At 61.9% G+C, this 56,769-nt stretch carries 53 protein-coding genes and 1 other RNA gene (2 of these 54 running past the window's edge); 16 read left to right on the top strand and 38 right to left on the bottom strand.

Annotated elements, in window-relative coordinates; translation table 11 throughout:
- From dusB to ruvC, 4 genes are all read left to right on the top strand, one after another.
- Positions 1-132: the 3' portion of a tRNA dihydrouridine synthase DusB gene (gene dusB, locus KHO23_RS20440; RefSeq protein ID WP_211613061.1), read on the top strand. Its footprint begins 936 nt before the window's first position; the window shows 132 of its 1,068 coding nt (coding positions 937-1,068); its start codon lies beyond the left edge, outside the window; the stop codon is at positions 130-132.
- Complete coding sequence (locus tag KHO23_RS20435; protein WP_007180440.1) at positions 129-362, top strand: Fis family transcriptional regulator; 234 nt, start codon at positions 129-131, stop codon at positions 360-362. The genes dusB and KHO23_RS20435 overlap by 4 nt, the downstream gene beginning before the upstream one ends.
- Positions 363-407: 45 nt before the next feature.
- Positions 408-1,973 carry a bifunctional phosphoribosylaminoimidazolecarboxamide formyltransferase/IMP cyclohydrolase gene (purH, locus tag KHO23_RS20430; RefSeq protein WP_211613060.1) on the top strand — a complete coding sequence of 522 codons (1,566 nt, stop codon included), beginning with the start codon at positions 408-410 and terminating at the stop codon, positions 1,971-1,973.
- Positions 1,974-2,214: 241 nt separating this feature from the next.
- On the top strand, positions 2,215-2,757 hold the full coding sequence (gene ruvC, locus KHO23_RS20425; protein ID WP_063497310.1) for a crossover junction endodeoxyribonuclease RuvC: 543 nt from the start codon (positions 2,215-2,217) through the stop codon (positions 2,755-2,757).
- Between the two features lie 66 nt (positions 2,758-2,823).
- On the opposite strand, the gene KHO23_RS20420 is transcribed toward ruvC, so the two are convergent.
- Entirely contained in the window at positions 2,824-3,456 is a 633-nt protein-coding gene (locus KHO23_RS20420; protein ID WP_211613059.1) for a LysE family translocator, read from the bottom strand.
- A 158-nt stretch (positions 3,457-3,614) separates the two neighbouring features.
- Here KHO23_RS20420 and ruvA point away from each other — a divergent pair, with 158 nt between their 5' ends.
- Both ruvA and ruvB read left to right on the top strand, forming a co-directional pair.
- Positions 3,615-4,196 carry a Holliday junction branch migration protein RuvA gene (gene ruvA / locus KHO23_RS20415; RefSeq protein ID WP_093635484.1) on the top strand — a complete coding sequence of 194 codons (582 nt, stop codon included), beginning with the start codon at positions 3,615-3,617 and terminating at the stop codon, positions 4,194-4,196.
- Between the two features lie 121 nt (positions 4,197-4,317).
- Positions 4,318-5,382 (top strand): Holliday junction branch migration DNA helicase RuvB, encoded by a 1,065-nt coding sequence (gene ruvB / locus KHO23_RS20410; protein ID WP_211613058.1) that lies wholly within the window; start codon positions 4,318-4,320, stop codon positions 5,380-5,382.
- A 41-nt stretch (positions 5,383-5,423) separates the two neighbouring features.
- Here the strand turns inward: ruvB and KHO23_RS20405 are convergent, their stop codons facing one another.
- From KHO23_RS20405 to tyrS, 3 genes are all read right to left on the bottom strand, one after another.
- Positions 5,424-6,101 carry a histidine phosphatase family protein gene (locus tag KHO23_RS20405; RefSeq protein ID WP_211613057.1) on the bottom strand — a complete coding sequence of 226 codons (678 nt, stop codon included), beginning with the start codon at positions 6,099-6,101 and terminating at the stop codon, positions 5,424-5,426.
- Between the two features lie 111 nt (positions 6,102-6,212).
- On the bottom strand, positions 6,213-6,671 hold the full coding sequence (dtd, locus tag KHO23_RS20400) for a D-aminoacyl-tRNA deacylase (RefSeq protein ID WP_211613056.1): 459 nt from the start codon (positions 6,669-6,671) through the stop codon (positions 6,213-6,215).
- Between the two features lie 53 nt (positions 6,672-6,724).
- A complete protein-coding gene (tyrS, locus tag KHO23_RS20395) occupies positions 6,725-7,969 on the bottom strand; it encodes a tyrosine--tRNA ligase (protein ID WP_211613055.1) in 1,245 nt (414 codons plus the stop codon).
- A 206-nt stretch (positions 7,970-8,175) separates the two neighbouring features.
- On the opposite strand from tyrS, the gene KHO23_RS20390 reads away from it, so the two are divergent.
- Complete coding sequence (locus KHO23_RS20390; RefSeq protein WP_211613054.1) at positions 8,176-9,306, top strand: anhydro-N-acetylmuramic acid kinase; 1,131 nt, start codon at positions 8,176-8,178, stop codon at positions 9,304-9,306.
- Positions 9,307-9,395: 89 nt separating this feature from the next.
- Here the strand turns inward: KHO23_RS20390 and erpA are convergent, their stop codons facing one another.
- From erpA to rplM, 3 genes are all read right to left on the bottom strand, one after another.
- Positions 9,396-9,761: an iron-sulfur cluster insertion protein ErpA gene (gene erpA, locus KHO23_RS20385; RefSeq protein WP_007180424.1), complete on the bottom strand. Its 366-nt coding sequence runs from the start codon at positions 9,759-9,761 to the stop codon at positions 9,396-9,398.
- A 270-nt stretch (positions 9,762-10,031) separates the two neighbouring features.
- Positions 10,032-10,424 (bottom strand): 30S ribosomal protein S9, encoded by a 393-nt coding sequence (gene rpsI, locus KHO23_RS20380; protein ID WP_007180423.1) that lies wholly within the window; start codon positions 10,422-10,424, stop codon positions 10,032-10,034.
- Between the two features lie 11 nt (positions 10,425-10,435).
- On the bottom strand, positions 10,436-10,864 hold the full coding sequence (gene rplM / locus KHO23_RS20375) for a 50S ribosomal protein L13 (protein WP_007180422.1): 429 nt from the start codon (positions 10,862-10,864) through the stop codon (positions 10,436-10,438).
- A 681-nt stretch (positions 10,865-11,545) separates the two neighbouring features.
- Here rplM and KHO23_RS20370 point away from each other — a divergent pair.
- Positions 11,546-11,968: an OsmC family protein gene (locus KHO23_RS20370; RefSeq protein WP_211613053.1), complete on the top strand. Its 423-nt coding sequence runs from the start codon at positions 11,546-11,548 to the stop codon at positions 11,966-11,968.
- A 106-nt stretch (positions 11,969-12,074) separates the two neighbouring features.
- Here the strand turns inward: KHO23_RS20370 and rnpB are convergent.
- From rnpB to pyrC, 3 genes are all read right to left on the bottom strand, one after another.
- Positions 12,075-12,488: RNase P RNA component class A (gene rnpB, locus KHO23_RS20365), an RNA gene on the bottom strand.
- 167 nt (positions 12,489-12,655) lie between these two features.
- Positions 12,656-13,489 carry a DUF3025 domain-containing protein gene (locus tag KHO23_RS20360; RefSeq protein WP_211613052.1) on the bottom strand — a complete coding sequence of 278 codons (834 nt, stop codon included), beginning with the start codon at positions 13,487-13,489 and terminating at the stop codon, positions 12,656-12,658.
- 11 nt (positions 13,490-13,500) lie between these two features.
- Positions 13,501-14,580: a dihydroorotase gene (gene pyrC / locus KHO23_RS20355; protein WP_211613051.1), complete on the bottom strand. Its 1,080-nt coding sequence runs from the start codon at positions 14,578-14,580 to the stop codon at positions 13,501-13,503.
- Between the two features lie 189 nt (positions 14,581-14,769).
- On the opposite strand from pyrC, the gene KHO23_RS20350 reads away from it, so the two are divergent.
- The gene (locus KHO23_RS20350) at positions 14,770-15,696 is read left to right on the top strand and encodes a class II glutamine amidotransferase (protein WP_211613050.1); all 927 of its coding nucleotides are present in this window, start codon (positions 14,770-14,772) and stop codon (positions 15,694-15,696) included.
- 194 nt (positions 15,697-15,890) lie between these two features.
- Here KHO23_RS20350 and KHO23_RS20345 read toward each other — a convergent pair whose 3' ends face one another.
- The 6 genes from KHO23_RS20345 to KHO23_RS20320 form a co-directional block, all read right to left on the bottom strand.
- Positions 15,891-16,616 carry an amino acid ABC transporter ATP-binding protein gene (locus KHO23_RS20345; protein WP_200565197.1) on the bottom strand — a complete coding sequence of 242 codons (726 nt, stop codon included), beginning with the start codon at positions 16,614-16,616 and terminating at the stop codon, positions 15,891-15,893.
- Entirely contained in the window at positions 16,613-17,290 is a 678-nt protein-coding gene (gene gltK, locus KHO23_RS20340; protein WP_211613049.1) for a glutamate/aspartate ABC transporter permease GltK, read from the bottom strand. Before gltK ends, KHO23_RS20345 begins: the two co-directional genes overlap by 4 nt.
- Positions 17,290-18,030 (bottom strand): amino acid ABC transporter permease, encoded by a 741-nt coding sequence (locus tag KHO23_RS20335; RefSeq protein ID WP_211613048.1) that lies wholly within the window; start codon positions 18,028-18,030, stop codon positions 17,290-17,292. Before KHO23_RS20335 ends, gltK begins: the two co-directional genes overlap by 1 nt.
- Before the next feature lie 82 nt (positions 18,031-18,112).
- Entirely contained in the window at positions 18,113-19,006 is an 894-nt protein-coding gene (locus KHO23_RS20330) for a glutamate/aspartate ABC transporter substrate-binding protein (RefSeq protein ID WP_211613047.1), read from the bottom strand.
- Positions 19,007-19,377: 371 nt separating this feature from the next.
- Positions 19,378-20,691 carry a Glu/Leu/Phe/Val family dehydrogenase gene (locus KHO23_RS20325; protein ID WP_211613046.1) on the bottom strand — a complete coding sequence of 438 codons (1,314 nt, stop codon included), beginning with the start codon at positions 20,689-20,691 and terminating at the stop codon, positions 19,378-19,380.
- 138 nt (positions 20,692-20,829) lie between these two features.
- Positions 20,830-21,792 (bottom strand): LysR family transcriptional regulator, encoded by a 963-nt coding sequence (locus KHO23_RS20320; protein WP_211613045.1) that lies wholly within the window; start codon positions 21,790-21,792, stop codon positions 20,830-20,832.
- Between the two features lie 255 nt (positions 21,793-22,047).
- On the opposite strand from KHO23_RS20320, the gene purB reads away from it, so the two are divergent.
- The gene (gene purB, locus KHO23_RS20315; RefSeq protein ID WP_211613044.1) at positions 22,048-23,436 is read left to right on the top strand and encodes an adenylosuccinate lyase; all 1,389 of its coding nucleotides are present in this window, start codon (positions 22,048-22,050) and stop codon (positions 23,434-23,436) included.
- A gap of 93 nt (positions 23,437-23,529) precedes the next feature.
- On the opposite strand, the gene KHO23_RS20310 is transcribed toward purB, so the two are convergent.
- The 4 genes from KHO23_RS20310 to edd all read right to left on the bottom strand — a co-directional run bounded on the left by KHO23_RS20310 (position 23,530) and on the right by edd (position 28,260).
- Complete coding sequence (locus tag KHO23_RS20310; RefSeq protein ID WP_211613043.1) at positions 23,530-24,033, bottom strand: gluconokinase; 504 nt, start codon at positions 24,031-24,033, stop codon at positions 23,530-23,532.
- A 10-nt stretch (positions 24,034-24,043) separates the two neighbouring features.
- A complete protein-coding gene (locus tag KHO23_RS20305) occupies positions 24,044-25,429 on the bottom strand; it encodes a GntP family permease (protein ID WP_211613042.1) in 1,386 nt (461 codons plus the stop codon).
- A 258-nt stretch (positions 25,430-25,687) separates the two neighbouring features.
- Positions 25,688-26,329 carry a bifunctional 4-hydroxy-2-oxoglutarate aldolase/2-dehydro-3-deoxy-phosphogluconate aldolase gene (eda, locus tag KHO23_RS20300; RefSeq protein ID WP_211613041.1) on the bottom strand — a complete coding sequence of 214 codons (642 nt, stop codon included), beginning with the start codon at positions 26,327-26,329 and terminating at the stop codon, positions 25,688-25,690.
- A gap of 26 nt (positions 26,330-26,355) precedes the next feature.
- The gene (gene edd / locus KHO23_RS20295; RefSeq protein WP_211613040.1) at positions 26,356-28,260 is read right to left on the bottom strand and encodes a phosphogluconate dehydratase; all 1,905 of its coding nucleotides are present in this window, start codon (positions 28,258-28,260) and stop codon (positions 26,356-26,358) included.
- A gap of 291 nt (positions 28,261-28,551) precedes the next feature.
- Here edd and KHO23_RS20290 point away from each other — a divergent pair, with 291 nt between their 5' ends.
- Positions 28,552-29,397: a MurR/RpiR family transcriptional regulator gene (locus tag KHO23_RS20290; protein ID WP_211613039.1), complete on the top strand. Its 846-nt coding sequence runs from the start codon at positions 28,552-28,554 to the stop codon at positions 29,395-29,397.
- A gap of 225 nt (positions 29,398-29,622) precedes the next feature.
- Here the strand turns inward: KHO23_RS20290 and KHO23_RS20285 are convergent, their stop codons facing one another.
- The 10 genes from KHO23_RS20285 to KHO23_RS20240 form a co-directional block, all read right to left on the bottom strand.
- On the bottom strand, positions 29,623-33,324 hold the full coding sequence (locus KHO23_RS20285) for a YadA-like family protein (protein ID WP_211613038.1): 3,702 nt from the start codon (positions 33,322-33,324) through the stop codon (positions 29,623-29,625).
- A gap of 557 nt (positions 33,325-33,881) precedes the next feature.
- Entirely contained in the window at positions 33,882-34,298 is a 417-nt protein-coding gene (locus tag KHO23_RS20280; protein ID WP_120289555.1) for a CopD family protein, read from the bottom strand.
- Between the two features lie 111 nt (positions 34,299-34,409).
- Positions 34,410-35,681, bottom strand: a complete 1,272-nt coding sequence (locus KHO23_RS20275) for a glutamate-5-semialdehyde dehydrogenase (RefSeq protein ID WP_211613037.1) — start codon at positions 35,679-35,681, stop codon at positions 34,410-34,412.
- A gap of 246 nt (positions 35,682-35,927) precedes the next feature.
- Positions 35,928-37,049 carry a DNA polymerase III subunit delta gene (holA, locus tag KHO23_RS20270; RefSeq protein WP_211613036.1) on the bottom strand — a complete coding sequence of 374 codons (1,122 nt, stop codon included), beginning with the start codon at positions 37,047-37,049 and terminating at the stop codon, positions 35,928-35,930.
- A gap of 102 nt (positions 37,050-37,151) precedes the next feature.
- Entirely contained in the window at positions 37,152-37,703 is a 552-nt protein-coding gene (locus KHO23_RS20265) for an LPS-assembly lipoprotein LptE (protein WP_211613035.1), read from the bottom strand.
- Positions 37,704-37,794: 91 nt separating this feature from the next.
- Positions 37,795-40,389, bottom strand: coding sequence for a leucine--tRNA ligase (gene leuS / locus KHO23_RS20260; RefSeq protein WP_211613034.1), 2,595 nt, complete (start codon positions 40,387-40,389; stop codon positions 37,795-37,797).
- 196 nt (positions 40,390-40,585) lie between these two features.
- Positions 40,586-41,023, bottom strand: a complete 438-nt coding sequence (locus KHO23_RS20255; RefSeq protein WP_211613033.1) for an ExbD/TolR family protein — start codon at positions 41,021-41,023, stop codon at positions 40,586-40,588.
- A 24-nt stretch (positions 41,024-41,047) separates the two neighbouring features.
- Positions 41,048-41,770: a MotA/TolQ/ExbB proton channel family protein gene (locus tag KHO23_RS20250; RefSeq protein WP_211613032.1), complete on the bottom strand. Its 723-nt coding sequence runs from the start codon at positions 41,768-41,770 to the stop codon at positions 41,048-41,050.
- A 78-nt stretch (positions 41,771-41,848) separates the two neighbouring features.
- Positions 41,849-42,646, bottom strand: a complete 798-nt coding sequence (gene dapB, locus KHO23_RS20245; protein ID WP_211613031.1) for a 4-hydroxy-tetrahydrodipicolinate reductase — start codon at positions 42,644-42,646, stop codon at positions 41,849-41,851.
- A gap of 200 nt (positions 42,647-42,846) precedes the next feature.
- Entirely contained in the window at positions 42,847-43,683 is an 837-nt protein-coding gene (locus KHO23_RS20240) for an outer membrane protein assembly factor BamE (protein ID WP_211613089.1), read from the bottom strand.
- A 157-nt stretch (positions 43,684-43,840) separates the two neighbouring features.
- Between KHO23_RS20240 and fur the strand changes: the two genes are divergently transcribed.
- Positions 43,841-44,269 (top strand): ferric iron uptake transcriptional regulator, encoded by a 429-nt coding sequence (gene fur / locus KHO23_RS20235; protein ID WP_012434340.1) that lies wholly within the window; start codon positions 43,841-43,843, stop codon positions 44,267-44,269.
- Between the two features lie 176 nt (positions 44,270-44,445).
- Here the strand turns inward: fur and KHO23_RS20230 are convergent, their stop codons facing one another.
- The 3 genes from KHO23_RS20230 to KHO23_RS20220 form a co-directional block, all read right to left on the bottom strand.
- On the bottom strand, positions 44,446-44,964 hold the full coding sequence (locus tag KHO23_RS20230) for an ureidoglycolate lyase (RefSeq protein WP_211613030.1): 519 nt from the start codon (positions 44,962-44,964) through the stop codon (positions 44,446-44,448).
- 13 nt (positions 44,965-44,977) lie between these two features.
- The gene (alc, locus tag KHO23_RS20225; RefSeq protein WP_211613029.1) at positions 44,978-45,988 is read right to left on the bottom strand and encodes an allantoicase; all 1,011 of its coding nucleotides are present in this window, start codon (positions 45,986-45,988) and stop codon (positions 44,978-44,980) included.
- A 134-nt stretch (positions 45,989-46,122) separates the two neighbouring features.
- Positions 46,123-47,451: a C4-dicarboxylate transporter DctA gene (locus tag KHO23_RS20220; RefSeq protein WP_211613028.1), complete on the bottom strand. Its 1,329-nt coding sequence runs from the start codon at positions 47,449-47,451 to the stop codon at positions 46,123-46,125.
- Positions 47,452-47,679: 228 nt separating this feature from the next.
- On the opposite strand from KHO23_RS20220, the gene KHO23_RS20215 reads away from it, so the two are divergent.
- Positions 47,680-48,372, top strand: a complete 693-nt coding sequence (locus KHO23_RS20215) for a FadR/GntR family transcriptional regulator (protein WP_211613027.1) — start codon at positions 47,680-47,682, stop codon at positions 48,370-48,372.
- A gap of 80 nt (positions 48,373-48,452) precedes the next feature.
- Here KHO23_RS20215 and gap read toward each other — a convergent pair whose 3' ends face one another.
- Together gap and tkt are read right to left on the bottom strand one after the other, a co-directional pair.
- Positions 48,453-49,463: a type I glyceraldehyde-3-phosphate dehydrogenase gene (gap, locus tag KHO23_RS20210; RefSeq protein ID WP_211613026.1), complete on the bottom strand. Its 1,011-nt coding sequence runs from the start codon at positions 49,461-49,463 to the stop codon at positions 48,453-48,455.
- A 98-nt stretch (positions 49,464-49,561) separates the two neighbouring features.
- Complete coding sequence (gene tkt, locus KHO23_RS20205) at positions 49,562-51,583, bottom strand: transketolase (RefSeq protein WP_211613025.1); 2,022 nt, start codon at positions 51,581-51,583, stop codon at positions 49,562-49,564.
- Between the two features lie 281 nt (positions 51,584-51,864).
- Here tkt and speE point away from each other — a divergent pair, with 281 nt between their 5' ends.
- From speE to KHO23_RS20190, 3 genes are all read left to right on the top strand, one after another.
- Positions 51,865-52,827, top strand: coding sequence for a spermidine synthase (gene speE, locus KHO23_RS20200; protein WP_211613024.1), 963 nt, complete (start codon positions 51,865-51,867; stop codon positions 52,825-52,827).
- 114 nt (positions 52,828-52,941) lie between these two features.
- The gene (locus KHO23_RS20195; protein ID WP_054034519.1) at positions 52,942-53,355 is read left to right on the top strand and encodes a VOC family protein; all 414 of its coding nucleotides are present in this window, start codon (positions 52,942-52,944) and stop codon (positions 53,353-53,355) included.
- A gap of 19 nt (positions 53,356-53,374) precedes the next feature.
- Positions 53,375-54,115, top strand: coding sequence for a 16S rRNA (uracil(1498)-N(3))-methyltransferase (locus tag KHO23_RS20190; RefSeq protein ID WP_211613023.1), 741 nt, complete (start codon positions 53,375-53,377; stop codon positions 54,113-54,115).
- Between the two features lie 117 nt (positions 54,116-54,232).
- On the opposite strand, the gene KHO23_RS20185 is transcribed toward KHO23_RS20190, so the two are convergent.
- The 3 genes from KHO23_RS20185 to KHO23_RS20175 form a co-directional block, all read right to left on the bottom strand.
- Positions 54,233-54,793: a barstar family protein gene (locus KHO23_RS20185; RefSeq protein ID WP_211613022.1), complete on the bottom strand. Its 561-nt coding sequence runs from the start codon at positions 54,791-54,793 to the stop codon at positions 54,233-54,235.
- 16 nt (positions 54,794-54,809) lie between these two features.
- Positions 54,810-55,226: a ribonuclease gene (locus tag KHO23_RS20180; RefSeq protein WP_211613021.1), complete on the bottom strand. Its 417-nt coding sequence runs from the start codon at positions 55,224-55,226 to the stop codon at positions 54,810-54,812.
- A 415-nt stretch (positions 55,227-55,641) separates the two neighbouring features.
- On the bottom strand, positions 55,642-56,769 hold the 3' end of the coding sequence (locus tag KHO23_RS20175) for an NADP-dependent malic enzyme (protein ID WP_211613020.1). The gene runs 1,212 nt beyond the window's last position; 1,128 of the gene's 2,340 nt are visible here — the last part of the coding sequence; its start codon lies beyond the right edge, outside the window; the stop codon is at positions 55,642-55,644.

Raw genomic sequence — 56,769 nt, 5'->3', positions numbered from 1 at the left:
CGCGAACAACTCCTCGCCGTCAACGAATTCTTCGACGCCCAAAAGGCGATCTCCGACCGTCTCGTCTACGTCGACGAGACGCTCAGCAAGAACGACGGCGAGCCGGACCATACCGACCGACTAGCAGCATGAGCAAGAACAATATCGAACAATCTGTCCGCGACAGCCTGGGCATGTATTTCCAGGATCTCGACGGCTCCAATCCGCATGACGTCTACGACATGGTTATTTCATGCGTAGAAAAACCCTTGCTCGAAGTGGTGCTCGAGCAGGCCGGCGGCAACCAGTCGCTGGCCGCCGAGTATCTCGGCATCAACCGCAATACGCTGCGCAAGAAGCTGCAACAGCACGGTTTGTTGTAGTTTCAGGCGCCCTGCCACGTTTCCCTTCGGCTTTTCGTCTTCATCATGATCAAGCAAGCGCTCATCTCCGTTTCCGACAAGTCCGGCATCGTCGACTTCGCCAAGTCGCTGTCGGACCTCGGCGTCAAGATCCTGTCGACCGGCGGCACCGCGAAACTGCTCGCGGACGCGGGCCTCTCCGTCACCGAAGTCGCCGATTACACGGGCTTCCCGGAAATGCTGGACGGGCGCGTGAAAACGCTGCATCCGAAGGTGCACGGCGGCATTCTGGCGCGCCGCGACCTGCCGGAACACATGGCCGCGCTTGAAAAGCACGACATCCCGACGATCGACCTGCTGGTCGTGAATCTGTATCCGTTCGTGCAGACCGTGTCGAAAGAAGAGTGCTCGCTGGAAGACGCGATCGAGAACATCGACATCGGCGGCCCGACCATGCTGCGCTCGGCCGCGAAGAATCATCGCGACGTAACAGTGGTGGTCGATCCGGCGGACTACGCGGTCGTGCTCGATGAAATGCGTGCGAACAGCAACGCGGTTTCGTACAAGACGAACTTCCGTCTGGCCACCAAGGTATTCGCGCACACGGCACAGTACGACGGCGCGATCACGAACTACCTGACGAGCCTCACCGACGAACTGCAACATTCGTCGCGCAACGCTTACCCGGCTACGTTCAACCTGGCGTTCAACAAGGTGCAGGACCTGCGCTACGGCGAAAACCCGCACCAGAGCGCCGCGTTCTATCGCGACCTCGCCGTGCCGGCGGGCGCACTGGCGAACTACGAGCAGTTGCAGGGCAAGGAACTGTCGTACAACAACATCGCCGATTCCGATGCAGCGTGGGAATGCGTGAAGACGTTCGACGTGCCGGCCTGCGTGATCGTCAAGCACGCGAATCCGTGCGGCGTGGCAGTGGGCGCGGACGCGAACGAAGCGTATGCGAAGGCGTTCCAGACCGACCCGACCTCGGCGTTCGGCGGCATCATCGCGTTCAACCGTGAAGTCGACGAAGTTGCTGCGCAAGCGGTGGCCAAGCAGTTCGTCGAAGTGCTGATCGCTCCGTCGTTCAGCACAGCGGCTCGCCAGGTGTTCGCGGCCAAACAGAACGTGCGTCTGCTGGAAATCGCTTTGGGTGAAGGCCATAACGCGTTCGATCTGAAGCGCGTCGGCGGCGGCCTGCTGGTGCAATCGCTCGATTCGAAAAACGTGCAGCCGCGCGAATTGCGCGTGGTCACGAAGCGTCATCCGACGCCGAAGGAAATGGACGACCTGCTGTTCGCGTGGCGCGTCGCGAAGTATGTGAAGTCGAACGCGATCGTGTTCTGCGGCAACGGCATGACGCTCGGCGTTGGCGCGGGCCAGATGAGCCGCGTGGATTCGGCGCGGATTGCGAGCATCAAGGCGCAGAACGCCGGTTTGACGCTGACCGGCTCGGCTGTAGCGTCGGATGCGTTCTTCCCGTTCCGTGATGGTCTGGATGTCGTTGTTGCGGCAGGCGCGACCTGCGTGATTCAACCGGGCGGCTCGATGCGCGATGATGAAGTGGTCAGCGCGGCAGACGAGCACAACATCGCGATGGTGTTGACTGGGGTGCGTCACTTCCGGCATTGATTTCGGCTTCGCGGACACCGCCTGATTCTTTCTGATGCGGTAGTCGCTAACACGGCTTGAACGAAACGGCCCGGTGGAAATTTCCACCGGGCCGTTTTCCTTTCGCGCGTGCGAGCGATCCCCCTTTCAACGCACGCAGCAGAAGTATTTATTCCGCCAGCATCGCTGCACACCAACCGCCACACCGAGCGTTCGTTGTAGTATCGCAAGCACCTGGTTTTTACCGCACCTGCGGCACCTCATGAGAATTCTCGGCATCGACCCCGGCTTGCGCGTCACTGGCTTTGGCGTCATCGATCAAACCGGACACACGCTCAGCTACGTCGCAAGCGGCGTAATCAAAACCGCCGACGCCGATCTGCCGTCGCGTCTCGGCACCATTTTCGAAGGCATTTCGACGCTGATCCGTCAGCATTCACCGGATCAGTCGGCGATCGAAAAGGTTTTCGTCAACGTCAACCCGCAATCCACCCTCCTGCTCGGCCAGGCGCGTGGCGCGGCGATCTGCGGACTGGTAGCGGGCGGTGTGCCCGTGGCCGAATACACGGCCTTGCAGTTGAAGCAGGCCGTCGTCGGTTACGGCCGCGCGACGAAGGAGCAGATGCAGCAGATGGTGGTACGGCTACTCAACCTCTCCGGCGTGCCCGGCACCGATGCCGCCGACGCCCTCGGCATGGCGATCTGCCACGCGCACGGCGGCACGACGCTTAGCACGCTAGGTGGCATTGCGCCTTCGCTCGCCAAGAAAGGCTTGCGAGTGCGGCGCGGGCGGCTGGTCGGATAGGCGAACGGACGACGCCGACGCTAGCGGTGCTCAGACGCGCACACACGGGCCACTCCCCCGCAGCACTCAGTTCCGGCTCGCCATTGCCAACCGGCACGCTAGCCCGGCGAACACCGTCCCCAACAAATACTGCGGCACGCGCGACGGCCGACGCCCCGCCGACAACTTGCGGCTCAGCTTGCTCGCCATCAGGATCACCGCGCCGTTCACGCAGAATCCAATCAGATTCAGCACGGTGGCCAACACCATGATCTGCAACGCCACCGAGCCTGCTTCGGGCCGCACGAATTGCGGAAAAAGCGCGAGCACGAACAGCGCGACTTTGGGATTCAGCAAGTTGGTGAAGAGGCCCTGCCGGAAAATGCGTCCAACCGGATAACGGCTCATCGACGCATTCGGCGACAGCACCGTGCCTTGCGTGCGGAACGTCTTCCAGGCGAGATACAACAGGTAGCCGGCGCCGGCGAAACGCACGACGTCGTACGCCATCGGCACGGCCAGAAAAAGCTGCGACAGACCGAAAGCGGCCGCCAATGCATGGCAGTAAGTGCCGACCAGAATACCCGCCAACGACGCAAAACCCGCCGGCCGCCCTTGGCTCACGCTGCGCGAAGCAATCAGCAACATGTCGGGGCCGGGCGTGGCGGTCAACGCGAGACACGCGCCGGCAAACAGCGCGAGAGTAGTGAGGCTCAGCATGGAAGCTCCTTCTGGTTGTGCCGGGTGAGAACCCGCCAAAAGGGATCTCAGTCTAGTGGGCTGCGATACGCGGGTCAACCGCGATTGGGCATAATGCGTCGCGCCCGCCGCGCACTCGCTGCGCTACACTCGCCCTTTCTCTCAAGATTGAATCCGCCATGATCGGTCGCATTGCCGGCGTTCTGCTGGAAAAAAACCCGCCGCATCTACTCGTCGACTGCAACGGCGTCGGCTACGAAGTCGATGTGCCGATGAGCACGTTCTACAACCTGCCCTCGACCGGTGAGCGTGTTGTGCTGCTCACGCAAATGATCGTGCGTGAAGACGCGCATCTGCTCTATGGCTTCGGCACCGCCGAGGAGCGCTCGACCTTCCGCGAATTGCTGAAGATCACCGGCATCGGCGCACGCATGGCGCTCGCCGTGCTCTCCGGCATGAGCGTGCATGAACTGGCGCAGACCGTCACGATGCAGGACGCCGCGCGCCTGACTCGCGTGCCTGGCATCGGCAAGAAAACCGCAGAACGGTTGCTCCTCGAACTGAAGGGCAAGATCGGCGCCGACCTGGGCGCACTGGCCGGTGCGGCGTCGGCATCCGACCATGCCTCCGATATTCTGAACGCCCTGATCGCATTGGGTTACTCCGAAAAAGAAGCGTTGGCCGCCGTCAAGAACGTGCCGGCGGGCACCGGCGTTTCCGAAGGTATCAAGCTCGCGTTGAAGGCGCTCTCCAAGGGTTAAAAGCTCTTGCCGTGGCGGTGGCGTTGCGTGCGATAAGTAAAGCTTCGCACATGGCGGCGCGACGCGCACCCTGGCCGTTCGGCCGAGTTTCGCAACGGGCAGGGCGCGGTACAATGACCGCATGATCGAAACCGACAAACTCGCCGCCGAGCGCATCATCGCGGCCACGCCCGTCTCGCCGAACGAAGAAGCGTTCGAGCGTGCGCTGCGCCCGCGCCAGCTCGAAGAATATGTCGGCCAGGAAAAGGTGCGCGGTCAGCTGGAAATCTTCATCGAGGCCGCCAAACGCCGCTCGGAATCGCTCGACCACGTGCTGCTGTTCGGCCCGCCGGGTCTCGGCAAGACCACGCTCGCGCACATCATCGCGCGGGAAATGGGTGTCAATCTGCGGCAAACCTCCGGCCCGGTGCTTGAACGCGCCGGCGACCTCGCCGCACTGCTCACCAACCTCGAAGCCAACGACGTTTTATTCATCGACGAAATCCACCGGCTTTCGCCGGTCGTCGAAGAAATTCTGTATCCGGCGTTGGAGGACTATCAGATCGACATCATGATCGGCGAAGGGCCGGCCGCGCGCAGCGTGAAGCTGGATCTGCAGCCATTCACGCTGGTCGGCGCAACCACGCGCGCGGGCATGCTCACCAATCCGCTGCGTGATCGCTTCGGGATCGTTGCGCGGCTCGAGTTTTACAACGCAGAGGAGCTGGCGCGCATCGTCACGCGTTCGGCGTCATTGCTGCATGCACAGATCCATCCGGATGGCGCGTTCGAAATCGCCAAGCGCGCGCGCGGCACGCCGCGGATCGCGAACCGACTGCTGCGTCGTGTGCGCGATTTCGCCGAAGTGAAAGCGGACGGCAACATCACCGCGCAAGTGGCCGACGCCGCGCTCAAAATGCTCGACGTGGACGCGGTTGGCTTCGACCTGATGGACCGGAAGCTCCTCGAAGCGATCCTGCACAAGTTCGACGGCGGCCCGGTCGGCGTCGACAATCTGGCGGCGGCCATCGGCGAAGAACGCGACACGATCGAAGACGTGCTCGAACCGTATCTGATCCAGCAAGGCTTTCTGCAGCGCACGCCACGCGGCCGCGTGGCCACGTTGCTCACGTACCGGCATTTCGGTCTCGCCGCGCCAGATGCTTCGAGCCCCGTATCCGGCATGTGGGATTCGGCAGCGACCTAAGCGGATACACGTCGCGTGAGACCGATTTAGAACCGTGCAGCTTAACGCCCAGGTTCTGCCACCCTCTTAAAGCTATCGTCGTCGCTCGGCGCATCGAGATGCGACACGTCCGCCCACGACACGATCGTCGCCTTGCTGGCGTCGTCGGTGTAATCCACCACGTTGACACTCGTGTTCAGCAACGCGTAATCACGCGGTGCATCGAGCGACAAACCACACGCAAACCGCCGCACGCAATCCAGCACGCCACCGTGCGCGACGACACCGATCCGGCCGCCCGGATGCGCGGCCACCAGCGGCTCGATCGCATGCAGCACACGGTGATAGAGCGCGCGCTGCGACTCGCCTTCAGGCGGTGCGAAGCCCGGATCGCGGGTTTGCCAGTGCGCGTATTCATCGGGAAACCGGACGGCGATCTCGTCGCTGTCGTGCCCCTGGAATGCGCCGTACGAGCGCTCACGCAAACCTTCACGCAGTTGCAGCGGCAGGCCGAGCGCGTCGGCAATCGGCTGCGCCGTCTGCTGTGCGCGCTGCAGATCGCTCGAATAAATCGCGTCGAACCGTGCGCCCTCTTTCACCTCATTCGCAATGCGGCGAGCCAGGCGTTGCGCCTGCGCGAGGCCGGTCATCGCGAGCGGAATGTCGATGTGACCTTGAATGCGCTTGATGCGGTTCCAGTCGGTCTCGCCGTGGCGGATGAACAGAATCTGCGTGGTCATGAGATAAGCGTGGGCGTCATTAGCCGGTTATGCCGAGCCGTTATTGTCGCAAATAGCGGCTGGGAGAGTGGATGCGTGCCGCCGCATGCACCAGGCGGCGGCAGTTGAATCTCAAGCGTTTGTCTGCAGCCAGAACGTGACCGGCCCGTCATTGACGAGCGACACCTGCATATCGGCGCCGAATTCGCCTGTCTCGACGATCGGATGCTTTGCGCGCGCTGCCGCGACGAAGTAATCGAATAGCCGCTTGCCCTCATCGGGCGGTGCGGCGGGCGTGAAGCTCGGGCGCAGGCCGCTGTTGGTGTCGGCTGCCAACGTGAACTGCGAAACCAGCAGCAAGCCGCCTGCGTGCCCGGCGCCGTCGAGATTCTGCACGGAGAGATTCATCTTGCCCGCAGCGTCGCTGAAGACACGGTAACCAAGCACTTTGGCGAGCAGCCGGTCAGCGGCGGCCTCGGTGTCGCCGCGTTCGGCGCACACGAGCGCGAGCAGGCCCGCCTCGATCGCGCCGGTCACGCGCTCGCCCACGCGCACTTCCGCGCGCCGCACACGCTGGATCAGCGCGATCATCGGCTCGATTCCGGATGCACTGCTCGAGTCACCATCGCGTTATCGCTGAGCCATCACGCCGTCAGCGTGACGCGCGCGAAACGACGCTTGCCCACCTGCACGACGTACTCGCCGGCTTCAACCTTCAAGCCCTTATCCGACACGGTCGTGCCATCGATCTTCACGCCGCCCTGCTCGATGTTGCGCAGCGCTTCGCTGGTCGACGGTACGAGGTTGGCCTGCTTGAGCAACTGGCCGATTGCGAGCGGTGCGCCCGCGAGCGTCACGGCGGGAATATCGTCCGGCACGCCGCCCTTCGCGCGATGATTGAAGTCCTCGAGCGCGCGCTCGGCATCGGCTTGCGAGTGGAAGCGCGCGACGATTTCCTGGCCAAGCATCACCTTGAAATCGCGCGGATTGCGGCCCGCTTCGATCTCTTTTTTGAAGCCGGCGATTTCGTCCATCGGACGGAACGACAGCAATTCGAAATAACGCCACATCAGCACGTCGGAGATGCTCATCAGCTTGCCGAACATGTCCGTCGGCTTTTCGCTGATGCCGATGTAGTTGTTCTTCGACTTCGACATCTTCTCGACGCCGTCCAGGCCTTCGAGCAAGGGCATCGTCAAGATGCACTGCTGTTCCTGACCGTACTGTTTCTGCAGTTCACGGCCCACCAGCAGGTTGAATTTCTGGTCCGTGCCGCCGAGCTCGAGGTCGGCATTGAGCGCGACCGAGTCGTAGCCTTGCATCAGCGGATACAGGAATTCGTGGATCGAGATCGGCACACCGCCCTGGAAGCGCTTGGTGAAATCTTCGCGCTCGAGAATACGCGCCACCGTGTAGCGCGAGGCGAGCTTGATCATGCCGTCGGCGCCGAGCGGCATCGACCATTCGCTGTTGTAGCGGATTTCAGTCTTGTCGCGATCGAGCACGAGTGCGGCTTGCTCGAAGTACGTTTTCGCGTTCGATTCGATCTGCTCGCGCGTGAGCGGCGGGCGCGTGGCATTGCGGCCCGATGGATCGCCAATCAGCGACGTGAAATCGCCGATCAGGAAAATCACGGTGTGACCCAGGTCCTGCAACTGGCGCATCTTGTTCAGCACGACCGTGTGGCCGATGTGGATGTCAGGCGCGGTTGGATCGAGGCCGAGCTTGATACGCAGTGGTACGCCTGTTGCCGCGCTCTTCGCGAGCTTTTGCGCGAATTCGTCTTCGATCAGCAGTTCGTCGACACCGCGCTTGGTGACGGCGAGCGCGTGACGGACCTCGTCGGTGATCGGGAAGGCGGGGCTAGGCTTGGTGGACTCGGTGGTCATGCTGGAAACGTGAAGTCGCAAAAAAAGGAGATTGTCCCATAGATGCGCGCCGCCGCGCCCACAGACTCAGCCATAAGCACCCTGCTGGCGCATGATTTCGGCGTGGCCGGCCGTGCGATTGGCGCCGTCACACTTTATATTCGGCCGCGCTTGCGCCGATAATCTGCTAAAACAGATCGCAACGAATCACCAAGAGGAGCAGCAACGTGGCGCAAGACCCCGCAGACGGCGTCTACTTTGGATTGATGTCCGGCACGAGCATGGACGGCGTGGACGGTGTGGCCGTCAGATTCGCCGAAGGAAAGCCGCCGGTGGTGCTGGCCGAGGCGTTTGTCGGCTTCGCGGCCAGCTTGCGCGAAGCGCTGTTCGCGCTGCAACAGCCGGGGGACAACGAAATCGAGCGAGAAGCATTGGCCGCCAATGCGCTCGCCACTCGCTACACCGTGTGCTGCCACGAATTGCTGCAAGGCAGCCGCGTACCGGCTTCGGAAGTCCGTGCAATCGGCGTCCACGGCCAGACGGTGCGGCATCGGCCGGAAAAGGGTTACACGCGGCAAATCAACAACCCCGCGCTGCTCGCGGAAATGATGCACATCGACGTGGTCGCCGATTTCCGCTGCCGGGACGTCGCGGCAGGGGGCCAGGGCGCGCCGCTCGTGCCGGCGTTTCACGCCACGGTGTTCGGCGCGAAAGACGAAACGCGGGTGGTCTGCAATCTCGGCGGCATCAGCAACATCACGATCCTGAACGCGACCGGCGGTGTGCGCGGGTTCGACTGCGGGCCGGCGAACGCGCTGCTCGACGAATGGGCGCAGCGCCATCTCGGCAAGCCTTTCGACGAAAACGGCCATTTCGCCGCGGGCGGGCAGGTCGATCGCTCGTTGCTGAACGCGCTGCTCGACGAGCCCTTTTTCTCGCAACAACCGCCGAAAAGCACCGGCCGTGACTTGTTCAATGCGCAATGGCTGGATACAAAGCTCCAACCGTTCGCCGCCCTCGCCCCCGCCGACGTGCAAGCCACACTGGTCGCGCTGACCGCGGTTACGGTGGCGCGCGAAATCGAACGCCATGCGTCGGACGCCAGGGCGGTCTACGTGTGTGGCGGCGGTGCGCGCAACCCGGAGATTCTGAAGGCCCTGCAACAGGCGCTGGAGGACAGCGGCGTAAGCGGTGTGCCGGTAATGACAACCGACGCGCTCGGCGTTCCGCCGAGCCAGGTTGAGCCGCTGGCGTTCGCCTGGCTGGCAATGCGTTGTGTGGCGCGCCTGCCGGGCAATTTGCCGGCGGTCACCGGCGCTACTGCCAAGCGCGTACTCGGAGCGATCTACCCGCGCTAAGCGAAGAGCCAGCGTCATTGGTTCAGGCAATAAAAAACGGGGCCGAAGCCCCGTTTCCTTTTACAACCTCTCGCCTGACCGGCCGGCCATCAAACCGAGAACGACGAGCCGCAACCACAGGTGGTCGTAGCATTCGGGTTCTTGATGACGAACTGCGCGCCGTTGATGTCGTCCTTGTAGTCGATCTCAGCGCCGACCAGATACTGGTAGCTCATCGAATCGATCAGCAGCTGGACGCCACTCTTGTTCATGACGGTGTCGTCTTCGTTGACGGCTTCGTCGAACGTAAAACCGTACTGAAAGCCCGAGCAGCCGCCGCCCTGCACGAAAACGCGCAGTTTGAGGTCCGCATTGCCTTCTTCTTCGATCAGTTGCTTGACCTTGTCAGCCGCTGCGTCGGTAAAAACGAAGGGGGCGGGCATCTCGGTCACGGGTGTATCGGTGACTGCGTTCATTCGAACTCTCCAAAAAGCTTCTAACCGCTATTGTAGGGCTGATCTCAATATCGTGCTGAAGCCCACAAAATCAATGGGTTCTTCCAGGAAACGCTATCGATGGGCGCCTCAGCTGCCTTCAGCCTGCCTGAGCGGACCGAACCACTGCCCCAGCGAGCAAACTGTCGCCGCAAACTCAACGGGGAAAAACCATAAAAAAAGCCGCCTTCGCGAAAGCGTTGGCGGCTTTTGCAGCGCTCCAGCCCGAAAGCCGGATCGCACACGAAGCGATTAACGCTTCGAGAATTGCTTCCGGCGACGTGCCTTGTGGAAGCCGACCTTCTTACGTTCGACTTCACGAGCATCACGCGTCACGAAGCCAGCCTTCGACAGTTCCGGCTTCAGCGTTGCGTCGTAGTCCATCAGCGCGCGGGTGATGCCGTGGCGAACCGCACCGGCTTGACCCGTTTCACCGCCACCGTTCACGTTGACTTTGATGTCGAACGTGACGCCGTGGTTCGTGAGTTCCAGCGGTTGACGCACGATCATCAGCGACGTTTCGCGCGAGAAGTAATCGGCGATAGGCTTGCCGTTTACAATGATCTCGCCCTTGCCAGCCTTGATGAAGACGCGTGCGACGGCGCTCTTGCGGCGGCCCGTGCCGTAATTCCAGTTACCGATCATGTGGGCTCCCCTTAGATCTCGAGCGCTTTCGGCTGTTGTGCCGAATGCGGATGCGTTGCTTCAGCGTAGACCTTCAGCTTCTTGATCATCGCGTAGCCGAGCGGGCCCTTCGGCAGCATGCCCTTGACCGCTTTCTCGAGCGCACGGCCCGGGAAGCGTTCTTGCATCTTGCCGAACGTCGTTTCATAAATACCGCCCGGGTAACCCGAGTGACGGTAGTACTTCTTGTCAGTAGCCTTGTTGCCCGTGACGCGCAGCTTGCCGGCGTTGATAACGATGATGAAATCACCGGTGTCGACGTGCGGAGTGAATTCAGGCTTGTGCTTGCCGCGAAGACGGTGTGCCACTTCGCTGGCGACACGCCCGAGAACCTTATCCGTCGCGTCAATCACGTACCATTCACGCGTAACCTCATGGGCTTTTGCGGAAAACGTCTTCATGATCGATCCAAAAAATTGCTGCGCCCAATGTATTTTTTCCTGCTTGTAGTGTGCGCATCGAGGCGCGTGCAGGCTCTCCCTGGTTCTTCCTCCGCGGGCGCGGATGCGGAAAAGCTCTGAATTATAAAGGAATTTGTCACGCCGAGTCAAAGATTGCGGCGTTTCGGACGAGAAGCGGTGCCCGGCGACGACCGGATTGCGCCAGTCGACGTTCTTCCTGGCTCACCGAACGGCATCAGTTCGGGGAAAACATGGCCGAAAAAAAACCCGAACGAGCGGTTCGGGTTTAATCCACCAAAGGAGGAGGTGGAGGAGACAGCGGAGGTTGCAGAACTGCTGCAACCGATGGGATCGATTATATGAGTCACCCTTGTGCGACGCAAGAACATTTGCATTGCGAAATGCAATCCCACAATGTGGCATCGATATCTGCAGACGAAAAAACACCGAATTCTCTTTAAAATCAAATACCAATCCATTTTTAAGCCGATGCATAAGCAGACATCGACTAGAGTAAAACCCCTAACGCCGTCAGGACATTCCCGAATCGGCGGAACATGCCGCACCGCAACACGCAAGCAGTCATCCGGCATAAGTTCCGCCGAAAGTCCCTTCGGGCGGACACGCAAACGCCGGGCTACAATGCGTTTTCGATATAAGCGCAGCGCGGTGGAGCACAGCATGGAATGCAAAGTTAGCTGGATGGGGCAAGACGGGATGGCGTTTGCGGCCGAGACGGGCAGCGGTCATCTGGTCACGATGGACGGCGCGCCGGAAGGCGGCGGCCGCAATCTCGCGCCGCGTCCGATGGAAATGGTTCTGCTCGGCACGGGCGGCTGCACGGCGTATGACGTCGTGATGATCCTGAAGAAAAGCCGCCAGGAAGTGGCCGGCTGTTCGGTGACGCTGAAGGCCGAGCGCGCCAGCGAAGATCCGAAAGTGTTCACCAAGATCCACTTTCACTTCACGGTCACGGGCAAGAATCTGAACCCGGCAACGGTGGAACGCGCGATCAATCTGTCGCACGACAAATACTGCTCGGCGTCGATCATGATCGCGAAGACCGCCGAGCTCACACACTCGTTCGATATCGTCGCGGGTTGAGCGCGGCGCTTCGGCGGGCACGCGCAGATAGCCGCGCATTTGACCGAACCAGCGCTTCAAAATAAAAATGCCGGCGTCCACACGGACGCCGGCATTTTTTGTTGGGTGGCAAAGCAGGCCGATAAGCCGGATTCTGTGCACACGCCACGTCCGAAAACGCGGCGCGCGTAGCAGTCATTCCTCTAGGCGCGCCATTACTGACGCGCTCAAGCTTCCTACCCGCAGACGTGACGGGGGCCCCGTCCTGCATCTCGAAGATGCTAGCCTGCCTACTTGGAATTGCTCCGGGTGGAGGTTACCGTGCCGGTCTGCCTTGCAGCAGCCGCGGTGCGCTCTTACCGCACCGTTTCACCCTTACCTGATCCCGGCTTGCGCCGGGCCATCGGCGGTTTGCTTTCTGTTGCCCTGTTCCGCGTGTCGCCACGGATGGCCGTTAGCCATCACCCTGCCCTATGGAGTCCGGACTTTCCTCGCCCTCTTTGGCCGAAACCGCAGAGGCCGCGACTGCCTGGCCTGCTTTGCTGGGGCGCATTTTAACACTGCAGCGAATCTGCGCGGCTTCGACCGCTGGAATAGCCCGATCGCTCCGCTATCCCGCTCAAGCCGCGGCGACGCTTTGACGCAAAAAGTGTCTGCGCGGGGCAATCGCTCAAACCGCGCTTCAACTCTTTCATCCGAAGCGTGTTTTTAGCGCGAACGTCGCCCTGCTCGAAATACGGACGTGTCTTCGTAAAAAGCGGGCGATTCGTTCTCGGCGCACCAACCCGGAATCCCCAGCACGGGCAGCGGCGCAAACAGGCGGCTCGTCAATGCATCCGTGCTCAGGAGTGCCGTGCTGACAGACTCGTCGAGCCATGCGTCGCGCGCAGCGGCGTCCCAGCCAAAGTATTCGGACGGCACGTCCGCAATCCACGCGTGGCCCGTGCACGCCTTGAACGGCGCAATCAGCTTTTCCAGCAGCGCGTGACCGAAGCAGCGCACTTCGCAGCGCGTCCCCCAGGCATCACGCTGGGCAACCAGCAGCGTCTGCCAGTCGAACCCGCGCAATGCCACGCTCAATGCCGGGTCGGCACAGGCGAACAGCAACGCATTTTCGTCGAACAAGGTTAGCGTATCGCGCACGCCGCCGCGGGTCGGACCGACGCCTAACACGTCGATTGCCGCCGACTGCCGCGCGTTAAGCGCCGCCTTGATTCGCGGAAACGCAAACCACATCGACCCGTTGAAGAAGTCATGCAGGTTATGGCGTGTCGGCACGCAGCCCGTCGACGCGATGTGCGCCTCGTACGCCGCGCCCGGCGGCAGATCGTCTTGCGCAATGAACGCGAGGCGCTGACCGCGCCCCGTGACCTGCCGCATCTCACCGGCATCGGCATTCATTTCTGCGAGCAATGCCGCATAGCTCGTCAGCGCGCCCTGCTGCCAGCGCTCACCGCGCGCCGCGAACTGCGCGAACCATGGCCTGGACCAGTCGATATCGGCAAAACCGAAGCCCACGCGCGCCGCCTCTTGCACTTGCATCTAACGCAAGCTCAGACGAGGCGCCAGCCGATCGACTCGCCGCCACGCAGCGGCACAACCGGCGTGTCGCCGACCGGCAACTCAGCCGGCAGCGTCCATTCTTCGCGACGCAGCGTGACCTTCTCTTCACTGCGCGGCAGACCGTAGAAATCCGCGCCAAAGAAGCTGGCGAAGCCTTCGAGCTTGTCCAGCGCGCCGGCTTTGTCGAACGCCTCGGTATAGAGTTCGAGCGCGTGCAGTGCCGTGTAGCAACCCGCACAGCCGCACGCGTGTTCCTTCAAACCCTTCGGATGCGGCGCGCTATCCGTGCCGAGGAAGAAGCGCGGATTACCCGAGGTTGCCGCCTCGACCAGCGCCACGCGATGCGTCTCGCGCTTCAACACGGGCAGGCAATAGTAGTGCGGGCGAATGCCGCCCTGGAAGATCGCATTGCGGTTGTACAGCAGATGGTGCGCGGTGATCGTCGCGCCTAGCAGCCCCGGCGCCACGCCGGCTTCGCGGATGTAGTCGACCGCATCTTTCGTGGTGATGTGCTCGAACACCACCTTCAGCGCCGGAAATTCGCGGCGCAGCGGCGTCATCACGCGGTCGATGAACACCTTCTCGCGGTCGAACAGGTCGATCGACGAATCCGTCACCTCGCCGTGCACCTGCAACGGCATGCCGGTTTCCTGCATCACTTCGAGCGTTTTGGCGCACTTCATGATGTCGGTGACGCCTGCGTCCGAGTTGGTTGTCGCACCCGCCGGGTACAACTTCACGCCATGCACGAAGCCGCTTTCGCGCGCGCGGCGGATTTCGTCCGGCGGCGTGTTGTCGGTCAGGTACAGCGTCATCAGCGGTTCGAATTTCGCCCCGGCCGGGATCGCGGCGACGATGCGCTCGCGGTACGCCTGCGCCATTGCGGTCGTGGTAACCGGCGGCTTCAGGTTAGGCATGATGATCGCGCGGCCGAACTGGCGCGCGGTGTCCGGCAGGACGGCCGCGAGCATCTCGCCGTCGCGAACGTGCAGGTGCCAGTCGTCCGGGCGGGCGAGCGTGATGCTGTCGATGGTGTCGACGGAAGCGAGGGGGGCGTTGGAAGCGGTCATGGCGAGAGGGGAACGAGATTCGGCGGCAAAAAAGCAAATCGGCATGCTCAAAGCGTTGCAAATCAGAGCAAATCGCAACGCTAAGCCCTAAACATACGTCAATTTCGCTATTTGGCGCTTCTGCCTCGGTGATATGCTTGGAAAATCATCATTGTAACGGCTCGCCCCGTTCACAGGCTTACCCGCAACATGTGCCAACTTCTCGGAATGAACTGCGCCGCGCCGACGGACGTCACGTTCTCGTTCACCGGCTTTGCGGCGCGCGGCGGCGTCACCGATCACCACGCGGACGGCTGGGGCATCGCCTTCTTCGAAGACAAAGCCTGCCGCCTGTTCATTGACCATCAATCGTCGGCCACCTCGCCGATCGCCGAAATGGTCAAGCGCTACCCGATCAAATCGAAGAACACGATCGCGCATATTCGCAAGGCGACGCAAGGGCACATCCTGCTCGAAAACTGCCATCCGTTCATGCGCGAACTGTGGGGGCGCCACTGGATCTTCGCGCACAACGGCGACCTGAAAGATTATTCGCCGGCGCTAAACGGCGTCTATCAACCTGTCGGCACAACCGATAGCGAACTCGCCTTCTGCGCGCTGCTGCAAGGCTTGCGCACGGCTTTCCCGGGCACGCAGCCGCCGCTCGACGAACTGTTCGCCGCGCTCGAAACGCTCACACGCGAAATCACGCAATTCGGCGTGTTCAATTTCCTGATGTCGAACGGCCAGGCGCTGTTCGCGCATTGCTCGACACATCTTCACTACATCGTGCGACGCTGGCCATTCTCGACTGCACATCTGGTCGACGCGGACGTGTCGATCGATTTCGCCAAGTACACGACACCGGAAGACCGTGTGGCCGTGATCGCGACCAAGCCGCTCACCGATAACGAAGTGTGGACCGCCTTCCAGCCAGGCGATCTGATGATGTTCCAGCACGGCGAAGTCATTGGCCGGGTCAACGTGCCGGTACCGCCTTCGGTGCTGGAGAAGCTGCGCAATCCGGCGTTGGACGCATCGGCTTCGGCGACCACGATCGCAGCTTCGGTTGAGGCGGTGGCCACGGCCGAGGTCGACCTTGAAGCCGCGGACGACACCGCTGCCTTCGAATCCTGATCCGCGCGCGCGTTCGCTAATGCCCGAACGGCTCCGGCCCACACCTGCGTTCAGTAACTGAAGAACGCCTCAACCGGGGCGTCCTCGCACAAGCTGGACCTTCAGAACGTCAGCAACAAAAAAGCCGCTTCTTCCGAAGCGGCTTTCTTTCTGCATAAGCCACGCCAACCAACCGGCGCTGCCCAGCGACAAGCTCAGTGCAGGATCTTCGCCAGAAAATCCTTCGCGCGATCCGACTTCGGATTCGCGAAGAAATCTTCCTTGCGGTCGTCTTCGACGATCAGGCCCTTGTCCATGAAGATCACGCGATGCGCGACCTTCTTGGCAAAGCCCATTTCGTGCGTGACGCACATCATCGTCATGCCTTCCTGCGCGAGTTCGACCATCACGTCGAGCACTTCGTTGATCATTTCCGGATCGAGCGCGGAAGTCGGCTCGTCGAACAGCATTGCGATCGGGTCCATCGACAACGCGCGCGCAATCGCCACACGCTGCTGCTGTCCACCGGACAACTGCCCCGGAAACTTGTCCGCATGCGCGCGCAGACCGACGCGATCGAGCAGCTTGTAGCCCTTGGTGGTGGCTTCGTCCTTTGAGCGGCCGAGCACCTTGACCTGTGCGAGCGTCAGGTTCTGCACGATCGACAGATGCGGGAACAGCTCGAAGTGCTGGAACACCATGCCGACTTTTGCTCGCAGCTTCGACAGATTGGTTTTCTTGTCGGTCAGCGATTGGCCGTTGATAACGATCTCGCCTTTCTGGAACGGCTCGAGGCCGTTGACGGTTTTGATCAGCGTGGACTTGCCCGAGCCCGACGGCCCGCACACCACCACCACTTCACCTTTTTTGACTTCCGTCGTGCAGTCGGTCAGCACTTGAAACTGACCGTACCACTTCGAAACATTCTTGATAGAGATCATCTTGCGACCTTTTTCTGAAGACCTTTGACGAGGCTCGACGCGATCACACAGATCACGAAATAACATGCGCCCGCGAACAGTACCATTTCGACATTCGTACCGTCACGGTCGCCAATATTCGTGGCGGTGCGGAAGAAGTCGGCAAGGCTGATCACGTAGACAAGCGACGTATCCTGAAACAGCACGATACCCTGCGTGAGCAGCAGCGGCACCATTGCGCGGAACGCCTGCGGCAACACGATGAGGCGCATGGCCTGCGGGTAGCTCATGCCGAGCGCAAACGCGGCATTGACCTGCCCGCGCGGCACCGCCTGAATGCCGGCGCGGATGATCTCGGAATAGTACGCCGCCTCGAAGAGCGAGAAAGCGACCATTGCCGAGGCCAGCCGAATGTCGATATCCGGCGACAGGCCCAGCACGTTTTGCAGCACCTGCGGCACGATCAGGAAGAACCACAGCAGCACCATCACCAGTGGAATCGAACGGAAGATCGTGACATAACCCTTCGCGAACCATTCGAACGGCTTGAACGGCGAGAGCCGCATGATCGCGAGAATGGTGCCCCAGACGATGCCGATCACGATCGCGATCAGCGTGATCTTGATGGTGACAATCGCACCGGTCCATAGCGTAGGCAGTGCGCCCGGAATACCGCTCCAGTCGAAATGATGCATCACTTACCTCCGATATAGCCGGGCAAACGGCTTTTGTGTTCGACCCAGCGCATCAATTGCATCACGACCAGATTGATCAGCACATAGGCCAGCGTTACCGCGATGAACGACTCATACGTCTGCGACGTGTAGTCGACCAATTGACGCGCCTGAGCCGACAGATCGAGCAGACCGATAGTCGACGCGACCGCCGAGTTTTTGAAAATATTCAGAAACTCGGACGTGAGCGGCGGCACGATAATCCGGTACGCAACGGGCAGCAGCACGTAGCGATACGTCTGCCATTGCGTGAAACCCATTGCCAGACCTGCCGCGCGCTGGCCCTTCGGCAACGCGTTAATACCCGAGCGCACCTGTTCGCACACCCGCGCAGAGGTGAAGAGCCCGAGACAGATAATCGACGACGAGAAGAACTGCGCACCCGGCGGCAGTTGCTTGAACCAGTTGCCGATCGACGGCGGCAGCAACTCCGGTATCACCAGATACCAGATGAAGAACTGCACGATCAGCGGGATGTTGCGGAAGATCGCGACATAGAGCGTGCCGATACCCGACGCCCATTTGTTCGGCACCGTGCGCAGCACACCGAAGAGCGATCCGACGATCAGCGCGATCACCCATGCCGACAGCGACACGGTAATCGTCACCCAGAAGCCGGACATCAGCCAGCCCAGATAGGTAGTCGGCTCGCCGGTGGAGACCGGACTCAGCAGAATGCCCCAGTTCCAGTGATATGACATGACCAAGACTCCAGCAAAAAGAAACGGAAGAAGCGCGCGGCCCCTTCCGTCTCGTTCAGCGTTTCAAAAAAACAGCTAAGGTTTAATCGATTGCCTTGTCATTCGGGCTCTTGTAGAGCGCCTTCATGTCATCGCTTTCCGGGAAGTTCAGGTTCAGGCCCTTCGGCGGAATCGGCGATTCGAACCACTTCTTGTAGATTTGATCGGCTTCGCCCGAGGTTTCAACCTTGGCGATCGCGTCGTCGACCACCTTCTTGAATTCCGGATCGTTCTTGCGAATCATGCAGCCGTAGGCTTCATGCGATTGCGGCGTGCCGACGATCACGAAGTCGCCCGGGTTGTTCGACTTGGCACGTTCGCCCGCCAGCAGCGCGTCGTCCATCATGAATGCAGCAGCGCGGCCGGTGGAGAGCGTCAGGAACGACTCGCCGTGGTCCTTCGCGCTGATGATGTTCATGCCCATGCTCTTGTCCTGATTCATCTTGCGAAGCAGGCGCTCGGAGGTCGTGCCGGCGGTCGTGACAACCGTCTTGCCCTTCAGGTCGGCCCAGTCCTTGATGCCGGAGTCTTTCTTGGTCATCAGGCGCGTGCCGATCACGAAGATCGTGTTCGAGAAGGCAGCCTGTTGCTGGCGCTCAGCGTTATTCGTGGTGGAGCCGCATTCCATGTCGACGGTGCCGTTTTGCACCAGCGGAATACGGTTTTGCGACGTGACAGGCGTGAGCTTGACCTTCAGGTTAGGCATGTTCAGCTTGACCTTGACCGCCTCAACGACCTTCAGCGCGAATTCCTGCGAGTAGCCGATGACATTCTGCTTGTCGTCGTAATACGAAAACGGGATCGACGATTCGCGATGACCCAGCGAAATGACGCCCGTGTCCTTGATCTTTTTCAGCGTACCCGCGTCTTGCGCTTGCGCGCCGACCGTAAACAGTCCGAGAGTCGCGAGCAGCAGCGCAGCTTTTTTAACTTTCATGTGTGATCTCCTTGGCCAAGAACCGGCGCCAGTTTAGCAAAGTAATTATTCTGAAAGTATCGCTATCAACCATGTTTGTTGCGTGCCCCCAAAATCCCCCAATCCCTCACGGAGACTTCCTTCGAGGCGGGTGACCTCCTTCGGAGCGGAGGACTTCCTCCGGCGCCCTCTCGGGAACTTCCCCCGGGGCGCACACCGCTACGGGATTATGGCGCTATAACCCGCCAATCCCAAACCCGGCAGATACGCAAAGGCGGGTGGCATCAATACGATGCCGCCCGCCGGGTCATGCACGCAGTCTTGTGGACCGCGTCGAAGCCAGTTTTTGCAGCGGTCCGCGAGGTGGCGGCCCGCCGTTTCACGCAATCAGATCAGGGATACAGGCCGCGCAATTCGCGCGCTTCCAGGATCCGCTTACACGCGACGATAAACGCCGCGGTCCGCACGGACACCTTCTGCTCGCTCGACACTTGCCACACGGCGGCAAATGCTTCGCGCATCACGCGCTCGAGACGCTGGTTGATCTCGTCTTCGGTCCAGAAGAAGCTCGAGAAGTCCTGCACCCACTCGAAGTACGACACCGTCACGCCGCCGGCATTCGCCACCACGTCCGGAATCACGAGGATACCGCGGTCGTGCAGAATGTCGTCCGCTGCCGTGGTGGTCGGGCCGTTGGCGCCTTCCACAACGATCTTCGTCTTGATCTTGCCGGCGTTCTTTTCGGTGATCTGGTTTTCCAGTGCAGCCGGAATCAGGATGTCGGATTCGACTGTCCAGAAATCATCGCTCGCGATTGCATCGGCTTCCGGGAAGCCGCCCACGCCGCCGTTCTTCGCCACGTAGTCCAGCAGCGCGACCGCATCAATACCGGTCGACTTGTACAGCGTGCCGGTGTGATCCTGCACCGCGACCAGCTTCGAGCCCGCTTCCTGGAACAGGCGCGCAGCGATGCCGCCCACGTTACCGAAGCCTTGCACAGCGATACGCGCGCCTTCGATGTCGACGCCAATGCGGCGTGCGGCTTCGGAGGCGACCACGAACACGCCACGGCCCGTCGCTTCGCGGCGGCCCAGCGAACCACCCAGCGCGATCGGCTTGCCGGTCACGACGCCCGTCGCCGTTTGGCCCTGGTTCATGGAGTACGTGTCCATCATCCACGCCATGATCTGCTCGTTCGTGTTCACGTCCGGCGCGGGGATGTCGGTGTTCGGTCCGATGATGATGCCGATCTCGCTCGTGTAGCGGCGCGTCACGCGCTCCAGCTCACCACGCGACAGCGTACGCGGGTCGACACGAATACCGCCCTTCGCGCCGCCGTACGGCACGTTCACAGCAGCGTTCTTCACCGACATCCACGCCGACAGCGCCATCACTTCCGACAACGTCACGTCCTGGTGATAACGCACGCCACCCTTGCCCGGACCGCGCGACACGTTGTGCTGCACGCGATAGCCTTCGAAGTGCGCGACCGTGCCGTTATCGAGTTCGATCGGCACATCGACAACCAGAATGCGCTTCGGGCGCTTCAGGGTTTCGAGCCAGCGGGACAGTGAGCCGAGGTACGGCGCGACGCGGTCGACCTGACGCAGGTAGTTGCCCCACGGGCCGAGGTCGTCTTTATTCAGGTAGGAAGGAACGGACTGCAACGTTGATGCGGATTGTGCGGCTTGTTGCTGGGATGACATGAACGCTCCGGCGTTGATCGAATGACAGCATTGTCGAAAAACGCCGTTTTGAAATCCAATGCCGTTTCCTTATCCGATTATGTTTTTTTTGCATAACCGTTGAGAAGCCGCAAATTCGCGTCGTGGGGAAGCAGGTTTTCAGGCAACGCCCGTGCCTTGCGCGAGTTCCTCCGACACGACGTCCCATAGTTGCCGCACGAGTATCTGCCGCGCATCGTCGCCTTTCGCGGCCAGCTTGTCGCGATAGAGGCGGATCTCCATGGTCAGCGTGAGCTGCCCCTCGGGCGTGCCACGCATGGCGCGATCGAGGCGGATCAGCTTGCCGTCGGCCACCGCGTCTTCCACCGCGCTGTAGGGCAGGAAGGCGATGCCGTGGCCGGCCAGCGCCATCGCCTTGAGTCCCTCGGCCATGTCGGTTTCGTACAGCCGGTCGAGATACAGGCGCTCAGACGCGTTAGCAAGGATCACTTCTGTCATGCGGCCCAGGTACGCGTTCGGCGTGTAGGTGAGATAGGGCGTGGGGGTCTGGGCCGTGCCCGGCAGCGTGTGCCGGGGGCGCCCCGCGCGGCCCGGCGCCGAAAACGGGCTGATCGGCTCGTTGCCGAGCGTGAGCATGTCGTAGCGCGCCGGATCGAGCGCGATCGGGTGGCTCGGATGGTGATAGGCCATCATCAGGTCGCAGCCGCCTTCGACCAGCGCCAAGGCGGCATCGTGCACGTTCAACGCCCGCAGCCGGGTATGGATCGGGCCCATTTGAGCCTCGATGCGCTGCAGCCAGCGCGGGAAGTACGTGAGCGACAGCGTGTGCGGCACGGCGAACTCGATGGTCGCCTGCGGCGTCGCCGTATGCCCGCGCAAGAGCGCACGCGCCTCGTGGAACTGCGACAGCATGGCCAGCGCCTGCTCGTAGAACACCTGGCCTGCCGCCGTCAGCCGCGTCGGGTAAACCGAGCGATCGATCAGTTCCGTGCCCAGCCACGCTTCCAACGCCTGAATCCGCCGCGAAAACGCCGGCTGCGTGACGTGGCGCGATTCGGCCGAGCGGCTGAAACTACGCGTTTCCGCGAGCGAAACGAAGTCTTCGAGCCATTTCAGTTCCATGCGAAGCCTGCTGCCAGCGGGAGAGAGGAAGTCAGCATTCTAGCGGCGCGGCCGGGACGTAGGGTTCCGCGCCAGGCCTGCACGGAACCCGCGTGCAAAGAACCGCGCGAGATCTGCGTGCCGGAACGGCAAGCGAGGCGCGCACGTCCCCCCATCGGTTCGATCGCCGCCAACTTCGGCCGGCACGCCGCACAGTGGTAAAATTCGCGGTTCCCTCCGTTCCCGATCCGCCTCCTGAGCGCTCACGCCCCCATCATGTCCGACACCCGCCCCGACACCCTGTTCGCGCTGAACGCGCTCTCCCCGCTCGACGGCCGTTACGCCTCGAAAACCGAAGCCCTGCGCGAGTGGCTCTCGGAAGCCGCTTTCATGCGCAATCGCGTGACGGTTGAAATCCATTGGCTGATCGCACTCTCGCAAGCCGGTTTCGCCGAAGTGCCGCGCTTTTCCGAAGCGTCCGAACAATTCCTGCTGCAACTGGCCGAGCGCTTCACCGCGCACGACGCCGCGCGCATCAAGGAAATCGAACGCGTGACGAATCACGACGTGAAAGCGGTCGAGTACTGGCTGAAGGAATCGGTGAAGGGTCAGGAAGAACTGGAACGCGCAAGCGAGTTCATCCACTTCGCGTGCACGTCGGAAGACATCAACAACACGTCGCACGGTTTGATGCTCGCCGGCGCACGTGAACACGTCATTCTGCCGGCGCTGCGTTCGGTGCATCAGCGTCTCGTGGCATTGGCGCATGCTCACGCCGAACAGCCGATGCTCTCGCGCACGCACGGCCAGCCGGCCAGCCCCACCACGCTCGGCAAGGAAATCGCCAACGTCGCGGCGCGTCTGGAACGCGCGATCGACCGTGTCGCGAAGGTCGAACTGCTGGGCAAGATGAACGGCGCGGTCGGCAACTTCAATGCGCACCTGTCCGCGTACCCGGAATTCGACTGGGAAGCGTTCTCGCGCGAAGTGGTCGAGCAACGTCTTAAGCTCACGTTCAATCCGTACACGATCCAGATCGAGCCGCACGACTACATGGCCGAACTGTTCGACGCCGTGTCGCGCGCCAACACGATCCTGCTGGATCTGGACCGCGACGTGTGGGGTTACATCTCGGTCGGGTATTTCAAGCAACGCACGAAGGCCGGCGAAATCGGTTCGTCGACCATGCCGCACAAGGTCAATCCGATCGACTTCGAAAATTCGGAAGGCAATCTGGGTCTGGCCAACGCCACGCTTCGCCACCTGGCCGACAAGCTGCCGATTTCGCGCTGGCAGCGCGACCTGACCGACTCGACGGTGCTACGCAATATCGGCGTCGCGTTCGGCTACTCGCTGCTCGCATACGACTCGCTGATCCGCGGTCTGGACAAGCTCGAAGTGAATGCTCAACGCCTGAACGAAGATCTCGACAACTGCTGGGAAGTGCTGGCTGAGCCGGTGCAGACGGTGATGCGCCGCTATGGCATCGAGAACCCGTACGAGCAGTTGAAGGAACTGACGCGCGGCAAGGGCATCACGCGCGAAGCGCTGCAAACGTTCGTGAGCGGCCTCGCGATTCCGCAAGATGCGAAGGATCGTTTGCTTGCCATGACGCCGGGTTCGTATATCGGCAAGGCGGTCGAACTGGCGAAGCGGATCGCTTAAGCTTCAGTCGTCGCTGCCTCGTTGCTTCTTCGGAGGCATAGAAAAGCCGCTCCTCGGAGCGGCTTTTTTTATTCAAGCCAACGGGCTGGAAACTTACCGAAGCTTCATCTGCACCAACACCTCGTCGACGATCTGTTCCGGAGACAACTCGATGCTCACCGTGATCGCTTCATCCGGACCCGGCTCCTCGAGTGTATCGAGCTGGCTTTGCAACAGCGACGGATCGAAGAAGTGACCGGTGCGCGTGCTCAACCGCTCGCGCAGCACCTCGAACGACCCCTTCAGATAGACGAAGCACACGCCCTTATCGCCGTTGCTACCGCCGCGCAGAACATCGCGGTACGAACGCTTCAGCGACGAACACGTGAACACCGCCTTCTCGCCCGCCCTCTGCTTCTCTTCGATCGCCGCACGGATGGTTTGCAACCACGGCCAACGGTCTTCGTCGGTAAGCGGAATGCCGTGGTGCATTTTCTCCTTGTTGGCGGCGCTGTGAAACGCGTCGCCGTCGGTGAACGTGCAGTGCAGGCGCTCCGCCAGCATTTCGCCAATCTTCGTTTTGCCGGCGCCCGACACGCCCATTGCGATCAGAATCATCAAAAACTCCTTACACGACCGTCGCGAGCGCGAAAGTCAAACCCAAGCCCATCAGTGAAATGATGGTTTCGAGGAGCGACCATGTCTTGAAGGTCTGCCCCACCGTCATACCGAAGTATTCCTTGATCAGCCAGAAACCGCCGTCGTTCACGTGCGAGAAAATCAGCGAGCCCGACCCGGTGGCAAGCACCAGCAATTCCGGCGTGACCTGCACGCCGCTGGCGGCTGTGATCGGCGCGACGATGCCGCACGCGGTGGTCATGGCGACCGTCGCCGACCCCGTGGCCAGACGGATCAGCGCGGCTACCAGCCAGCCGAACAGCAGCGGCGACAGGTGCATGGCCGTTGCCACATGGACGATTTCCTTCGAGATGCCGCTATCCATCAGCACGCGCCCGAAACCGCCGCCCGCACCCACGATCAGCGTGATGCCCGCGATCGGCGCCAGACAATCGCCACAGAATTTCTGGATCTGCTCACGCGTGAAGCCGCGGCTCGCGCCGAAGGTCCAGAAGCTGACCAGCACGGCGATCAACAGCGCGACGTCGGAATTGCCGACGAAATGCAGCAGATCGTTCGGCAAGGTCTTCGGCGTGGAGACGAGGTCGGCCCAACTGCCGATCAGCATCAGGATCACCGGCAGCAGGATCGTGAACAACGTGACACCGAAGCTTGGCAGTTCGCGCTTCGGCGCCGCGCTCTTCGCGTTATTTTGCGCATCGTCACCATGACCGAGGAATTGCGCGGCGAGCGGGTTGTTGTTCGGCAGTTTGATGTAGCGGCTGATCAGCAGCGCGAACAGCGGACCGGCCACGATCGCCGTCGGCACGCCCACGATCAGGCCGTACGCAATCGTCTTGCCAATGTCGGCGTGATACGCCTGCACCGCGAGCATCGCGGCCGGGTGCGGCGGAATCAGTCCGTGCACGACGGACAGACCCGCGACCATCGGCAAGCCGACCAGCAGCAGCGACTTGTTGGTGCGTTTGGCGACGTTGAAAGCAATCGGAATCAGCAGAACAAAGCCGACTTCAAAAAACACCGGCAAGCCGACGATGATCGCCACGACCATCATCGCCCAGTGAATGTTCTTCTCGCCGAACCAGTCGATCAGCGTGGTCGCGATGCGCTCCGCGCCGCCGGACTCGGCCATCATCTTGCCGAGCATGGTGCCAAGGCCAACCACCACGGCAATGTGGCCCAGGGTATTGCCGTTGCCGGTTTCGAACGATTTGACGATCGTGCCGATCGGCATGCCGGATGCGAGACCCAGCAGCAACGAAACGATGATCAGGACGAGGAACGGATAAACCTTGTAGCGGGTGATCAGCAGGATCAGAAGTGCGATGGCGATCACCGCGAAGACCAGCAGCATGCTGCCGTGGACAGCTTCCATGAAGCGCCTCCTTTGCGTTATTGATATCGGTGCGGAACACGGCTGGCACCTGTCTCACGGCGACCTGCAGCGGTGCCAGAAAACCCGGCAAGCCGCGCGGACGCTGAATTTTACTGTTTGTTGTCTCTAAAAGCGCGCGAATCCGGCATGCCTATCGAAAAGGAGCCTCGCCGCGACAGCCTGACTGGCTGGTTCGACGAGGCTCCGTTACTCTTTACTTAGGATGCGGCTCGCGGTCAATCCGTGCTTCGACGAAGCTCAATGAGCCGGCGCGGCCAGCTCGCTGGCGGCGCGCGCAAGGCGGGTGACTTCATCCCAATTCTGCGCGGCAACTGCCGCCTTCGGCGTCAACCACGATCCGCCTACGCACACGACGTTCGGTTGCGCGAGGAAATTGATCGCGCTTTCGGCCGTGATGCCGCCGGTCGGGCAGAATTTCAGCGTCGGGAACGGGCCGTAAAACGCCTGCAGCATCGGCACACCGCCGGCTTGCTGGGCCGGGAAAAACTTGACGATTTCATAGCCGAGTTCCAGCGCGGTGATGATGTCGGTCGGCGTCATCACGCCCGGCAGCAGCGGCAAACCCGCATCCTGCGCGGCCTTGTGCATGTCTTTCGTCAGACCCGGCGAGACGCCGAACTGCGCGCCCGCTTTCTTGGCCTGAGCGCAGTGCTCGGGTTTCGTGATCGTGCCCACGCCGACCACGATGTCTTCCGCCAGTTGGCTCGCGCGTTCGATCGCTTCCAGACCGGCTGCGGTGCGCAGCGTGATTTCCAGGACCTTCACGCCACCCGCGTGCAGTGCGCGCGACACGTTCTCACCTTGCTCGACCGAGTCGAACGCGAGCACCGGAATCACCGGGCCGAGGCGCACGATATCGCTTACTGTTTTCGCTGTCATAGTCAGACTCCTTGTTTCAGCAGCGTTTAGCTGGCTTGAGTGGTGCTTGTGTGTTCTTCGGTGCGTGCTTTGATCCGCTCATCGTGTTGCGCTGCGCGCTCGCCCGCCATCGGACCGAATACCGAGGCGCCCTGCTCCGCCGGCGCTGCCGCCGCACGGAACACGCCGAACAGTTCGCGGCCGAAACCGACTTCGTTCTCCGCCTGGTGCTGCGGCAACGCCTCCGGCCGTGCCGTCCATTCGGCTGCATCGATTTCGATGTCGAGCACGCCGGCGTCCGCGTCGATCACCAGCGTGTCACCGGTGCGAACCTTGCCGATCGGGCCTTGCAGCAATGCTTCCGGCGACAGGTGAATCACCGCCGGCACCTTGCCCGACGCGCCAGACATGCGGCCATCGGTGACCAGTGCAACGTGGAAACCTTGATCCTGCAACACACCGAGCAACGGCGTCAAACGATGCAGCTCGGGCATGCCATTTGCACGGGCGCCCTGGAAGCGCACCACGGCAATGAAGTCGCGTTTCAGTTCGCCGTTGTCGAAGGCTTCCTGCACCGCTTCCTGCGAATCGAACACAATAGCCGGCGCCTTCACCTTGCGATGCTGCGCCGCCACCGCGGAAATCTTGATCACGCCGCGGCCGAGCTTGCCTTGCATCAGACGCAAACCGCCGTCCGGCTGGAACGGTTCCTTGATGCCGCGCAGCACTGCCGTGTCTTCGCTCTTTTCCGTGCCCGGCACCCATTGCAGCTTGCCGTCGATCAGCTTCGGCTCTTCCGTGTAGTGATGCAGGCCCTTGCCCGCAACCGTGTTCACGTCTTCATGCAGCAAGCCGCCTTCCAGCAGATTGCGGATCAGGAACGCCACGCCGCCGGCTGCGTGGAAGTGATTCACGTCGGCCTTGCCGTTCGGGTAGATCTTCGCGAGCAGCGGCACGGCTTGCGACAGCGTGTCGAAGTCGTCCCAATCGATCACGATGCCGGCCGCACGCGCAATCGCGACCAGGTGCAGCGTGTGGTTGGTCGAGCCGCCCGTTGCCAGCAACGCAACGATGCCGTTGACGATCGCTTTTTCGTCGATCACGTGGCCAATCGGCATGTAATTGCCGCGCTCCACCGTCAGATCGAGCACGCGGCGCGCGGCCTGCGCAGTCAGCGCGTCGCGCAGCGGCGTATGCGGATGCACAAAAGCCGAGCTCGGCAGATGCAGGCCCATCACTTCCATCAGCATCTGATTGCTGTTCGCCGTGCCGTAGAAGGTGCAGGTGCCGTGGCTGTGATACGCAGCGGCTTCCGCTTCGAGCAGCGCGCCGCGGTCGCACTGGCCGGTGGCGAACAACTGGCGGGTTTTGGCTTTGTCGTCGTTCGACAGACCGCTTCCCATCGGGCCGGCCGGCACGAAAATCGTCGGCAGATGGCCGAATTGCAGCGCGCCAATCAGCAGGCCCGGCACGATCTTGTCGCAGATGCCGAGGCACAACGCCGCGTCGAACATGTTGTGCGTGAGGGCGACCGCCGTGCTCATCGCGATCACTTCGCGCGAGAACAGCGACAGTTCCATACCCGCGTTGCCTTGCGTGACACCGTCGCACATGGCCGGCACACCGCCCGCGAATTGCGCGACGCCGCCGTTTTCACGCGCGGCCTCCTTGATGATGTCGGGGTAGTTTTTGTACGGCGCGTGCGCGGACAACATCTCGTTGTACGAGGACACGATGCCGATGTTCGGCTGACGGATCTGCTTGATGACGAGCTTGTCGTTGCCTTCGAGGCCGGCGAACCCGTGGGCCAGGTTCGCGCACGAAAGCGCGCCGCGCGCCGGGAATTTGCCCTGTGCGTGATGGATGCGGGCCAGATAAGCCTCGCGAGTGGGCTTGCTGCGCTCGACCACGCGTTGCGTGACTTTCAACAATTGCGAATGCGGGGAAACCATCGGAGCTCCTTCGTCGCTGGCGTGGGGCGGGCGCGCACTATGCCAGGTAGGTATCGCGGGGATGTCGGATCAGTCGACGACGCAATCTTAGTAGAAAAACTACACGATCGCAATCACGACTCCTGTTGCATCGCGGCATCCTTGAACGCCCGCATTGCCTTACTGGCTTTACCTTCAAGACATTGGCATCAAAACCTAGGGATTACACCTAGCACTCGATATGTAGTTTTTGTAGCTTCTTGGGCAATCAGATATAGTCCATCCATTCTTCAGCATAGTGCGAGTTTTCCGATGATGCTGTCCCAGGTGGAAGAGATGCGCGACCAGTTGCGCCCGTCCGAGCGCAAGCTGGCCGATTACGTGATCGAGGCGCCGCGCGAGGTGCTGGATCTCTCGATGACCGAGGTGGCCGCGCGCGCGGGCGTCAGCCAGCCGACCATCGCGAGGTTTTGCCACGCACTCGGTTTTTCGGGGTTTCGCGAGTTCAAGATTCGGCTCGCGCAAGGCATTGCCGCGGAAGTGCCCGCCGTCTACCGCGACGTGCGGCCGGATGAGCCGACGCCGGGCGTCGCCGCGAAGGTGCTTGACCGGACCATCGGCGCGCTGATCCAGGTGCGCAACAATCTGTCATCGGACAGCGTGGCCGCGGCAATCGCGCTACTCGCACAGGCACGGCGCATCGAGTTTTATGGCGCAGGCGGTTCGGGCATTGCCGCGTTGGATGTACAACACAAGTTCTTTCGCCTTGGCATGCCGAGCGTCGCGTATTCGGACCCGCATACGTTTCTGATGTCGGCGGCGCTGCTGGGTGAAGGCGACGTGGTGGTGGCGATTTCGAATACCGGCCGCACGCGCGATATCGTCGACGCGGTGAAGTCGGCGCTTGCCGCGGGCGCGAAGGTGATCGCGATCACGCACGGCAATTCGCCGTTGGCGCGGCTCGCCACGGTCGGATTGTTTGCCAATGTCGACGAAGACACGGATATCTTTTCGCCGATGACCTCGCGCGTCTCGCATCTGGCGATCGGCGATATTCTCGCCGTGGGCGTGGCGTTGAGCCGGGGGCCGGAACTGGTCGAGAAGATGGCGCAGGCGAAGCAGGTCATTACGCGCCGAAGGATCGATCCGGGTGCGTAGTCGCTCATAGCTGGGTTGCGGCCGGGTAGTTGCGCCCGTCGCGCCAACGCGCCTCGCATCTCGGCAAGCTCCATCCCGCGCAAGCGGATTGCCCAAGGTGCTCCAGTCGATACGAAAAAGGGCTCCCCGAAGGGAGCCCACTGTCCTGCTCAACTATCTGATCAAGCCAGGTTCGCGAAAAGCAGCCAAACAAGCGCAGCGTTTTTCGCGACCGTCACGCAACGCTTACCACTGATACGACGCACCTGCGCCGACCGTCGTTTCGCTGCCGCTGATACCCGCACCCACCTTGACCTTCACGTTCGACGTGATGCGCGCCGACGCGCCCACCGCTGCTGCCTGATAACCCTTGTAGGTCGCCCCGGCGACACCGATTGCCAGTGTCTTGCCCGGATCGACTTCCGGAATCATCGTCAGCGCGGTGGCGGCTGCGACGCCGCTGTAGGCCGCGCGTGCCGTCTCACCCACGGCCGACTGCATCTGGCCGAGGTTCACCGCATCCGTCGCCGACTTGCCCGGCGCGACGTTCGTGATGCGACGCTCATTGCCTTGCGAGCCGACCGAAAGGGTGTTGGCCTGATCCGCCACCGAACCCGCACCGATAGCAACCGAGTTTTCGCCGCTCGCCTGCGATCCGCCGCCAAGCGCCACCGCATTGGTGCCCGACGCTACGGCCGCTGGTGCGCCTCCCGTGTTGAGCGACATGGCGGCGCTACCCGTTTGCTGCTGGTTCTGCACCGACTGGCTCAGATCCGACAGTTGCTGGTTGGTATTCCACAACTGCGCGCCGGTCACCGCATCGCTGCTGGTTGCCGATAGTTCGCCCTCCTGCAGATTGGTCAGCTTCACCTTCGGCGCATCAGCCGACCCGCCCATCGTCACCTGATTGTGAGCGGCGCTGTCGTACTGCACCGCATTCGCAACCGACGTGCTCATCGTGCCGACGGTCGACTGCAGGCTCGCGATATCGGAGGTGTTCTGCGTCACGCGGCCGTCGATGTTCGTCAGCGCGGCGCCGACGTTGTTCACCGTCGTACCGCCGACGGTGTACACCGGCGCGGAAATCGTGCCGTCCTCGTTGACGGTCGAACCGCCGCCGAGTGCCGCTGCCGTGCCGGCTGCATGCGAATACAGTTGGGCGCCGTTCACCGCATCGTTGCTCGTCGCATTCACCGCACCCGCTGCCACACCCGTCACGACGCGGTTACCCGCCGTGCCGGCCATGTTGACGCGCAGGCCGTCCGTCGTCGCACCGACGAGAATATCGCGCGAGGTCTGGTCTTGCGTAACCATGCCGATGCTGCCGTTGTTGATCTGCGTCTCAAGCGACGACAGATTGGTGTCGAGTGTATCGAGCGCGTCGCCAACCGTGGTCTGCGTGCCGCCTTGCATATGGTACGTCGGGCTGACGATCGAACCGTCCGCGTTGACCTGCGCACCGCCGCCGAGCGCCGCGACAACCGGGCTCAACTGGCCCAGGTTGACCGCGGAGGTAGCGGTCGTACCGGCTGCGACGCCGAACAGCTGACGCGCACCTGCGACGCCCGCGAAGTTGATCGCCGAGCCGCCTGTGCCGGCGGCCACCGTCAGATCGCCGGTCAACGCGTCCTGCTGGACCAGACCCACCGTGCCGCTGTTGAGCTGCTTGGCCAGATCGCTCACCGAACCTTCGACGTTCGTGACGCGAGTATCGAGCGCCGCGATGTTGCCGGTGTTGGTGGCGATGTCGCTGGTGTTCTGCGCGATGTTGTTGGCGTTGGTCGAGATGTCGCTGGCGTTTTGCGCAATGTCGCTCGTGTTCTGGGCGATTTCCGCAGCGTTCTGTGCGACGTTCTGGTTTGTCGTGTAGAGCTGCGAACCATTCACCGCTTCCGCGCTCGATGCGGACAACGCACCGGCCTTCAGGTTGGTGATCGTCGTGCCTGATGCGCCGGCCAACGTGATCGAGTCCTGCGTGGACGAGTCGTACGCTACCGCGCCGGATACGCCGCCACCCAAGCTGGCGAGCTGCGAGTTGATCGTGCTGATATCCGTGGTGTTTTGCGTGATCGCAGCAGTGTTCTGCGCGACGCTCTGGTTCGTGGTGTAAAGCTGCGAACCGTTGATCGCATCCGTGCTCGACGCCGATACTGCGCCTGCTGCCACGTTCACAATCTTGCGCTCCGCGCCTTTCGCACCGACTGACACCGTATTCGCGGTATCGGCAACACTGTTGCTGCCAATCGCCACGGCATCGGCGGCAGTCGCCTTGGTCTTATACCCCAGCGCCAGCGAGGAGTTGCCCGATACTATGCTCTTATCGCCCAGCGCGATCGAACTGGTGCCGGACGAATCGGCAGACGATCCAATCGCCACTGCAGAACTATTTGACGCGCTCGCTCCAGTGCCGATCGCAATCGCGTTCGTGCCAGTCGCCAAAGAATCCTGACTAACCGAGTTCACGTGAAAGTAATTGATACCTGCGTTGCCCGTGGTCAGGCCGTTCACCGTGGTCTGCAGATTGGTCACGTTGGTGTTCGTTGCGTAAAGCTGCGAACCGTTCACTGCGTCTGTGCTTGATGCTGAAAGCGCGCCGGCTTTCAGGTTCGTGAGCGTCGTACCGGATGCGCCGGCCAGCGCCACTGTGTCGTGCGCCGACGAGTCGTACTTCACTACATCCGCCATCTGGCTATTCATGGCGCCGACTTGCGTGTTCAACGTGCCGATATCAGTCGTGTTCTGCGCGATGTTGCCGGCGTTGGTCGCGATATCGCTGGTGTTTTGTGCCATCGTCGCAGTGTTCTGCGCGACGTTCTGATTCGTCGTATACAGCTGCGAACCGTTTACGGCGTCCGTACTCGATGCGGACAACGCGCCTGCCGCCACGTTCGACAGTGTCGTGCCGGATGCGCCGCCCAGGGTCACCTTGCCTTCGGTCGTGTCGTCGTAGGCGACGAACGCGTTGGTTGCATTGCCGCTTGAGTCGACCTTCAGGCCGGCTGCCTGAAGCTGGCCGTAGTTGACTGCATCGGTGGTTTGCTGACCAGCCGCCAAGTTCACGATCTGGCGATGCAGCGTGCTGCTGCCGACGGAAACAGTGTTGTCCAAAGTTGCCACTGAACTTTGTCCAATCGCCACACTCCCCGTCCCAGTGCTCGACGCACGATAGCCGAGCGCCGTGGACCTCAGACCTGAAGCCACCGAAGCGTTGCCCAGTGCGGTAGCCTGACCATTGGACGCGTTTGCGCTTGCCCCAACCGCTGTGGAGTATATTGCAGCAGCGCTCGCCGAGGCGCCGATAGCGGTGGTTTCAGCGTTACTCACTGTCGCGCCGGCGCCGAAGGCTAACTGCGAACGCGATGGATACGTGTTTTTTGCAGGTCCCAGAGGGGACACACCATCAGTGAACGCGATAAGACTCGTTACCCCATACAACTGCGCTCCATTCACCGCATCCGTGCTCGATGCCGACACCGCGCCCGGCGCGAGATTGGTGATCTTCTTACCGCCCATATCAAGCGTATTAAGCATGAACACACCACTATTCGTGATCCGCATCTGATCAACACCGCCCGCGCCGATATGCGCGGTATCCGGATCGGTCACCGTGAAATACGCGCCTGCTGTGCCACTGCTGTTGTAGGACACAATCCCCGCCTGCTGGGTCGCCGCGCTGCAATCGCCGTTCGTGGTCACGGTCGCGCCGTCGGCCGAAGAAATACAAGCCGAGTCGCTCGTGTTGGTACCCAAAATGCCCGCCGCAAACGAACTCGCCGTCGCAGCCGCTTCCGCCTTCACCGCCATACCAAAACCAACGCCCGCAGCCAGCAGAGCCGTCACCAGCACCTTCTGATTCCGGCTCGACTTGCCTTTGCTCCGCGCCACTTCCGAAGCGGCCACATACGTTCCGGTGGTTTCATTCCAAACGGTTTTGTACGATTTATTCATGATTTCTTCCTTCTGAAGATCTGGTGTCGGGGTCAGTGCCGCGTGAGGTGTTTGAAGAAGAACCTGCGCGCGTCATTGGGGTTTCAGAAGGATTGAAATCAGGGCCGTCTCAATGGATCTTTTCGGACCATCCCATTAATCCTTCCGGGATGGCACCACTATAAAATTAGGAATTTCGCTCCTTAATAAGACGATTCTTAAATAAGACCTACAGCAAAACGGAATATTCCCGCGCTCAAAAACAAGAAATATGACTTGATTCGTAGGAACTGCCCGATGCGCAGGGAACTTAGCCTACGCGTCGTCAGATCCGGTGCACGCAGACGAGCGCGGTCCTCACGTAGATTAGGAAAACTCCTAACGGGCGGATCATGTGGATGAACATCTTGAGAAGGCGAAGACAAGCCCCAAAGCCAGGATTAAATCCAACGGCTTCGGGCTTATATCAGATGAGGAAATTCAAAACGAGGTGCGACTAGCGAGTCGCATTTCCACGGCAGCAGATGCCGCGAAATAATAAAACTCGATTAACCGAATTAAATAGCAATATCCGTTTTTTAAAACGGCTTAATCACAACCAACGCAACCGCCGCCAGCATCCCCAGTACCGGCAATTCATTAAACATCCGATACCACTTATGCGAGCGACGATTCTCGCCGCGTTCGAAGGTCCGCAACAGCACGCCGCAATACGCGTGGTAAATGATCAGCAACACCACCACACCGACCTTCGCGTGAATCCAGCCCTGCCCGCTTCCGATGCCGACCGCGAGCCACAGCCATAGACCGCACGCGAGCGCCGGCACCGCGATAAACGTCATGAAGCGGAACAGCTTGCGCGCCATGATCAAGAGACGCGCCGTGGCGGCAGGCTCCGTTTCCATCGCCAGATTGACGAAGATGCGCGGCAGATAGAACAGGCCGGCAAACCAGGAAGCAATCAGAACGATGTGAAACGTTTTAACCCAAAGCATCAGATGTCCTCGTACTGCGTGTCAGCGTGGAAATGAGCGGGGCCACCGGCGCACTGAACGGAGAGCTTGCGTCCATCCCAGTGTCTGCGATAGCGCGCCGGCGACGAAACGTTACTGCCGCCCTTCGCCGTGCCCAAGCACGATGTATTTCAGCGACGTCAGCCCTTCCAGCCCCACCGGCCCACGCGCGTGCAGCTTGTCGTTCGAAATGCCGATTTCCGCGCCCAGACCGAATTCGAAGCCATCCGCGAAACGCGTCGATGCATTCACCATCACGCTTGCCGAATCCACTTCACGCAGGAAGCGCATCGCGCGATCGTGGTCTTCGGTGACGATCGCGTCGGTGTGCTGCGAGCTGTAGGTGTTGATGTGCTCGATCGCGGCGTCGAGATTGTCGACCACCTTGATCGCCAGCACCGGCGCGAGATATTCGGTGCGCCAGTCTTCTTCGGTGGCATCGACGAGCGGGCCGACACCCGCATCCGCCAACACAGCGCGAGCGGCCGCGTCCACGCGCAATTCCACTTCCTTGTCGCGATACAGCTTGCCCAACGGCGGCAGCACTTCAGCAGCAATACCGCGCGCCACCAGCAGCGTTTCCATCGTATTGCAGGTGCCGTAACGGTGCGTCTTCGCGTTGTCGCAGACAGTCAGCGCCTTGGTCAGATCCGCACGGTCGTCGACATACACGTGGCAGATGCCGTCGAGGTGCTTGATCATCGGCACACGTGCTTCGTTCATCAGCCGCTCGATCAGGCTCTTGCCGCCACGCGGCACGATCACGTCGACGTATTCGGTCATCGTGATCAGCTTGCCAACCGCGGCGCGATCCGAGGTGGCCACCACCTGCACCGCGTCCTGCGGCAAGCCGGCGGCTTCCAGCCCTTCGCCGATCAGCCTGGCGAGCGCCGTGTTGCATTCGAGCGCTTCCGAGCCACCGCGCAGAATCGTCGCGTTGCCCGATTTGAGGCACAACGCCGCGGCGTCGATCGTCACGTTCGGACGCGATTCGTAAATGATGCCGATCACGCCGAGCGGCACACGCATCTGGCCCACCTGAATGCCGCTTGGACGGTACTTCAGGTTGCTGATCTCGCCGATCGGATCGGCTAGCGCAGCGACCTGGCGCAGACCTTCAACCATCGTCTTGAGCGCCTTGTCCGACAACGTCAAACGGTCGATAAACGCAGCGTCGAGACCTTTTTCGCGAGCACGCGCGACATCGCGCGCGTTGGCTTCTTTCAGCAGCGCGGCATCACGCTCGATCGCCTGAGCGACAGCGGCAAGCGCGGCGTTCTTGGCGGCCGTCGACGCCCGCGCCATCGCACGCGAAGCGTGGCGGGCGCGGCGGCCGAGGTCGGTCATGTACTGGTCGATATCCATGGTGAGTCTCATAGCGCCGCGCACGTCGAGGTGCGGCGGACAGGCAGAATTAGCGAAAAGATCAACCGATTGTAAGTCGGGTAGCGGCGCTTTGCTTGACGAGGGGCGGCCCGTGTTGCCTGCGCTCTCGCAGCATGGGCACGTTGAACGCACCCAGTGCGAGATGTCATCAAGGCACTAACGGTGACGATCTCGCTGCTACCTGGGCATGAATCAGACCGGGTCTGGCCACATTGGCGATATGGCTCAGACAGGCCTGCGTGCTGGGGCACCTGCTCCGGCGCGAGGTCGCGGCGGTGGCACAGGTGCCACTTTCGCCGGCGCAGCCACCGTCATGGCCAGTTCGAACAAACCGTCCCACGGATCAGGCGGTGGATCGTTGCGATGATTGCCCGGCGTGCCGCCCGACAGCCCCTTCACCTGTCGATCGAGCCGCGCGGCCAAAGCAAGCGCCTTTTCCAGCGCACTTTCTGTGACGCGCGACAGCGCCGGCCCAATCAGGCGCTCACGCGGACCCCACACCCGGTTTTCGCGCACCAGCATCGCGAGCGGTTTGCCGGCCGCGACACCACGCTTGATCCGCAACAAGGTCCGCACTTCCTCGACGACCGCCCACAGCACCAGCACCGCGGCCTCGCCCTCGCCACGCAGCCCGTCGAGCATGCGCGAGAGGCGGCCGACATCGCCCGCCAGCATTGCTTCGTTCAGCTTGAAAACGTCATAACGGGCGACGTTCAGCACAGCGTCCTGAATCTGTTCGAAGCTCAACGAACCCGCCGGATATAGCAGCCCGAGCTTCTGGATTTCCTGATGCGCCGCCAGCAGGTTGCCTTCAACACGTTCGGCGATGAACGCCAACGCGCGCCGCCCTTCTTCACCGGCAGCGACCCGCTGGCCTTGGGCCGCCAGACGCTGACCGACCCAATTCGGCAACTGCGCGCGCTCGACCGGATCGATTTTCAGCGCCACGCCGGCATCGGACAGCGCGGTGAACCACGCGGACTTTTGCGTCGCCGCATCGAGCCGCGGCAAGGTGATCATCGTCAACACGTCGTCATTCACGGCGGCGGCAAGTGCCTTCAGCGCATCCGCGCCTTCCTTCCCTGGCTTGCCGGACGGAATGCGCAACTCAACCAGTTGACGGTCGCCGAACAGCGACATCGATTGGCTCGCGCCAAGCAGCGAACTCCAGTCGAAACCGCGCTCGACGGTGAACACCGAGCGATCGGTAAAACCGGCCGCACGCGCCGTCGCGCGAATCCGGTCGCACGCTTCCTGCGCGAGCAGGTGCTCGTCGCCGTACACGACGTACAGTCCGGCGAGTCCCTTCGCGAGATGCGCTTCGAGCGCGTCAAGTCGCAGTTGCATGGCTAACGATCGGCGAGGTTGAACACGTGCATGAGCGAGTGCATATGCAAGTGCAAGTGCAAGTGCAAGTACAGCAATTTAAACAAAGACACAGCGTGACGCTCACAGCGGCGGCGGCGGCAACGGCGCGCGCGGTGCAACCCCCGGCACCTGCTGACCCGGCGCCGGATGCAGCGAGCGCACCAGAGACAGACGGCGCGTAAGCTGGTCGATCGCGTCATTTTCCATGTCCGCGAACAGGATGTCGGCCTCCGCAGCCTTGGCCTGCGAGTACTGGTCGCTATAGGTCATCGCGCGGTTCAGCGCGATCACGCTTGGCGGAATCAGCACCGTGCCGTCCTTACCGACCAGCGTATAGTTCATCGAGAGATTGATCGCATACTCTTCAACCACGCCGAGTGAGTTCAGCGTAAGCGTATTGATGCCGCGGCCTTCGGTGATCTGCAACGTTGCGTCGGCATTCGCGACGGAACTGACCACCACCGTGTCGCTGCCGCCCTGCACGAGGCGGGTCAGCCGCGCGCCGGCCGCTGCCGAACCGCCGGAGACATAAAGTCGTTTGAATGCGTAGTCCTGCTGGCCGCGCAGCTGGAAGCCGCAGGCGGACAACATCAGCACGCTGCACACCAGCGTCAATAACGATCTGCGAGTCACATTGGCTCCTGGTTCGCAGTAGATTCCGCAGCAATAGGCAAGCGCCGCCATGCGCACCGGCGCTTGTCTGCTGTCATGTTTGGGTGGGCTATCAAACGACCACGTTCACGAGACGGCCCGGCACCACGACGATCTTCTTCGGCGCCTTGCCTTCGCTAAACTTCTCGACCGCATCATGAGCGGCGGCGAGCTTTTCGATCGCTTCACGGGTCGCATCTTTCGCCACCGTGAGCGCGCCGCGCACCTTGCCGTTCACCTGCAGCACCAGCTCGATTTCGGCTTGTTCCAGCGCCTGTTCGTCGACCTTAGGCCACGCTGCGTCGAGCAGCGAGCCGAATTCGTCGGCGTAACCGAGTTCTTGCCACAACTGGAACGTCTGGTGCGGCACGACCGGATACAGCACGCGCAGCAGCACGCTGTACGTCTCGCGCAGCACCGCCGGTTGCGCGCCCTTCGCGCTGTCGAGGGCGTTGAGCATCTTCATTGCCGCCGACACCACCGTGTTGTACTGCAAACGCTGGTAGTCGAAGTCAGCCTGCTTCAGCACGCTGTAGATCTCGCGGCGCAGCACCTTGTCGACGTCGCCAAGTTGTGCGGCGTCGAACTTGCCGCCCGCGCGCAGCGCTGCTTCGTTCGCGTGACCGAAGTTCCACACGCGGCGCAGGAAGCGGCTCGCACCTTCCACACCCGAACCGGACCATTCGAGCTGCTGCTCGGGCGGTGCGGCGAACATCACGAACAGACGCGCGGTGTCAGCGCCGTGTTGATCGATCAGCAATTGCGGATCGACGCCGTTGTTCTTCGACTTCGACATCTTTTCGACGCCGCCGAGTACCACCGGCTGGCCGTCCGAGTTCAGCACGGCGCCGACCGGGCGGCCTTTGTCGTCGAACGAGACGGTAACGTCGGCCGGGTTGTACCAGGTCTTCTTACCCGCTTCGTTTTCGCGGTAATAGGTTTCGTTGAGCACCATGCCCTGCGTGAGCAAGTTCCTGGCCGGCTCGCCGAAATTGATCAAGCCCATGTCGCGCATCACCTTCGCCCAGAAACGCGAGTACAAGAGGTGCAGAATCGCGTGTTCGATCCCGCCGATGTACTGGTCCATCGGCGCCCAGTAGTCGGTGCGCTCGTCGACCATGGTCGAAGCATTCGGCGCCGCGTAGCGGTAGAAGTACCAGGACGAATCGACGAAGGTGTCCATGGTGTCGGTTTCGCGTTTAGCCGCGCCACCGCAGGTCGGGCACTTGCAATTCACGAATGCCTCGGACTTCGCGAGCGGATTGCCCGTGCCGTCCGGCACGAGGTCTTCCGGCAACACGACCGGCAGATCTTTCTCCGGCACCGGCACGTCGCCGCACGTCGGGCAGTGGATGATCGGAATCGGCGTGCCCCAGTAACGCTGGCGCGACACGCCCCAGTCACGCAAACGCCACGTGATCTGCTTGTCGCCGAGGCCGAGTTCTTTCAGATCGGCGGCGATCGCGTCGACCGCCTGCGTGTAGTTCAGGCCGTCGTACTTGCCGCTGTTGATGCAGACACCACCTTCCTTCTCGCCATACCATTCTTGCCAGGCTTCGGTGGAGAATTCCTTGCCTTCGACCGCCACCACCTGCCTGATCGGCAGATCGTATTTCTTCACGAAGGCGAAGTCGCGCTCGTCGTGCGCGGGCACGCCCATCACGGCGCCTTCGCCGTAGCTCATCAGCACGTAGTTGCCGATCCACACTTCGACCTGTTCCTGCGTCAGCGGATGCGTGACGTAGAAGCCGGTGCCCATGCCTTTCTTTTCCATCGTCGCGACGTCGGCTTCAGCCACACCGCCGCGCTTGCATTCCTCGATGAAGGCTTGCAGTTCCGGTTTGTCTTTCGCGAGACGCGTGGCAAGCGGATGCTCGGCGGCGACCGCGCAGAAGGTCACGCCCATGATCGTGTCGGCGCGCGTGGTGAACACGCGCAGCAGCTTCTGTTCGCCGTCGATTTCATACGGGAAGCCGAAGTTCACGCCGAAGCTCTTGCCGATCCAGTTCTGCTGCATGATCTTGACGCGCTCGGGCCAGCCGAGGCCTTCGAGGTCGTTCAGCAGTTCATCCGCATACTGCGTGATACGCATGTAGTACATCGGGATTTCGCGCTTTTCGATCAGCGCGCCCGAACGCCAGCCACGGCCGTCGATCACCTGCTCGTTGGCGAGCACGGTTTGATCGACCGGGTCCCAGTTGACGGTGCCGGTTTTCTTGTACGCAATGCCCTTTTCCAGCATCTTCAGGAACAGCCACTGATTCCACTTGTAGTAATCGGGGCTGCAGGTCGCGACCTCGCGCGACCAGTCGATCGCGAGGCCCATCGACTGCATCTGCTTCTTCATGTAAGCGATGTTGTCGTAGGTCCATTGCGCGGGCGGCACGTTGTTGGCCATCGCCGCGTTTTCCGCCGGCATGCCGAACGCGTCCCAACCCATCGGCATCAGCACGTTGTAGCCGTTCATCCGCAGATAGCGGTACATCACGTCGTTGATCGTGTAGTTGCGCACGTGACCCATGTGCAGCTTGCCCGACGGGTACGGCAGCATCGAAACGCAATAGAACTTGGGCTTGTCAGTCGTTTCCGATGTCTTGTACGCGTCGATGGCGCGCCATTGCCCTTGCGCGGCGGCTTCGACGTCGGAGGGAACGTATTTTTCGTGCATGGTGTGATGAGATCGCTGGGTTCGGTGCTTTCGCACCGGCCGCTTTGGTGCTCTGCTGGATGAAATGGCGTCGTTTCCCCTTCTGCGGGGGAAAGGGCTGATTATACCGTTCGCGGACGGGTGCGCCGCGCGGCGTGGTGCGCGGGGACGACAGGGTTGCGCCTGAGCGGGAGCACGGGGTCGCCAGATGCCACCGCTACGGTTTCGCCCCCGGCGGCGGCGGATCGGTGACGAAACCGATCCGCTCAAGCCCGGCCTGTTGCGCCGCGCCCATCACCTGCGCGATCACCTCGTAACGCGTGGAACGCTCGGCGCTGAGCTGGATCTCCGGCTGGTCGGCTTGCGCCTGTTTGCCGGCTTCCACGAATCGCGCGCGCATCTGCTGCAGCGTGATGATGTTGCCGTTCCAGTACAGCTTGCCGGCGGCATCGATTGAAAGAGAGATGGTTAGCGGTGTTTGCCGCGCGGGCGCGGCCGCGACCTTGGGCAAATCGAGCCGGATCGCGTGCGTGAATAAAGGCGCGGTAATGATAAAAATCACCAGCAGCACAAGCATCACGTCGATCAACGGCGTCATGTTGATCTCGGCCATCGGCGCTGCCGTCTGCTTTTTCTCGAGTCCGCCGAATGCCATGTCGCCTCCTTCTGTCTTGCCGTCTCAGCCGTGCGCCTGGTGAGTCCGGGCCTGGGCTTGCTGAGGCTGGGGCCGGGGCTGATCCGCCGGCGCGCACACATAGGCGTGCAAATCGTGAGCAAAGCCGTCGAGGTCTTCCGACAACTGCCGCGCGAGCCGCCCGAACACGTTATAGGCGAGCACCGCCGGAATCGCGACCACGAGACCGAAGGCTGTCATGATCAGCGCCTCGCCGACCGGACCCGCGACGTTTTCGATTTGTGCCTGACCGCTCGCCGCAATGCTGCCGAGCGCGTGATAGATGCCCCACACCGTGCCGAGCAGGCCGACGAACGGCGCCGTGCTGCCCACCGAGGCCAGCAGCACCTGGCCGAACTCGAGCCGCCGCTGCGACGCGTTGAGCGCCTGACGGAGCGCCCGCAACACTCGCTCGCTGCGTTCCACGCGGGCGAGCAGCGCGCCGGGAATGTCCACTTCGGCGGCATGCAGCGCGGCCTCGGCGAGCGGCGTGAAAACGCGCTCGCGGTCCATGCGCCGCAATGCCGCGACGCCGTCAGACAACGTCGACGCCTGCCAGAACTGCGCAATCGCCGGCACAGCCTGACGTTTGGCGCGCGTGAGGATCCAGCTTTTGACGACCAGAAAGCACCAGCTCGCAATCGACATCGCCAGCAGCACGTACGCGACGCCATGCGTGATCGCGTCGCTGGTTTCCAGGTAGTGGATGATGCCGCTGCTGCCTGCCATCTGACCTCGCCGTTGGAACGTGATTACAGGGGAGCTACAAAAGAGCAAAACGGGGCCACAACCGGCCCCGCGACGCGCTCAACGCAGGCCGAGCACGTCCTGCATGTCGAACAAGCCCGTCTCGTGACCTTCGAGGAAACGGATAGCACGGAGCGCGCCTTGCGCATACGACAGGCGGCTCGCCGATTTGTGCGTGATTTCGATACGCTCGCCAATGCCGGCAAACAGCACCGTATGGTCGCCGACGATATCGCCGCCGCGAATCGCCGAGAAGCCGATCGTGGACGGGTCGCGTTCGCCGGTCACGCCTTCACGGCTGTAGACCGCGCAGTCGTCGAGATTGCGGCCGAGCGCATGGGCGATCACTTCGCCCATGGTCAGCGCCGTGCCGGACGGCGCGTCGACCTTGTGACGGTGATGCGCCTCGATGATTTCGATGTCGTAGCCGGTTGCGAAATGCTTCGCGGCGTATTCGAGCAGCTTCAGCGTCACATTGACGCCCACGCTCATGTTCGACGAAAACATGATCGCGACCTTGTCCGCCGCGGCGCGCAGTTGCGCTTTCTGCTCGTTGTCGAAGCCGGTCGTGCCGATCACCATTTTGACATTGTGGCGCTGCGCGGCTTCCAGATGCATCAGCGTGCCTTCGGGACGCGTGAAGTCGATCAGGTAGTCGGATTCGGCGAAGACGCGCTCGATATCGTCAGTCAGCAGCACGCCCGTCTGTTTGCCCAGAAACGCGCCGGCGTCCTGGCCGAGTTGCGGTGCGCCCGCACGGTCGAGCGCGCCGGACAACGTTGCGCCGGAATCGTTGAGGACGGTTTCGATGAGCATCCGGCCCATACGGCCCGATGCGCCAGCAATGGCAATTTTCATGGCTACGAGGGTTCGAAAGGGGTAAACGCTGCTAAACCCGGCTAACGCGGGCAAAAGCGGCGGCGGGCAGCACACCCGGGCGCCGCGCATACAGGCACAGCCACGACCAGCACAGTACAGCAGAAAGCCTGACGGGCGCTGCGCACGGTGCATTCCGTCGCAGCGCCCGTCTTAACCGTCCTAAGAGAAGGACAGCGAGCTTAGCCGCCCGTTCCCGTAGTGGACGAAGAAGACGTCAACGGCGCGTTGTGCGTCGGGCCGCCGTTGCTGCTTTGCGGGCCGGTCGGACCCACCGGATTGTCCTGCGTGCCCGGAATCTGCGGCGGCGGCGGACGGTGGAACTGGAACTGCGGCTGCCCGGCGGCCGTTGGGCCTTGCGACGGGATACCGCCACCGTTGGCGGTCGGCACGGCCGAGCGCACGGAAGGCTGCGCATTCGACGGCGTCTGCACCGCGTTGGTCAGCCGATTCGCGGCCTGTGCGGCTTCGGCGTTGGCGTCCGTTGACGGCATGGCCGCTGCTGTCGCGGCGGCGTCGACCGACGGCGAACGCGTGGTATCCACGGTATCCGCCGCCCCAGCCACCGGCACGCTGGCGCCCGTTGCAGCGCTTGCCACGTTCGGCACAGCGGCCTTCTTCTTGCCGGCCTTGTCGCCGTCGATTTCCGCCAGCAACTCGAGGTTGGACGGCAGGTCCTCGCCACCCGTCCAGCTGGCGACGCGGTCGCCCGCGAACGTGACTACGAAGTCGCGCTGTTGCACAACGCTAGTCGAGCCGCGCTTGAAATAGAACACGTAGTCCCAGCGGTCTGCATGGAACATGTCGGTCAACAGCGGCGTGCCGAGCAACTGCTTCACCTGCGCGCGCGACATGCCGACCTGCATCTGCGCCGCCGCTTCTTTCGAGACGAAATTGCCTTGCACCACCGTAATACGGTACGGCGTAATGCTTTGGGCAACACGCTGCGTCAGGCTGTCGTACGTGGAACATCCGGCAAGAACCGCGACAGTCGCAACAGCGATCAAGGTACCCCGCATGCGGCTCCCCCGGTAGATCAATTGAGAATTTGAAATCATTTCACTCACCGTGCGAGCCCGCTGACGAGCGCGCGAGTTTCATTCCATCGAAGATGACCAGAACGGCAAAAACACATTACTATGAGAGCCCAGCATTGTACTCTAGGGATCCCTTGTCATGACCAATCCAACCGATCTCAAGAATATCGGGCTCAAGGCGACCCTTCCGCGCCTCAAAATCCTTGAGATTTTCCAGCATAGCCCGGTGCGCCATCTGACGGCAGAAGACGTCTACCGCAACCTGCTGCACGAAGAACTCGATATCGGCCTCGCAACCGTGTATCGCGTGCTGACGCAGTTCGAGCAGGCCGGCCTGCTTTCGCGCAGCAACTTCGAATCGGGCAAAGCCGTGTTCGAATTGAACGAAGGGTCGCATCACGACCACCTCGTTTGCCTCGATTGCGGGCTCGTCGAAGAGTTCTTCGACTCCGAAATCGAGAGCCGTCAGCAATCCATCGCGAAGGAACGCGGCTTCAAGCTGCAGGAACACGCGCTGGCGCTGTACGGCGCGTGCACCAAGGAGAATTGCCCGCATCGCAAGCACTAGGCTGAATTAGTGCGATGCCGGCCGCGTCGGGGTGCGCGGCTCGGTGAGCAACTAAAAAACCCGGCCGATGAAGATCGGCCGGGTTTTTTTCTGCATGCGGCGCTGCGGCAGCGTTGGGACACTCGCGTCTCCGCCTCCCGGCATGTGCGGCATTGCCGCCGCGTTGCGACTCCCGCTTACTCCGCCAACGCGACGCTCGTCTCAGCATGGAACAGCAGCCGCCACGACTCGGCCAACGGCAATTCGTCGCAGTTGGGCTGCTCGCCGCCACGATCCACCACCACGAAATCGCTCACCTGATCGAGCGCGAGCAGCGGATGGTGCCAAACCCCTTTGGCGTAGTTCACGCCCTGCCAGCCGTCGCTCCAGAACGCCCGCATCTGCGCCGGATCAAACTCGCCTGCCGGCGCAACGACCACCAGATAGCGGCGTTCCGTTAAGGGAATGAAAGCCTGACTACCGAGCGGATGCCGTTCCATCATGGCGATTTCGATCGGCAGCGCACGCGGCTGCGCCCGAAACAGATTGATCAGCGACCGGCCGCCGTTTTCCGTCACGTCGACCTTTGCGAGGTCGTGATAGCGCTCGGTCGTGCCACTGTTGATCGGGAAATGGCGCGCGCCATCCAGTTCGATGACGTCGCCGAACGGCGCGAAGGCCGCGCGCGTCAGACGTTCCACAGGCAATGTTTTCATCAAAGCCACTCCGTTATGCGATCTCGCCCCACAAGCGCAGGCGCGATACGCCGCCGTCCGGGAACATGTTGAACCGCACGTGCGTGACCGGCCCGAGGGACGCGATGTCGTCGGTGAACGTGTGCACGTGGTCCATCTGCAACTTCTGTTCGCCGATCAGCACCGGCCAGAACATCGCCTGCGTGATCAGCGAATCGTCCGTGCCGCCCGTCACCGAAGCCGCCTGCAGCGAACAGCGATCCGGATAGTTGCCTTTGAAGTGCGCCGTATCCACTTCGATCTTACGAATCACGCCCGGTCGCGCGAGCGCGACGATTGCCCAGTCGTTGCCCGGCTCGCGACGGCGTCGCGTTTCCCAGCCGTCGCCCATATTGACGCCGCGGCCCGGCATCAGCATCTGCGAGGCCGGCCCGAAATGCTGGTTGTTCGCGGCAACAAGGTACGCGCCGTTTTCGATCGCGGCGAGATCCAGCAGCGTGCCGCGCTCGACGCGCTCCCAGTCGCGCTTCGGCTGGCCGTACACGCGCAGACGCGCCAGGCCGCCGTCCGGATACAGATTCACGCGCAGATGGGTGAAGGCGCGGGCGTCGTTCACGTCGACGTAGTGGTGATGGTTGCCCTGCAGCGTGGTGGCCGGAACCAGCGTCTGCCAGTCGGCATTGTCGGGCGGCACGTCGCCGTCCACGTAGCACGCATCGATCGACGCAGCCGGCGGGAAGTTGCCGGTAAAGTGGCTCGTGTCCAGATCGACGCCGTACACGACGCCCGGCCGGGCAAGCCGGATCACGCAGTAGTCGTGACCGGTGGTCCGCTTGCGGCGGGTTTCCCAGCCGTCCATCCATTTGCCGTGGTCATCGTATTTGCCGGGAATGAACACCGCCGGTTGCGGCTCGAGCATGCGTTCTTTCGGTGCGAAGAATTCGTCGCTCGCGTAGAGCGCCTGCGCGCCCAGACGCGGGTCGGCGAGGTTCATGTAGCGACGGGTGAAAGCGGGAGCGTTGGGGTCGAGGATCGGATTAGCCATAGTCTCAGTCAGACAACGAAAAGTGAGGGAGATCCGGCGAAGTCAGCGCATCCGCCGGGGCAGAACCGCGCGCTGCATTGGCGCGCGGTTGGATAGCTTTGAAGCTGGCCACGGTGCAACGTGGTCGTGTCTCGTTAGACGGCCGGCGCATGTTTACCGGCGGTGGGCTCCGCGTCCGTGATTTCGCCTGCCGGCACGTAGCGCAAAGCTGCATCGCGGTTCAGCACGCGATGAGCGCGCACCCGGTCGATATCGTTTTCCCACACCGCGACGACCACGGTCGCCACACAGTTGCCGATCAGGTTGGTCAGCGCACGCGCGATACCGACGAACCAGTCGACCGGCAGAATCAATACGAGGCCGAGCACGGGAATGGCCGGAATCGCGGACAGCGTTGCGGCCAGAATCACGATTGCCGAGCCGGGAATGCCGTGTGCGCCCTTCGACGTCACCAGCGACACCAGCACCACCACGATCAGGTCATGGATCGACAGCGGCGTGTTAGTGGCCTGTGCGATGAAGATGACTGCCAGCGTCAGATAGATCGAAAAACCGTCGAGGTTGAAGGAATAGCCGGTCGGAATCACCAGCCCGACGGTCGAATCCTTGACACCCATCCATTCGAGCTTGCGCATGATTTGCGGCAGCACCGCATCTGACGAAGCCGTGCCGAGTACGATCGACAGCTCTTCGCGCAGATAGCGGATCAGCTTGAAGACGCTAAAGCCGGCCAGGCGCATCACCACGCCCAGCACCACCGCCACGAACACGAAACAGCTCGCGTAGAACACCAGCACCAGCATGCCGAGTTGCTTGAGCGACTCAACGCCGTAGGTGCCGGTCGTGAACGCGATCGCGCCGAGCACGCCGAGCGGCGCGAGCTTGATGATGAAACCCATCACGCGGAAAAACACTTGCGAAAGCTCGTCGATCAGGCTGCTGACGCGTTGCGCCTTACTGCCCAACAGCGACAGCGCCGAGCCGAACAGCACCGAGAACACGAGGATTTGCAGGATGTCGCCGGTCGCGAATGCGTTGATCGCCGTGTCGGGGATGATCTTCAGCAGAAAGCCGGCCGTGTCCTTGAGGCTCTTCGCGTGCTCCGTGTAGGTCGACAGCGAAGCGGGGTCGAGCGAATGCAGATTGATGTTCATGCCGACGCCTGGCCGCGTTGCGTAGGCCAGCACTGCGCCGATCACGAGCGCAATCGTCGTCATGACCTCAAAGTAGATCACTGCCTTCAGGCCGACACGGCCCACCTTGCGCAGATCGCCAGCATGCGCCATGCCGCTCACCACGACGCAGAAGACGATCGGGCCGATCACCATCTTGATCAGCTTGAGAAAGCCGTCGCCGAGCGGGCGCAGCGATTGGGCGAAATGCGGGAATACGGCGCCGATCACGATACCCGCCACCAGCGCTATGACGACCCGGCCAAACAGTGAATTGAAGAACTTCAACACGGCTTCCTCCTGGTTACGATTCACATCTGTTCAGACTGGTCCGACCAGTTCTGTTATCTCGAATAGTAGGAAGCCGATATACTGACGTCAAGGATTCGTTAAATAGCGTTTACCCGCTGTTTTTCAACGGCTTCGGGCCCGGATTGCGCATATTAGAAGGCCCGTCGTACGAACGTTCAGAACGCGTACTACAATGCTGGTCAGACCGCGCACCCCAAGTGAGCCACGATGAAAAACGTTCCGCATACCGTCACTGATGCCGCCATCGCGACCATCCGCGAACGGATCGAAGGGGGCGTCTATCCGGTGGGCAGTTTGCTGCCGGCGCAGCGTCAGCTCTCCGAAGAACTGGCGATCAGCCGGGCATCGCTGCGCGAGGCGCTCTCTACGCTCGAAGCACTCGGTCTGCTGATGATCCGCCCCGGCAAGGGCGTGTATGTGGAAAGCGCGCAGGCGGTGGCCGCCCAATCGTGGCGTTTTGCAGAGCAATCGTCGCTACCGGATACCTACCAGATGCGTTTCGCGCTGGAAGGCTTTATCGCGCGCATGGCGGCACTAGCCGTCACCGATTCCGACCTCGCCTGGTTCGAAGACAACATCACGGCCATGCAAACGGCGCTCGCCTGCGATGAACTCGACGACGCCGCCCGCCTCGACTACGACTTCCACATGCGTATCGTGAGCATTGCCGGCAACGCCGCGATCGAGTCGATCCTGAGCAGCGCCGCGGAGATCATGAAGGAAAGCCAGCGGATGCCGTTTTACCGGCGCGAACTGGTGCTGTCCACGTACACCGAGCACCGGGCGATTCTCGATGCGCTCAGAGCGCGGGATTCCGCCGCGGCCGGCAAGGCGATCGAAACCCATATCTCGAACGCCGCACAGCGCGCCGGCGTGTATTTTCCAACGCCGCAAGCATAAAAAAAAGCCGCTCCGAAGAGCGGCTTTTTCCTTTCTGCCCGGCTGGCCGCGCGGGCCGCAGGGCATGCGAATCAACCCGCTTACTTCGCGTTGGCCAGCGCCACAGCCGTGTCCAGCATGCGGTTCGAGAAGCCCCACTCGTTGTCGTACCAGCTCGACACCTTCACCAGACGGCCCGACACCTTGGTCAGCGTTGAGTCGAACGTCGACGAAGCCGGGTTGTGGTTGAAGTCGATCGAGACCAGCGGCGCCGTGTTGTAGCCGAGGATGCCCTTGAGCGAGCCTTCCGATGCTTCCTTCATGATCGCGTTGACTTCCTCAACCGTCGTGTCGCGCGCGGCGATGAACGACAGGTCGACGATCGACACGTTGATCGTCGGGACGCGAATCGCGTAGCCGTCCAGCTTGCCGTTCAGTTCCGGCATCACCAGGCCGACCGCCGACGCAGCGCCGGTCTTGGCCGGGATCTGGCTGTGCGTGGCCGAGCGCGCGCGGCGCAGGTCCTCGTGATACACGTCCGTCAGCACCTGGTCGTTCGTGTACGCGTGAATCGTCGTCATCAGACCGTTCACGAGGCCGATCTTGTCGTTCAGCGGCTTGACGAGCGGTGCCAGGCAGTTGGTCGTGCACGATGCGTTCGAGATCACCGTGTCCGATGCCTTCAGCACATGGTGGTTCACGCCGTAGACGATCGTTGCGTCGACGTCTTTACCGCCCGGCGCCGAGATGATCACCTTCTTGGCTCCACCCTTGATGTGCGCGCTCGCCTTTTCCTTGGTCGTGAAAAAGCCCGTGCATTCCATCACGATGTCGACGTTCAGCTCGCCCCACGGCAGTTCTGCCGGGTTGCGGTTAGCCAGCACGCGGATCTTGTCGCCGTTGACGACCAGGTAGTCGCCGTCCACTGACACTTCGCCCGGGAACTTGCCGTGCGCGGTGTCGTATTGCGTCAGATGAGCGTTGGTCTTGGCATCGCCAAGATCGTTGATGGCGACGATTTCGATATCGTGCTTCTTGCCGTTTTCATAGAAGGCGCGCAGCGTGTTGCGGCCGATCCGGCCGTAGCCGTTGATTGCGACGCGAATCGTCATGGTCTATCTCCTGATGGCTGAAAAAAAATCTTCCATGTGGGTCTGATTTGCCGGGATTGCCGCGCGCGTGCGGTGCGCGCGGCAGCCTCGAAGGCAGATCAGCCGAGTGCGGCCTTTGCCGTCTCTACCACGTGCTCGACGGTGAAGCCGAAATGCTTGAACAGCACGCCAGCCGGGGCCGATTCGCCGAACGTGTCAATGCCGACCACGCCGCCTTCCAGACCCACGTACTTGCGCCAGAAATCCGTCACACCCGCTTCGATCGCAACGCGGCGCACGCCGTGCGGCAGCACGCGCTCACGGTATTCGGCGTCCTGCTTGTCGAACACCGTGGTCGACGGCATCGACACGACACGTGCCGCGATGCCTTCGCGAGCAAGCGGCTCGACCGCGTTCAATGCGAGTTCGATTTCCGAACCGGTGGCGATCAGGATGACCTTGCGCGCGACGATCTCGTCATTCCAGTCGCGCAGCACGTAGCCGCCCTTCTCGATGTTGGCGATCTGCGCGTCCGTGCGCTCCGAGAACGGCAGGTTCTGACGGCTGAAGATCAGGCACGACGGGCCCTGATGCTCGACCGCGTGGGTCCAGGCCACCGCCGTTTCGACCGTATCGGCCGGGCGCCACACTTGCAGATTCGGGATCAGACGCAGGCTTGCGACGTGCTCGATCGACTGGTGAGTCGGGCCGTCTTCGCCCAAGCCGATCGAGTCGTGCGTGAACACGAAGATCGACGGCGCTTTCATCAGCGCGGCGACGCGCAATGCGTTGCGGCTGTAGTCCGAGAACGTCAGGAAGGTGCCGCCGAAGGCCTTGAAGCCGCCATGCAGCGCCATACCGTTGATCGCGGCGCTCATGCCGAATTCGCGCACGCCGTAGTTCACGTAGTTGCCGGCAGCCTTGCCTTCAGCGTTCACGCGCACCGGCTTGGCGGCCTTCCAGTTGGTCAGGTTCGAACCGGTCAGGTCGGCGGAACCGCCGAGCAGTTCCGGCAATACAGCCGACAAACCTTCGATTGCCTGTTGCGAAGCCTTACGCGTCGCGACGGTTTCCTTGCGTTCGTTCGCGCCGGCGATGATGGCCTTGGCCTTTTCTTTCCAGTCGGCGGGCAATTGCTTCGCGTCGCGGCGCTTGAATTCAGCGGCTTCCTGCGGGTATTTGGCCGCGTATGCTGCAAACGCCTTGTCCCAATCGGATTCGACGCGTGCGCCGGCTTCCTTCGCGTCCCATGCTGCGTAGACTTCTTGCGGAATCACGAACGGCTCCCACTTCCAGCCGATCGCTTCGCGCGTTGCCGCGATTTCCTTGTCGCCGAGCGGCGAGCCATGCGAATCGTGGCTGCCGGACTTGGTCGGCGCGCCTTCGCCGATCACGGTCTTGCAGCAGATCAGCGTCGGCTTGTCCGACAGCTTGGCCTGCTTGATTGCCGCGTCAACTGCATCGACGTCGTGGCCGACCACGTTCGGGATCACGTTCCAGCCGTACGCTTCAAAGCGCTTCGGCGTGTCGTCGTGGAACCAGTGAACCACTTCACCGTCGATGGAGATGCCGTTGTCGTCGTAGAACGCAATCAGCTTGTTCAGCTTCAGCACGCCCGCGAGCGAGCAGGCTTCGTGCGAGATGCCTTCCATCAGGCAGCCGTCGCCGACGAACACATACGTGTGGTGGTCGACGATCTTCGCGTCAGATTTGTTGAATTCGGTGGCAAGCAGCGATTCGGCGAGGGCCATGCCGACCGCATTCGCCAAACCCTGGCCGAGCGGGCCGGTGGTGGTCTCGACGCCCGGCGTGATGCCGTATTCCGGGTGGCCCGGCGTTTTCGAGTGCATCTGGCGGAAGTTCTTCAGCTCTTCCATCGGCAGATCGTAGCCGGTCAGGTGCAAGAGCGAGTACAGCAGCATCGAGCCGTGGCCGTTCGACAGCACGAAACGGTCGCGATCGGCCCATTGCGGGTTCTTCGGATTGTGGCGCAGGTGGCGCGACCACAGAGCCACGCCGATTTCGGCCATGCCCATCGGCATGCCGGGGTGGCCGGAATTCGCTTTTTGAACGGCGTCCATGGACAACGCGCGGATTGCGTTGGCCATCAGGGAGGTGGGTGCGGGAGACGGGGTCGTCATGTCGAGTCCGGAGACAGAGTCAGAAAGCGGTGTGCGCTTGAGGCCCGGATGCTCGAATGCCAGTCCACTTCGGCGCACGGTGCGGCGCCAGGAGACGCGAAACGGGCAGAGCAAACGGACAAGGCTGAAAGCGTGACATTCTAACAGAACGTTAACCCGCACCCCGCTCGGGAAGCCGCCTGCTTGTGTGGCCTGGCGCGCTCAGCGGGGCCGCGCGGCGCTTCCGCCCTTTACAATTGGGCAACCTGAACCCACCGCGCTCCGAATGGAGCCCGCCATCCGTGAGCGCTCCTTTGCTGTTCCAACCCACCGCCGACGCAGTCTACGGGTTCCCGAACGCGCGGCGGCTTGCGCGCGTCGATTCGCCCTACCAGCGTATCGAGGTGTGGGAGACGCCGCAGCTCGGCCGGCTGTTTACGCTCGACGGCCGCCCGATGACCTCGACCGGCGACGAATTCATCTACCACGAGTGCATGGTGCATCCGGCCGCGCTGGCGCATCCTTCGCCGAAACGAGCGCTGGTGCTGGGCGGCGGCGATGGCGGTGCCGCGCGGCAATTGCTGAAGCACCCCGGCATCGAGCGGATCGTGGTGGCGGAGCTCGACGCCGAAGTCGTGCGCCTGACCCGCGAACATTTGCCCGAAGTCCACGACGGCGCTTTCGACGATCCGCGCGTCGAACTGGTGATCGGCGACGCCGCGGATTACGTCGCGCGGGCGGCCCATGCAGCGACGGAAGTGGCACGTGTAGCGGCTGCCGCTGCCGCTACACCTACGGTCGCATCACGACCGGCAGCGGATGCGGCCTCGTCAGCGGAGCAATTCGATCTGATCGTCTTCGACCTGACGCCGCCCGACTCTCCCGCCGCAGGCCTGTACACGCCGGACTTCTACATGCAGCTCAAGCGCGTCATGAGCCCGACCGCCGTGCTCTCGCTGCATCTCGGCTCACCGTATTTCCATGCTGAACGCGTCGCCGGCCTCCTCGACGATCTGCGCGACACATTCGCCATCGTGCGTACGATGCATACTTTCATCCCGCTCTACGGCTCGCTCTGGATGATGGCCACCGCCAGCGATACGCTCGACCCCGCCACCCTCGCCGTCGAAGCACTCGCCGAACGCCTGGCCGCGCGCCGGATCGACTCGCTGAAGCACTACGACCCGGCCCTGCACGCTGGACTGTTCTCGGCATCCCGGTCCGTGCGCGATAAACTAAGTCAATTCTTAAAGCCATCAAGCTAACGCGTGGGCAGAATGCACGGTTCGGTCGGCGCGCGCTATCGGTATTTCGATACGCGACCGCCCACCTGGCCTCGCAGCATGCATCCCGCAACCCCAAAAGATCCGGAGAACCCCATGACCGCCTCCCGCCCAGCCGGTGTGCCCTGGTTGACCCCCTATCTGACGGTGCGCGACGCGCGTGCCGCGACCGCGTTCTTCGAAGCGGCATTCGGCTTCGAGGTGCGCGATAGCGTCCAGGACGACGGTGTCGTCATGCATGTCGAGATGACCTATCAAGGCCAGCTGATCGTGATGTTCGCGCCGGAAGGCGCGTTCGGCTCGGCAGCGAAAACACCCAAAAGCGCGGGCGCGATTGCACCGCAATCGTTCTATGTTTATGTCGACGATGTCGACGCGGTTTACACGCGGGCGCTAGCCGCCGGCGCAAAATCGCTGAGCGAGCCACAGGATCAGTTCTGGGGCGACCGGTTTGCCCAGGTCGAAGACCTGGACGGCTACCGTTGGGCGCTCGCTCGCCACCTTTCGTGAACCAATGAGTATTTTTCTGATGCCTCGCTTCTTCGTCGGTACGCCTCTCAAGCCCGACGACATCCTGCAGTTGCCCGATGACGTCACGCGCCACATCCTCGTGCTGCGATTGCAGCCCGGCGATTCGATCGTGCTTTTCAACGGCGAAGGCGGCGAATACAGCGCCGAACTCGTCGAAGTCGAACGCCGCTCGGCCAAGGTGAGAATTCACGAATTCCGCAATATCGAAGTGGAAGCGCCGTACCACCTTACCCTCGCGCAGGGCATTGCCGGCGGCGACAAGATGGACTGGCTCATCGAGAAGGCAGTCGAACTCGGGGCATCGTGTTTCGTACCGCTCACCACCACGCGCAGCGTCGTGCGTCTTTCCGGCGACCGCGCGCAGCGGCGGCACGTGCACTGGCAGGGCATCGTGCGGGCGTCGTGCGAACAGTGCGGACGCAATCGCCTGCCGGAAGTGATGCCGGTGCGTGAAATCGCCACGTGGCTCGGCGCGCTGCCTCGCACACCTGAAGAAGGCGAGATGCGGATTCTGCTGTCGCCGCGCGCCAGCATCAGCTTTTCCGCACTGCCCGCCAACCCGCCATTCGGGCGCGTAACCGTGCTGGTCGGCCCCGAAGGCGGTTTTTCGGCTGCGGAAGAAGCCGCGGCAACCGATCACGGATTTACGGCAGTCGGTCTCGGTCCGCGCGTGTTGCGCACGGAAACCGCGGGTATTGCGGTGCTCTCGGCGCTGGCAGCCCGTTGGGGCGGCTGGTGAGCCAAGGAATTTGAACGCCAAAAGCAAAGGCCCGCCAATTGGCGGGCCTTTGCTTTTTCTGCTTAAGCGTTAACTAATGCTCAGACACCCGATTCAAGCCAGGTGCCCGGGTATGCCTTAGGCAAACGAATAAAACACCCGGAATGCGACCTTGCGCTCGGCCCAGAACTCGGACGCTTCGCGGAACACGTCCAATAGCGTCTCGCGCCCTTCCTTGTCGAACTTTTGCGCCACCGGCAGTTGCTCGAGCACGATCACAAACCCGGGCTGCGCGCCCGCCTTTTGGACGAGATCGGTCAGGCAATCGTAGAGCGCGTCGTAATTCTTGCCGAAATGCTTTGGAAAAAGAAACGACGTCGCGATGGTCTCAAGCACTTCCTGTTTCGACTGGGCATTCGCACAGTACGCGTACAGAAAATGCTGGCCGAGTTGATTGGCCTCGTCAGCGAGATCCTGCACGCGAAACGCGCGGATCGACTGTACGATGTTCGGTCGTACGGTCTTGAAAAGGCTCATGGGCTCCTCGTTCGATGAAAGCACAGTGCTGCCTTCGCTCTGATTTTCCCGGCCCTGGTCGCCGGCGCGCATCCGCATGACGCGCTGGAATAAATTGCCGTCGCCGGCCGCGAAAAGATCCGTCGCGACTCCGGAGTCGTGCGCGTAGACGTTGTCGCTCATGCCGTTCATCCCGATGTCATTCAACAATACGATTAAAACTGGTGTAGTGGTCGTCCGAGTAGTAACAGTTGTCGATCCGCTGTAGCGGACCTCCGCAGACGATGCGACGCGCCCCGCGGTTTCGTGAACGAGGCGTAGGAACGGTGTATTCGTGGTAATAACCGCGCCGATGCGGCGGAAGCAACCGTTCGCGATTGCCGAATACGATGCCGTCCTTCTCATACGGGTAAGGCCCGCCCGCGGCAATCAAGTTCAATGTATTGACCGCTTCGCGCGGCAACTGCGCCGCCGCGATAGTGCCCTGCACCTGCGCTTGTGTATCGGGGGGTGCCGTGTAGTCGCGCGCAAACGCGCCAGGCACGGAGCCGGATAAAGCGCAAAGCGTTAAAGCACCGATCAGCACGCCTTTAATGCGCCGCCACTTGCGTGCCATGAATCAAGGTTCCCCGCTGTTAGATCACGAGTTTGACGACCATGAAAGTCGTAAGGGTATCGCTAAAACCCCACAGAATCAACGTTCACCGGACGGGCAAAAGCCACCAATCGCGCGGGAAAGAGCCACGGAACGGGCTTTGACGACTTTTGACAGAATATTTAGCTTGTGTAAGCTAAAATTAACCTATTGAGGCAAATGATGACAGGCCGATATCCGCAGGGCGCCCGTCGTGCAGCCCATCCTCTGCATTGAAAGCCTTGCGATTCCTGCAATCTCTCGGAGGCGGGATGGTCTCATTCAGCCTTTTTTAGGGTGGCTATCCCCTGTTCACCCGCAGGCGTGCCCATTGCGGGCACGCCTTTTTTTTGCGTGGCGCCCAGTCAGGTGGCACCACGCTTCTCCCGGATCAAGATCAGCGGGAAGCGATCACGTCTGCTACCAGCAGCGCTGTCATGTTCACGATGCGGCGAACCGTGGCCGAAGCCGTGAGCACGTGCACCGGCTTGGCCGCGCCGAGCAGCATCGGGCCAATCGCGATGTTGTTGCCCGCGGCTGTTTTCAGCAGGTTGTACGAAATGTTGGCCGCGTCGATGTTCGGCAGCACCAGCAGGTTCGCGTCGCCTTCCAGCGTCGAGTCGGGCAGTACTTCGCGGCGCAGATTCGCGTCGAGCGCGAGGTCGCCGTGCATTTCGCCGTCCACTTGCAACTCGGGCGCACGCTCGCGCAGGATCGCCAGCGTGTCGCGCATTTTCTGCGCGGAGGGCGCATTGCTCGAGCCGAAGTTCGAATGCGACAACAGGGCGACCTTCGGTTCGATACCGAAGCGGCGCACTTCCTCGGCTGCCATGATCGTGATCTCGGCAAGCTGCTCCGGGGTCGGGTCGACGTTCACGTGCGTGTCGACCAGGAAAATCTGGCGGTTCGGCAACACCAGCGCGTTCATCGCCGCATAGACCTTCGCGCCTTCCTTCTTGCCGATCACCTGATCGATGAAGTGCAGGTGGCGATGCGTGGTGGACACCGTGCCGCAGATCATGCCGTCCGCCTCGCCCTTCTCCACCAGCATCGCGCCGATCAGCGTGGTGCGGCGGCGCATTTCGAGCTTTGCCATCTGCTCGGTGATGCCCTTGCGGGACATCATCTTGTGATATTCCTGCCAGAAATCGCGGTAGCGCTCGTCGTGGTCAGTGTTCACGACCGTGTAGTCCTGCCCCGCGACCAGACGCAAGCCGTAACGCGCGATGCGCTGTTCGATCACCGCCGGACGGCCGATCAGGATCGGCTTCGCGAGCTTTTCGTCGACGATAATCTGCATGGCGCGCAGCACGCGCTCTTCTTCGCCTTCCGCGAACACAATGCGCTTCTTCTCCGGCTCGACGCTACGCGCCAGCTGGAAGATGGGTTTCATGGTCGTGCCGCTGTGATACACGAACTGCTGCAGATGCTGTTCGTACGCTTCCATGTCCTCGATGGGACGCTCGGCAACGCCCGAATCCATCGCGGCCTTCGCCACGGCCGGCGCGACCTTGACGATCAGGCG

The organism is Paraburkholderia haematera (assembly GCF_905220975.1).
Taxonomy (GTDB): domain Bacteria; phylum Pseudomonadota; class Gammaproteobacteria; order Burkholderiales; family Burkholderiaceae; genus Paraburkholderia; species Paraburkholderia haematera.
The sequence above is the reverse complement of the archived record's forward strand: the minus strand, read 5'-3'. Positions and strand labels throughout refer to the sequence as shown.

Excerpts from the sequence above, each read along its gene's own strand:
- pyrC (WP_211613051.1), bottom strand. The coding sequence starts at position 14,580 with ATGACCGCTTCCAACGCCCCCCTCGCTTCCGTCGACACCATCGACAGC.
- tyrS (WP_211613055.1), bottom strand. The coding sequence starts at position 7,969 with ATGACCACCGAGTCCACCAAGCCTAGCCCCGCCTTCCCGATCACCGAC.
- KHO23_RS20180 (WP_211613021.1), bottom strand. The coding sequence starts at position 55,226 with ATGGCACGCAAGTGGCGGCGCATTAAAGGCGTGCTGATCGGTGCTTTA.
- ruvB (WP_211613058.1), top strand. The coding sequence starts at position 4,318 with ATGATCGAAACCGACAAACTCGCCGCCGAGCGCATCATCGCGGCCACG.
- KHO23_RS20275 (WP_211613037.1), bottom strand. The coding sequence starts at position 35,681 with ATGGATATCGACCAGTACATGACCGACCTCGGCCGCCGCGCCCGCCAC.
- purH (WP_211613060.1), top strand. The coding sequence starts at position 408 with ATGATCAAGCAAGCGCTCATCTCCGTTTCCGACAAGTCCGGCATCGTC.
- KHO23_RS20420 (WP_211613059.1), bottom strand. The coding sequence starts at position 3,456 with ATGCTGAGCCTCACTACTCTCGCGCTGTTTGCCGGCGCGTGTCTCGCG.
- KHO23_RS20325 (WP_211613046.1), bottom strand. The coding sequence starts at position 20,691 with ATGTCATCCCAGCAACAAGCCGCACAATCCGCATCAACGTTGCAGTCC.
- KHO23_RS20255 (WP_211613033.1), bottom strand. The coding sequence starts at position 41,023 with ATGGCATTCGGCGGACTCGAGAAAAAGCAGACGGCAGCGCCGATGGCC.
- KHO23_RS20345 (WP_200565197.1), bottom strand. The coding sequence starts at position 16,616 with ATGATCTCTATCAAGAATGTTTCGAAGTGGTACGGTCAGTTTCAAGTG.
- ruvA (WP_093635484.1), top strand. The coding sequence starts at position 3,615 with ATGATCGGTCGCATTGCCGGCGTTCTGCTGGAAAAAAACCCGCCGCAT.
- KHO23_RS20370 (WP_211613053.1), top strand. The coding sequence starts at position 11,546 with ATGGAATGCAAAGTTAGCTGGATGGGGCAAGACGGGATGGCGTTTGCG.
- ruvC (WP_063497310.1), top strand. The coding sequence starts at position 2,215 with ATGAGAATTCTCGGCATCGACCCCGGCTTGCGCGTCACTGGCTTTGGC.
- KHO23_RS20360 (WP_211613052.1), bottom strand. The coding sequence starts at position 13,489 with ATGCAAGTGCAAGAGGCGGCGCGCGTGGGCTTCGGTTTTGCCGATATC.
- edd (WP_211613040.1), bottom strand. The coding sequence starts at position 28,260 with ATGGTTTCCCCGCATTCGCAATTGTTGAAAGTCACGCAACGCGTGGTC.
- KHO23_RS20305 (WP_211613042.1), bottom strand. The coding sequence starts at position 25,429 with ATGGAAGCTGTCCACGGCAGCATGCTGCTGGTCTTCGCGGTGATCGCC.
- rpsI (WP_007180423.1), bottom strand. The coding sequence starts at position 10,424 with ATGATCGGTAACTGGAATTACGGCACGGGCCGCCGCAAGAGCGCCGTC.
- erpA (WP_007180424.1), bottom strand. The coding sequence starts at position 9,761 with ATGAACGCAGTCACCGATACACCCGTGACCGAGATGCCCGCCCCCTTC.
- KHO23_RS20250 (WP_211613032.1), bottom strand. The coding sequence starts at position 41,770 with ATGGCAGGCAGCAGCGGCATCATCCACTACCTGGAAACCAGCGACGCG.
- fur (WP_012434340.1), top strand. The coding sequence starts at position 43,841 with ATGACCAATCCAACCGATCTCAAGAATATCGGGCTCAAGGCGACCCTT.
- leuS (WP_211613034.1), bottom strand. The coding sequence starts at position 40,389 with ATGCACGAAAAATACGTTCCCTCCGACGTCGAAGCCGCCGCGCAAGGG.
- KHO23_RS20230 (WP_211613030.1), bottom strand. The coding sequence starts at position 44,964 with ATGAAAACATTGCCTGTGGAACGTCTGACGCGCGCGGCCTTCGCGCCG.
- KHO23_RS20190 (WP_211613023.1), top strand. The coding sequence starts at position 53,375 with ATGCCTCGCTTCTTCGTCGGTACGCCTCTCAAGCCCGACGACATCCTG.
- KHO23_RS20185 (WP_211613022.1), bottom strand. The coding sequence starts at position 54,793 with ATGAGCGACAACGTCTACGCGCACGACTCCGGAGTCGCGACGGATCTT.
- holA (WP_211613036.1), bottom strand. The coding sequence starts at position 37,049 with ATGCAACTGCGACTTGACGCGCTCGAAGCGCATCTCGCGAAGGGACTC.
- KHO23_RS20320 (WP_211613045.1), bottom strand. The coding sequence starts at position 21,792 with ATGGAACTGAAATGGCTCGAAGACTTCGTTTCGCTCGCGGAAACGCGT.
- KHO23_RS20240 (WP_211613089.1), bottom strand. The coding sequence starts at position 43,683 with ATGCGGGGTACCTTGATCGCTGTTGCGACTGTCGCGGTTCTTGCCGGA.
- KHO23_RS20405 (WP_211613057.1), bottom strand. The coding sequence starts at position 6,101 with ATGACCACGCAGATTCTGTTCATCCGCCACGGCGAGACCGACTGGAAC.
- KHO23_RS20350 (WP_211613050.1), top strand. The coding sequence starts at position 14,770 with ATGTGCCAACTTCTCGGAATGAACTGCGCCGCGCCGACGGACGTCACG.
- KHO23_RS20280 (WP_120289555.1), bottom strand. The coding sequence starts at position 34,298 with ATGCTTTGGGTTAAAACGTTTCACATCGTTCTGATTGCTTCCTGGTTT.
- KHO23_RS20310 (WP_211613043.1), bottom strand. The coding sequence starts at position 24,033 with ATGATTCTGATCGCAATGGGCGTGTCGGGCGCCGGCAAAACGAAGATT.
- dtd (WP_211613056.1), bottom strand. The coding sequence starts at position 6,671 with ATGATCGCGCTGATCCAGCGTGTGCGGCGCGCGGAAGTGCGCGTGGGC.
- KHO23_RS20290 (WP_211613039.1), top strand. The coding sequence starts at position 28,552 with ATGATGCTGTCCCAGGTGGAAGAGATGCGCGACCAGTTGCGCCCGTCC.
- KHO23_RS20435 (WP_007180440.1), top strand. The coding sequence starts at position 129 with ATGAGCAAGAACAATATCGAACAATCTGTCCGCGACAGCCTGGGCATG.
- KHO23_RS20330 (WP_211613047.1), bottom strand. The coding sequence starts at position 19,006 with ATGAAAGTTAAAAAAGCTGCGCTGCTGCTCGCGACTCTCGGACTGTTT.
- dapB (WP_211613031.1), bottom strand. The coding sequence starts at position 42,646 with ATGAAAATTGCCATTGCTGGCGCATCGGGCCGTATGGGCCGGATGCTC.
- eda (WP_211613041.1), bottom strand. The coding sequence starts at position 26,329 with ATGACAGCGAAAACAGTAAGCGATATCGTGCGCCTCGGCCCGGTGATT.
- KHO23_RS20285 (WP_211613038.1), bottom strand. The coding sequence starts at position 33,324 with ATGAATAAATCGTACAAAACCGTTTGGAATGAAACCACCGGAACGTAT.
- gltK (WP_211613049.1), bottom strand. The coding sequence starts at position 17,290 with ATGCATCATTTCGACTGGAGCGGTATTCCGGGCGCACTGCCTACGCTA.
- KHO23_RS20215 (WP_211613027.1), top strand. The coding sequence starts at position 47,680 with ATGAAAAACGTTCCGCATACCGTCACTGATGCCGCCATCGCGACCATC.
- alc (WP_211613029.1), bottom strand. The coding sequence starts at position 45,988 with ATGGCTAATCCGATCCTCGACCCCAACGCTCCCGCTTTCACCCGTCGC.
- purB (WP_211613044.1), top strand. The coding sequence starts at position 22,048 with ATGTCCGACACCCGCCCCGACACCCTGTTCGCGCTGAACGCGCTCTCC.
- KHO23_RS20195 (WP_054034519.1), top strand. The coding sequence starts at position 52,942 with ATGACCGCCTCCCGCCCAGCCGGTGTGCCCTGGTTGACCCCCTATCTG.
- gap (WP_211613026.1), bottom strand. The coding sequence starts at position 49,463 with ATGACGATTCGCGTCGCAATCAACGGCTACGGCCGGATCGGCCGCAAC.
- tkt (WP_211613025.1), bottom strand. The coding sequence starts at position 51,583 with ATGACGACCCCGTCTCCCGCACCCACCTCCCTGATGGCCAACGCAATC.
- rplM (WP_007180422.1), bottom strand. The coding sequence starts at position 10,864 with ATGAAGACGTTTTCCGCAAAAGCCCATGAGGTTACGCGTGAATGGTAC.
- KHO23_RS20335 (WP_211613048.1), bottom strand. The coding sequence starts at position 18,030 with ATGTCATATCACTGGAACTGGGGCATTCTGCTGAGTCCGGTCTCCACC.